The organism is Bacillus sp. SIMBA_074, from assembly GCF_046534555.1.
GTDB lineage: Bacteria > Bacillota > Bacilli > Bacillales > Bacillaceae_G > Bacillus_A > Bacillus_A mycoides.
The window spans coordinates 1-42,134 of sequence record NZ_JAWRYM010000041.1 but is presented as its reverse complement, the minus strand read 5'-3'; the positions used below and the strand labels follow the sequence as shown (position 1 = coordinate 42,134).

Here is a 42,134-nt window from a genome sequence, read left to right as displayed (position 1 = left end):
AATTTTCTCTCATTATACAAGAAATACCCTATAGAATAGACTTTTTTTCAGTGTCTATTCTATAGGGTACATTTTACATTTCCACCGCCTTTTTTATAATTTTTGTACTACATCTAGTATTTCTGTTACGTCAATTACAGGAACCAAAGGTATTACCTATTTTTCATTCCGACTAAAACTTTCGATATCGACATCCATAAATTTATAAACATTAAAATTCCGCAAATATCAGCGACAATTACATACAATCCTATAAATTGGTTTTCAAAGTGGAACAACGGAGTGTAATAAATGGCCATAATTAAGGATATAACCATTGAAAAAAGAAGCAGTTTTTTCCTAGTTATCATATAAATACAATACAAAAACGTATAATAAGCCCAAAATTGCGCAGCATACCATGCATGAGATAGTCGAATACCTGTTTTCGTGTGCAAAGTTGTTAATACCAGTATGCATATTACAAGTAATACAATTACTGGTGCAAATCTAACAAATTGCAAAAGATTTATTAAAAAGCGTTTTTTTGAATTTAGGTGATTTGCTTCGTATTTAAACATCTGTTTCGTTATATAATGAACAAAAAATATTAATCCTACACTAATAGCTAACATAAAAAATAGCATTACTACGCCTTCTTTTCTAATATATTTATCAACTGTATTTTAAAAATCAATAGGACTTAACCTAATAAAAATTACACCATCATTCTTCTACCTCGCTTTGAATAATAAAATATTAGATTTCTGAAATATCATATCAAATATAGTTGTGATTTATTTGTCGCAATTCGTCGAATAGATAAACAAAAGTCGTTTTATGTCAAAATTATTATTTATTTGGATAGCCAACTTTGGATTAGATAGATAAAATGATGCAAATACTGAATTGAAGACACATGAAATACTGGATTTTATTCTAAAAGAAGAAACATACTAGCAATATTAATCCAAACAATAAAACTGTTAGAGCATACAGCTCTAACAGTTTTATTGTTCATTATTATTAAATTTCGCTAATGCGTAAATGCCTTCTTCATCATCTAATTCAAGTTGCAATCTTGCTGCAAATGAATTGACGTTGTATTCTCGATCAAGCAACAAGCGTAGTGCTTCGATTAAGTTTGCTTGAATTAAAATTTGCTGGCGACCATTTACCTCTACTTCTGCAGAGAAACCGTAGTCATCATCATACATTAGTTCAACTGAAACTTCTTCTGGACCAACTTGTCTTTTTTCAGCTATATATACGCAAAGCGCATTTATAAGTTCTTGTTCAGAAATTTTTATTGTTTCCATGCTACTTCATCTGCCTTTTTCTTACGTTGATCTTTGAAGTATTTAAATGCACGAACTGCTAACATTACGATACCAGCCATTACTAGCATATTTACCATAAACGCTAATACAGAACCAAGAGCTCCCATATTTGCAAATAAGCTACCCATTAGTAAACCACCAAGACCACCTAGTAATAAGCCTTTCATAAAGCTTCCTTTATTACTTTTTGGTGCTGTGTTTGTTGCTTTTGTTTTTGAATCTGTTGTCGTTTTTTGTGAATTTACATTAGAATCTTTTTTGTTTAAATCAACTTTTGACTTTTGACCAGAACTTGGTGTATATGATTTTTTACCAGATTTGTAACTTTTCGCTGCCGCATGATCTACGAACATAAAGCTACTAGCCCCAAAGATAACCATGAATGCTGTCATTACTGCTACAAGTTTTTTCAACATATTATATCCATTCTCCTTTTATATAGATATATGTGAAATCTACCTTTCTAGTAAATTAAGAATGATAGATTTGTTTTAAAACCATTTTAAAGGTTCTTATGAACTTATTATATGAACTTTTGTCGAAATATGCAAGCATTATTTACTTACGACAATTTCATGACATAGGAAAAATTAAGCAAAACGGAATTGACTTTAAATGAAACAAAACATATTATAAGTTCATAAGAACTTTTTATAATTTTGGAGGTGAAAAGATGGAAACATTTCATCTCACACGAAACGAAATGGCAACGCTCCTTCTATCATTAAGAGGATGGAATACGAAAAAGCCTCTTGGTATTTTACAAGAAGCTTGGGCAAAATCACATAAAAAAGATATTGAAAGCGGACAAAGCGTTACTGCTTTTATTACAACCGCACTTTCACCTATTTTTGAAAAGCTGATTAAAATTGACGATACGGACGTCGGTTTTTCTTTAAATGAAATAGTTGCGCTTGGCAATCAGATTGAAAACACGAGTTTCTCTGTAACTGCCATGCAAAACTGGGTGAAACGAGATATAAAAGAAATGATTGGCTCCCCTCAAAAAGGGAAGAAATATTCAATCGAACAGGCAGCCTTACTATTCATTGTCGAAGATTTAAAAACAGCGCTTGATTTTGAATCTATTCGCAAACTATTACGACTCATCGTAAATGACCCGGCCGATCGAAGCGATGATTTAATTAACCCTGTTCATTTATATGTTGCTTATTCCTCTTTATTTGAAGAACTAAATCAAGGGAATTGCATACAACTAAATGCTACAGATACAGTTCATACGATCGAAAATATCGTAAAAGAAAAAGCTGATAAAATAGCAAGTAAGTTCGATCAAATTAATAACGAACAACGCGAAGCAATTCGTAACGCTATTATTATCGCCACACTTTCTGTACATACCGCTTATGTACAAATGCTAGCAAAACGTTACGTTTCAGCAACGTTATTTTTACAAAATTTAGATGTGAAACCGTAAAAAAAAGGAGCAGAATTGCTCCTTTTTTTTATTTCTAAACTATTTTATACTCTTTAACTCTTTGCATCTCATGCATTTTCACTTGATTCTGTTTTTTTTGAACCCAGCTTTCTCATAACATCGAATTGCCCTCTTATTATCTTCCCTAACTTGTAATACAACCGCATGTATATCGGGGTCTAAAAATGACCTCTTAATAAAATATTGAAGGTACTTGCAATTTTAGTACGGATCTCAGTTCAACTCATGTTACTTAATCGTCCCCATCGCACCAATTTTCACATGTACCTTGACATTCACATCGCCCTTTGCTAATGCATTATTCCATTTATTTTGGACTTTTTTCCATTCTGGATATGTATAAGTTCTTGCGTATCTCCCAAGCCCAATAGGATCAATATTGGTAGCTTGTATTTTCTTTATTAATTGCTTGAAATCAGCTTCTAACTCAGTTTCAATCGCCTTTTGTAATTTTTCTCCATCTTTTCTTGTATTAAACGAAAAAAGCTGTTCTGTAATGCCGACCTTCATCTTTATATCTGTATTAAATATAAATTTATTATCATATCTTACCTTTGTCTTTACTTTAATATTATAGGTAGTAAAACTTATCCAATCTTTATCCTGGCTATTCGACTTTAGTTTAATTGCAATTGTAAATGGAAAATCACCTGTAATTCTTTGTTGCAAAATGCGTAATAATTTATTTTCATCGGATTTTAGTGTTAATTTATACCTTCCTTTGTCATCTAACAAAGCTGTACCTGTCACAAATATTTTTTTCGTTTTTTTCATTTCAGTCATATTTGCTGTTAACCCTTTGTCTGCTATTTGTTCATGTAGTTCTTGAAGATTTGTTTTTACTGTGATATTTCTTAAAGAGGCTGTATCAACTAGTTTTGTTAAATATAGAGGAAGACGCGGCTTATCTTTTGGGTTATAAAAGATGACGTCTGAAACAGGTCCATCAACAGCAACAACCCTTGTGGTAACTGTGTTTTTGGGATCTCGATAAAATGGATCGAGATATTTCATCCAATTTTTTTGTTTCAGTAGCCGTTTTCCAACTAAAATAACCTGTGTTTTACTTCCCGAGGTAAGTGCCATAACAGTAGCATCAAATTTGTCTCTAGAATTTCGAACCGTAACAGATTTCACACCCGTAACTTCTTCTTTTACCTTTGCTTCTTTATTAAAAACAGGGCTTGATATATACACTAATAAATTATTATTACGATCTAAATCGATACCAAGTACAAGAGTAAGGGAAACATCTTCAATATTTGTTTGATCAAAGCATCCAGTCATCATGAACACCGATAACAAAATACAACATAGTACTTTTCTTTTCAATGTATCCTCCTCCAATAAGACTTCTCATATAGCCAGCCATACATCCATAAAATGAGAGGCAATATATAGGTTAACCCCATCCCAGCATTCGATAATACCTGTAGCCCCGTTTCGGCTTGATTCCAACTAGGGCTAATCCAGAATACGAAGCCGATAATGAGCACTAAGAGAACAACTACATGAGAGCTGTGATCTTGTTTCCCAAGTAATTGGCTTGAACAAAATACAGAACAGAATACGGCAGGAATCCAGCATGTAGAAACAACGGGCAAGTAAATGGCCAATAAAATCATGTCAAAACGTTCTAAAAAACGAAATTCAATTACTTTAAGTAGATTTAGTACCGGTTGGTTAAATTGCGTAATACTATCAGGGCTAAAATAGGCAAAGCAAACAATAGTAGCGAATAAATAAAATAACATCGTTAAAGTGTTTGCAATAACCATTCCATGGACTGCATACTGTTTTTTTTGTAAAAAGGGATATAAAAAGAACGCAATATCAAATCCTAAATAAGCAAAAATAGTGGTCGGTACAGCTGTTAATATAGGTTTCCACCCCTCTTTTAAGAGCGGAAAGAATGGCATCCAACTTCCGTTTTCTTTAAGAGGTATCAAAAAAAATAACGGAATCCAAAGCATCATATAGAAAATAAGTTCGGAATACCGCCCTATAATACGAGGGCCGTTACGTGCGACAAAAAAGGTAGGAATCGAAAACAAAAAGATAACGAGATAGTCTGGCGTTTTTGGAAGAAGCCATCCCTTAAGATAAAGCATAGCGTTCACAAGAACAGTAAAAGAATAAAAAGCGAAGTACATCATGTAAATAACAACAAGTGTTTTCCCTATTATTTTCCCAAAAAAGCGTGTAAGAATTTCGTAAAGTGTGTCCTCGGGATATTTTGCAGCTGTTTTCACAATAAAAACACCTGATATTGTGGAGAATATCCAGCCAATCAATATAGCTATCCAGCCATCTGTTCCAGCTTTTTCTGCAAGCACACGTGGAAGAGATAAAACGCCAGTGCCGACCTGCATTCCATTGATTAAAACAATATACTGCATAAGAGTGATGTCATTATAGGCATATTTTTTCATAATTTCACCTTTTGTTATGATTCTTCCCTTGTCGAATAGATTGAATAGCTCCTGTACCCTTAGGACGCCTTCTTATCGCCCATAAAGGAAAGCGTACAAAAGTATCTTTCATATCTGCAAAACGAAATGGTGCTAACGGTGTTCCATATGGGGTTCCTAGCGATTCAAGACTGCTAAGATGTCCAATTAATGTCATCCACCCTATAACCAGTCCTACAATTCCAAATAAGGCAGCTAAAATCATCATAGGGAATCGTAAAAATCTAACTGCCGCTCCCATATCATAGTTAGGGATAATAAAAGAAGAGATAGCTGTAACAGCAACAACAATAATCATAATGTTGCTTACAACTCCCGCTTGAACAGCCGCTTGTCCAATAACAATACCACCTACAATTCCAACTGTCTGACCGATCGGAGTAGGTATCCTTAAAGCCCCTTCTCTCATCGTTTCCAATGTTATTTCCATAAGTAATGCTTCCATAACTGGAGAAAAGGGTACGCGCGTTCTTGATTCTGCAATAGATAAATATAGCTCTACAGGAATAACTTCAAAATTAAAGGAAATAAACGCAACATAACTCGCAGGTAAAAATAAAGCAATCATAAAGGCGATAAAACGAAGCACCCGAATAGACGAAGCAACTAACCACCTTGTACCGTAATCATCCACCCCTTGAAAAAAGGAAATAAAATTTGTTGGAGCAATTAATACACTTGGCGAATGATCTACTACGGTCACAAATCTGCCCTGTAGAATGTGCGATACGGCTAAATCAGGTCTTTCTGTTAACATAAATTGTGGAAATGGTGAGTACGGATTATCTTCAATGAATTCAATAAGTTCACCAGTACTAGTAACGGCATCAACCGTTATGCTTTGAATCCGTGTTTCTAATTCCTTCAGCACATCTTCAGAAGCTACATCTTTTAAATATAAAATAGAAATCTTTGTTTTGCTTCTTATACCAATTGTTATCTCTTTTATCATTAATTCACGATGAGGGAAATATCTTCGAATCATTGCGATATTTTGAGTTCCAGTTTCTACAAATCCTTGATGCGCACCTTTTAAAGCTATTTCGTTATGAGCAGCTTCAATACTTCTTTGTGGCCAGCCTTTCGTATCCAATTGATGCGCAGTAGTTCGACCATGTATTAATAAAACACTATCTCCTTCTAAAATAGCATTTTCAATCTGACTCCACGTATTAATAATTTTAATTTGTCCTAATGTAATGGGAAGTTCTGTATTGGTATCAAAATTACTATTCATCAAAGGACTTAGAACATGATTTTGAATCAATTCTTTATCTGTTAACCCAGACAAATATATTAAAGCGGCTTCTACTCCATCTGCTGTCATTTGAAACCGTCGAATCACTAGATCGGGTGATTGACGAAATACTTTCTGAAGCTCAGCTATGTTTTTCGATAAGTTGACTTCTAAGAGAGGATCCTCCATGTTTTTCTTTCGAAATTGAGGATTACCTCGTATTGAAAATGATTTAGGACTGCCTCTAGATTTTAACCTTTTTAAAAATTTAGCCATGACATCCTCTCTTTCTATGCACCTTCTATAGTATGTTTAGTATGCATATATTGAGAAGGAATATCCTAATATTTAGAGAGGTAACGACAGATTTATTACTATAAGGGGAATCGTCTTGAAAATAGGCTTAGCGTTGTAAATCCGCATTTTCCTGACGGTACCCCAAGAGGAACTTCAAAATATTAACTTGATAGGCATGTGGCGAGACCCCACATCCATCAACTTAAGAAAATGAATAAAATAACGAAATTAGGGCACCCTTTCATGCAGTACTACATGAAAGGGTGTTTTAATTTATGTCTATAAACAATTATCCACCAGTTGGGGATTTACGCATGCCAGGTGACGAATTCCGAAATAAATTTTCTGTTCATCACCTACAGGAACTTGCGTATCAAACAGGTATGATTTAACGAAAACGAAAATTTCAGGCGCAGGACCTTGTATCACTCTGTGTGTTTTTGGGAAAAACAATCAGTTCCGAGTCCTTAGTTAGTCTCTGCACGTAATTTTCAGTCTTTTCCGGCACCCCTTCCCTTTAAATATGAGAAATTTTTAATACTCCTTTCATTATCTCTTCATGAAAACTCAATTCATATCCTTTACTATAAAAACTAAGAGAGCATATACGAGACATAAAAAGTATTAAAATGGCAATAGATTCATTAAATAAGGTATAATTTGCATATAGTGAACTTTTTATGTTGTTAAATAAAAAGAACTTTACTCGAAAAAACTTATGAACTAGAAGGTGCAACAATGTTAAGTAGTTTTATTCATTCAGTATTAACATTTTTTGAGGGATTAGGTTATTGGGGCATAATGCTTGGACTTATGATTGAAATTATTCCAAGTGAGATCGTCCTTGCCTACGCAGGATACTTAGTATCAAATGGAAGTATCTCATTTGTAGGCGCAGTTATATTCGGTACCATTGGCGGAATCATTGCCCAAGTCTTTATTTATTGGATTGGACGATACGGTGGTCGCCCTGTCCTAGAACGTTACGGGAAGTATATTTTCATTCATAAAAAACAAATTGATGCTGCTGAAGATTGGTTTAATCGTTACGGAACTGGCGTAATTTTCACTGCACGTTTTATTCCTGTTGTTCGCCATGCGATTTCAATTCCTGCCGGGATTACAAAAATGCCAATTTCACGTTTCATTACTTTAACAGGACTTGCGATTATTCCTTGGTCTATCATTTTCATTTATTTAGGTGAAAAACTTGGAGAAAACTGGGGTAATATAAATGACGTTGCTGGACCATATGTGAAATCGTTCGCTGTTGGCGGGGTTGTTCTTATTATTTTATATTTCATGATAAAAAAATGGTCAAAAAAACGTAAAAAACTCGCTTAAATTTCTAAATAAAAACCGCTATTAATTCAATCGAAATTATAGCGGTTTTTATTATTAATTTAATTATCTTTTATAAATTGTATAATTTCTTCTTTATGTTTTAAATCATGTTGAATGAGTGATGAAAAATAATTGTTTAATCTCACTCTTTTCGTGCCGAATTGGTAATCATCTTTAAAATTCTGGGCAGGAATTTGATTCATTTGATCAACTAATTGTTTACGGGTGGATATAAACTGATCTATTAGTTCTTCTTTTGAAATACCGGATCTCGCATATTTTATTGCACCCTCATTCATTTCCTCAACACCTGTTGGAACATTGGGTACTGATTGTCCACTTATAAAGTATGGAATTCTAAACTTCATTAAAAACTCATCCCAAACGACTAAATGTGAAATCACATCCGCAATTCCCCATGAACCTTCTCTAAAAGGTTCAAACCATACATCACTAGTTATACACTTCAATGTTTGACACCATTCTATTAAACTTAACTTTTCTTCTAGAATACATTCCTTCTCCATAATTTATTCCTTCCTCTTCCACACTAACTATTCATTCATATTAATAACTTCTAGCTATTATATTAAAACCCTCCAGTCTAAGATTTACATGGATAAGCAACAATTCCGCCATAAAATACGTATAGTAACTCAAAAAGGAGTAATCCCCCTATGCATTGGCAGCAAAAAGTACCATACTTAATCGGACGCCCTGTTGGTGTTTCTCTTATTAATGGGCAAGGAACTTCCGGCGTTTTATGTGGCGTACAAAATAATCAATTATTTGTTTATGAATACCTTTACCAAGCTCAGTTCGCCATGAAACATTATGATTTTAGACAAATTCAAGATATATACGCCTTTCCAAATTGCCCACACCAAAATCCTTTATACTAAAAAACAGGAACGGCTTAATTGCCATTCCTGTTTCTAAGTTGTTATTTCTCAGAGTAAAACTTCTGCACTGCTTCATCTAAATAAATCCAGCCTTTCCAGCCTAAATGAATCGTATCTTTTAAGAAATACTTATCATATTCATGGCTAGAAAAATCGACTACTGGGTATCCCGCTTTCTCGACTTGCTCGCGAACCTTATTATAATACACATCACGACGTTCTTTCGGGAAACCAGCGTAATCATACCACGGTCCGTTTACAGGCACAGAAATAAAGAGTGGTTTTATATTTTTTTCTTTGAAAAGATCTAAAACAATTTGTAAGTCATCATATTCTGGTGAATCATCATACGATTCATTTGCTCTAAAGTTTTTTAAACCTTTTAATTTTTTCTTTAAATTATGTTTATAGTAATACGGATTTTCAATTCCGAATGTATTTGTTGTGGATCCCACTTTACCTTCTTGCTCCGCATGTTTACGTGCATCTTCCCAAGAAAGCGAACGTAATCCCATATTCGTTTTCTCTTTCATCGGTTCGATCTTAAATAGAGAGTTAAATAAATCTCGATGATCTAAAATGTTCCGATACATATACGCTAGCGGTTTAGCTAATCCACCTTTTATGTTATGTTTTGTATCGTTATATACAATACTTTCTAGCGAACTACTTAATATCGCATCTTTACGAACAACTTTGTAATCTAATAAACGCTTCGCGATTTTTTTCTTCATTTCAGGATTTATTTCGTCATTAAAAATAAAGTGATAGGCTTGTTGTTTAGAGAAATTATTTGTAAAATCCCCTTGTGATACACCGGTTTTTGTAAACCATTGTGGTGAAAGAACAAAGACTACCTTTTTACCTTCTAATTCATCCATTGTAGACGTCATATTTAAAATATGAGCCAAGCTTTGCGTACCACCAGTCCCTATTAAAAATGGAGTAAAGCCTGCCGAATTTACTTTAAAATAATTAGACGGATGATATGCATCCATTCGTAAAAATTCTGATGAACCATACATCGGTAAATACTGCGAATTCTCTAACATTTTTTGCTGTAAAAAAACACTTTGTAATTTCTCTTTTTGCAAGGAAGTTGCCGCATCTTCAACTTTCTTATCGCTAATAAGTGATATTAAACTTTTAGATGGGATAAGCAGTACAATGAAAAAGAGTAGACACGCTAAAATAATAGGGCCAAAATCATGCTTCATCTTCATCTGCTATTCCTCTTTCTAGTACTATTAAATTGTAACCCTTGTTTTTGACACGTCATCATTTCTCTCCTTTTTCTCTATACATGTTCCATTCTATTTATCTATTATTTACATGTATGTATTCCCTTTCTTTGCACTATTAAGTTACATAAGAAACATGTTAATTATACAAGATTCTACATAAATTTCACACTGGAATTTTAGTAATAATTTTATTTTTAAGCAGTGAAAAAACACATAAAATGTCTATAATTCATCCGATGATGTATTAAGTTCAAAATATGATAATAAACGCCCACTGTGATCAACATCTTGAGTATATGTAAAGCCTAGCTTTCGTAAAAGTTTTTTCGAATTCTCATTAGCTACTTTAACCCTAGCAATTATTCTTTTTAAATTCATCGTCTCTGTTGCATATTGAATGGAAGCTTCTGCTGCTTCTGCTGCATATCCATTCCTCCAATACTCTGGATCAAGGAGATACATAATTTCTGTTTCCTCTGTTTCATTTACCTTTCTTAAACCACAATGTCCTAATAACTCGCCTGTTTCATTTTTGAATAACAGCCATACACCAAAATCATACTGTTCCCAATGCAATATAAGTTGACTCATATAATCTTTAGTTTCATTTATTGACATACCTCTTGATTTAGCAAGCCATTGACCAACCGCTTCTTTTTTCAATATGTTATACAATTGATCAACATCTTCTATATTCGGTTTTCTCATCACCAATCTTTTCGTATGTATTACTTTCCCCTTTACAAATACAGACATAGTGCCCCTCCTAATACTGTTTATAGATTAGTAAATTATACCATGAACTATCATCGGCTTTAACTAAGAAAAAACAGACTATCACATACGTGAAGTCTGTTTTTTCTCTTTCTTTACTTTTGTACGTCCGCCCACTTCAAACTTGTTGCTGGACCAAATTGGTGAACATATAAATCTTTTACGTACGGTTTTTGTAAGTAAGATAGACCGCGCTGGAATACTGGCGCGATTACTGCATCGTCAAGGAGTACTTTTTCAGCATCTTGCAGTGCTTTCCAACGAGCTTTTTCATCATTACCTAATTCTGTTTTAATCTTCTTAATTAATGCATCATATTCTGGATTTGCATACCCTGTATTATTAACGGTGCTTCCCGAAAGGAAAACTTCTAAGTATGTCATCGGGTCTGGATAATCAGGTAACCAACGTGATAACGACATTTCATATTCTTTTTTCTTCTCTAACGCTAGTTTTTGAGTATGTGGTTGTAATTTCACATTTACTTTTAAGCCTGGTAAGTTTTTCTCAAGCTGTTCTTTAATATACTCTCCTACTTTTTTAAAGTTTTCTAAGTCATAGTTTAATAGTTCTAACGTTACTTCATTTGTGCCTGTCTCTTGTTTTGCTTTTTCCCAATATTCCTTCGCCTGTTTTACGTCCGTCTTATTAAACTCTCCTGCTGCACTTCTAAAGTCTTTCTTGTCTGGTCCTTTTAAAAACCCTTTCGGAACGTAATAGTTCGCAGCTACGGAACCATCATTTAAAAATGAAGTTGCAAGCCCCTTCTTATCAAAAACTGTGCTAAGTGCAAGACGGGCGTTTTTATTTTTAAGAATCGGTACATTTTCATTGAAACGGAAGAAATACATAACTGGATCTGTATATTGTTTCAGTTCTTTATTATTTTTATATTTATCTACGAATTCTGTAGAAATAACCGCTCTGTCTACTTTATCTGTTTCATATAAATTTACCGCAGTTGAAATTTCTTTAACAATTTGATAGTTTACTTCATCTAACTTCACTTCTTTTTTATCCCAATATTTATCATTTTTCTTCATTGTAAAGCTCGCTTCGTGCTTCCACTCTGATAATGTAAACGGCCCATTATATATCGCTTTATTTGCCTCTAACCCGTATTTATCACCTTGCTCCTTCGCATATTTTTCATTAATTGGATAGAAAGATGGTAAAATGAGTAGTTTCGTAAAATACGGTACAGGATGTTCCAGCTCTACAACGAACGTTTTATCATCCTTTGCTTTCACACCTAATTCTTCTAAGCCTAATTGTTTCTTATTTATCTTCTCCGCATTTTTCACATCGTACGCGATATATGCATATTGAGAGGCTGTATCTGGATTTATAAGTTGCTTCCAAGCATATACGTAATCATGAGCTGTTACTGGATCTCCGTTAGACCATTTCGCATCACGTAAGTGGAATGTATATGTCTTACCATCTTTACTCACTTCATATTTTTGTGCTCCCGCTTGAATCACTTCATCATTTTTCGATAAACGGAATAACCCTTCCATTACGTTATTCAAAACGTTAAATGATACCGCATCTGTTACTTTCCCTGAATTTAATGATGGAATTTCACCCGTTTCTAGTAGTTGTAATACTTTCTTCTCATCTTTCGGCTTTGTAGCTGTTTTTTCTTTAGCACAGCCTACTAAAAATGAAGATACAAGTAGAGTACTAACTAATGAGTAGCGAACAACCTTTTTCATATAAAGCCCCCCTATCTTTTTTAAGGTAAGTAACGACGAGCACCAGCGTATTCTTCTATATATCCTGGTGTATTTAGCGGTATAATTTCTACCGATCTTTCAGCCTTTGGAGAGTGAATCATATTTCCATCACCAATATACATGGCAACGTGATGAACACTACCTTTTCCTTGATTATGTGCAAAGAATATTAAATCGCCCTTTTGTAGGTTTTCTTTATCAACCGCAATTCCTGCTTTTGATTGTGGCCCAGAATCCCTCGGTATTGTAATGCCATGTGATTTATAAATCGTATGTGTAAATCCAGAGCAATCAAAACCGAAGCCACTTGTACCAGCCCATATATACGGTAATCCTAAAAACATCTTACCGGTGTTTATTAAATCATCAGCTGTTGGCGTAGGAATATCATTTTGGGAACGGTGAACGGTTCCATCATTTTTCCGTAGCCACGCCTTCTGACCATTTGGCAACAATACGCGGTATGAGATCGTATCTTCACTTAATAGCGGTAAACGCGTATTATAACTGACTTCTAGCGATTTATGTTTTTCAGAAGGGTTAATATATACAATTGCTGTCGGTTTCGTTACTAATACAAAAGCTTCGTTTGTTTTATCTGCAAATTCCTGATTATACGTTAATTGTTTTTCAGGCATCCACCCTGGATACCCTTCTTCATTTCGCGGCGTTGGCTGTCCGTGCACTAGTACTTTTACCCAATCACCTTTTTTATCAATTACTGTTACTTCTTGACCGAGTAGCGCTTGCGTTTCTAATTTATTTGCACTCGTTAACCAAAGCTTCTCATCTAGCGTCATTGATTTCGTCCACTTCCATAAATCAACTGGATTTGTCGCACTCGGTGCATCAATTGGTCGTAATGAATCTGGTGCAGTCCATAACGTTGCAGCAGATACATCTATAAATGCTTTACTATCCTTCTTCTCTTCAGCATTCACCGAAGTAAACGATGAAAATATAAATAAAGTTGTTAAAAATGCAGTTCCTACTTTTTTCATATATATCCCCCTTATAAGATAGTTTACTAGGTACTACTTCTAAGATTGTATATTCACTATAGAATGCAGGTTTACCTTTGGACCAGTGTAAGTCATCCCTTCTGGCTCTTCTACTAACCATAACGGTGCATCAAGATCAAAGTAATGAATATTCGGATGTGCCGCAGCTAAATGGGTAACAGCGCTAACTGAAAGTGAAGGTTCCATCATACTTCCAACCATACATTTCACACCTGCTACTTCCGCAATATCTGCAATTTTCCATGCTTCTCGTATGCCGCCGCATTTCATTAATTTAATATTAAGTAGGTCTGCATATCCTCCTTGGACAATCTTTAATGCATCGCTTGCCGAAAACATACTTTCATCTGCCATAATAGGCGTTTGTACATTGTCCTTCACGTACTTTAATCCTTCCCAATCTTTTGCATGAACTGGTTGTTCTACAAATTCTATATTTAAATTTCTATTCTCCATTTCTCTAATAATAGAAACCGCTTCTTTCGGTTTCCATCCTTGATTTGCATCTAAACGTAACGTCGTATTCTTTGGTACTACATTTCGAATTGCCTCTATGCGTTCTAAATCTAAATGTGCCTCTTTACCCACCTTAATTTTTAATGTTTGGAATCCCTTTTCGATATGCTTTTTCGCTTCTTTTGCCATTAATAAAGGCTCATCCACACTTACTGTAATATCAGTATGAATCTCTTTCTTCCCACCCAGTAATGCGTATAACGGTATGTTGTGAAATCGACAATATACATCGTATAAAGCCATATCTACCGCCGCTTTCGCACTTGTATTTCCTATACAACTCATTTGAATGTGTAACAATAACATTTGAAATTGCAGTACATCTTTTTCAACTAATACAGAACTAATTGGTCCTAATATTGCTTCCTCAATCCCGTTGGCAAAATCACCTGTAATAACCGGCGTTGCTGCAGCAGCTCCTTTTCCTACAATTCCTTCATCCGTATGAATAAACACATCAATACTTTCAATTTCCGTTACGGTACGAAGCGCTGTTTTAAATGGTGTATGAAGCTTTACAAGTCGGCGGTTTACCTTCACATCGGTAATTTTCATTTTGTTCATCCTTTCGTTGTTTATAGCGTGGTACTTTAATCCACGGGAGGCTTTATTCTGCCCGTTAATGCGAAACAAAAAAATCCAGCCATAAGAAGATTCTTACGGCTGGATTTTGTCTATGAGTGGGTAGACAAAGCAGCAATCTGATTATATTTTTTTTGTGCATCTTTCAGCGCTACAAGCAGCGCCTTTTGGGACGAACCGAAATAACGATTTTTGATTTCTGTTACTAATGCTGGGTCATTAATATTTTTATGTAGAAACAAATATTTAACAAATTGAGATGTTAATGCAATTGTCGCTGAGCAATCTGCATCTACAATTTCCCCTGTATCCTTCTCAAGTACAAATGCTACAAAATAACTTTTGAACTTTTCGGTAATGGGATTATTTTGAGGTGCTTTCGCATCCCCTACGACGTAAATTGTATTTGAAGCGTACACAGCTATCTTCCTTTCTTATACGAGGATAACGGTTTTCTTAACAGACGTATGAGCTGTTAACTCAACGTTGATTAAAAAATGTATCCGCTTATCTTGTATTATATACAATTGACAGAATTTTAACAATATTTATCCTGACATATATTCCATAATTATGAAAATCTCTTAACACAATTAAAAATGGCTCAAACTTCTCATTTTTACAATATGTCATTGCTCCTTGTACCATGCATTCACACTACAAACAACTTTTCCCTCATACATCAAAAAACAGTTAGCTATCGCTAACTGTTCCACCACTTCACTTTGGCAATACGAATATTGTTTCGTTTGACTTAGAAAATTGATACTCTTTTCTCGCAAACTTTAAAATTTCTTCTTCATTATCCGTTAAATTCTCAATGTTAGTCTTTAAAGAACCTTGATCTTTCTTTAAAGAAACTAATTGTTTCTTTTGATTTGTTATTGTATTTTTTTTGCCATTAATTACTTCTTGTTGTTTCGTTAAAATATATTGAACGTACAAAGTAGTCGCAGCGATAAAAATGAACATGAAAATAAAACGCCTTAACTTCTTCTTATTTATAGTTCGCTTGTCGTTAGGCTGTGATAGTTGCTCTGGTATATTAGGAACATTGACTCTTTTGAGTTTCCTCATTTTCAAATCCCCCTAACCCATATTTTCTCACTACCATAGGCACGATCTCTTACTAACTTAAATTCTATTCTTATAAAATAACCTCCTTCACAAAAAAATCTCACAAATTAACCAATTAGAGATAGCGTTCGACGACATCTCTGTATTTAAAATGAGAATTTTTATTTATGCTGCTATAAAATAGTAGTTTATGTTATTCTTTTTCCCCAATTGTAGAAAACATTTTTACACACATAAATTCCAGTTTTGCATACCGATGTTATAACATGCTTACAAGGAGGAAAAATGATGCACTACCGTACATTAGGTAAAACTGGAATTACTGTTTCTGAAATTGGCTTTGGAGCGTGGGCGATTGGCGGCGATGAATGGGGTCCTGTTAACGACAAACAATCTATAACCGCTATGAAGAAAGCAATTGAATGTGGCGTAAACTTTATTGATACTGCTGATGTATACGGATTAGGCCATAGTGAAAGGTTAGTAACTCAAGCGATAAGAGAGCACCGTAATAATATCGTTTTATCAACGAAAGGCGGTTTAATTGGGCATCACTATGATCCAAGTGGAGAGCCTGTTTATAATACAGCCGAAAAAGTGATCGCAGTCTTTGAAACTAGCTTACTGCGCCTAGAAACAGATTATATTGATGTTTATTTCTGTCACATTTGGTGGGATAAACAAGAAGAAACAGAAGCATTTTTACGAGCATTTGAAATATTAAAACGGGACGGAAAAGTAAGAGCTGTTGGTGTTTCAACTCACGACCTACAATATATACAACACTTCAATAAAAAAGATGAAATTGATGTTGTGCAACTTGATTACAACATATTAAACCGAAAACCAGAAAACGACATACTGCCCTACCTACAAGAGAACAATTTAGGAGCTGTTATACGCGGACCTTTAAAAATGGGGATATTAACTGGAAAGTTTACAAATAAAACAACTTTTCCTGACGGAGATTTACGCAAAGAATGGCCAAAAGAAAAGTGGTTTCAAGGAGATTTACAAAAAGTAGAAAAATTAAGATTACTCTCAAATAAAAATCAGACATTAGGACAGCTTGCACTTCGCTACGTCCTCTCCCATCCAGCAGTATCGGTCGCAATTCCTGGCGCAAAAACAGAAAAACAAGCGAAAGAAAATGCAGACTCGTCTATCCGTCCGATTCTTACAGATGAGGAATTAGCGCATATTCAGTCAATATAAAACAAGACGAGCAGCTGGAAATATCCAACTGCTCGTCTTGTTTTACTTTTAATATTGTAAATCTATATCATATTCCATTCTCTTCGCTGTTTCTTCAGCAACCTCAGCACCCAACAAATTTTTCACAATATGAAATGACATATTAATTCCGGCTGAAATTCCACCAGACGTAATAATATGCCCCTCATCTACAAACTTTACATTCTCTAATACTTCCACATTCGGAAAATCATTTCTAAAACTTTCAATACTTGCCCAATGTGTTGTCGCTTGTTTTTCCTCAAGTAAACCTGCTTTCGCTAACAAAAGCACTCCAGTACAAACAGAAGCCATTAACTTAACTTCTTTCATTTGCTGGAAAATCCAATTTATTATAATTTCATTTTCCACTTCGTTTTCTCTAACACCTAACCCACCAGGAATAATTAAAATATCAACTGGAGGTAAGTTTTCAATGCTATAATCCGGTTGTACCTTTAATCCATTTCTCGCTGTAATCATTTCTCCATCTTGACTAACAGTATGAACTGTAAATGGTTGATCTTCACTTGTTGCTGTAACGGAAAAAACTTCAAATGGACCCGCAAAATCTAACACTTCCACTTCATTAAAAAGAAAAATCCCTACATTCCAGTGGCTAATCATAAGCTCACTTCCTCTTGCAAATGATGTAATAGGGATTCATGCCCTTTTTCTAAAGCAATATCATATGCCGTTTTCCCATCATTTTTCTTAATCATTTTATTAGCACCATTTTCAAGAAGTAATATAATGATTTCTTCATTTCCTAATAACGATGCTTCATGAAGTCCTGTCCAGCCACCACTTTGCACAGCATTCACATCTGATCCCTTTTCAATTAAGAAAGCTACAAGCTCACTTTGCTTATTCGCAATTGCTGCTTGAAGAGGTGTATTTTCATTTTCGTTTTTTGCTCTAATATGTATTTCTGCTCCCTGTTCTAAAAGGAAACTTGCAATTTCTTTCTGTCCAAAATAAGCAGCTAAGTGAAGCGGTGTCCATCCATCTTCACTAAATGAGTTAACAACACTTGGATCCGTATTAATGATTTCTACTACCTTTTCTTTTTCCCCGCTTATGACTGCTTGTGATATTGATATGATTTGTTCCATAATGAACCTCCATGTATACAAATATTAAGTACCCCTTAATAAATTCCATTAATAATCACATGTTCCTTTCTAAATAATTAAGTTTACATAATAATATTATTTTTATAATTCGCTATCCTAATAAAAAAACAACCGACTCTAATGAGTAGATTGTTTTTGAATTTCATTTTTATAATTGTTTAAAAAAAATATCATTTTCACTTACAACTAATAAACATTAATAAAAATGAAATGAAATTATATATTTAGCAGCCATGAACTCTTTACATATCAAAACCGGCTATTTACTTAAATTAATAGTTTTTTATCATTTGAAAATAAAAATGGAATTTATCCTTACATTTGAAAAATACATATATAGCGAGAATCTATAGCAGTACTCTTATCATACTAATCTATAACAATTCTGCCTTCTTCCCTTACCTGTATCCTTTAAAACATAAGACTTTAAAACGAGTGCTGTTAGTGAATCTGTTAATGTTTTATATGATAAATTTGAAAGAGCTAATAGATCGTTCGTATATAACATTCTATGCTTCTCTAATAATAATAGTACTAATCGTTCTGACGGCTTTAATGATTCATCACTTTCTAGTATAAAATCTATATTTTTCATATCCCTACTTCTTACTCCTTATATAAAAAAATGATTTTAGTAGTTATTTAATATAAAAATACTACATAACAAATTTGAAGATATATCGAAATAACATAACGTCCAAACACTTTTATACTATAACATAAAAAAGACATTTCCCCAAATTGAAAATGCCTTTTTATATCTACTTCTCTTTTTTATATAATTGATATGATTGTTCTAGCCCTTTATTATATTTCGTATTATTATCTGTCCATTCTCCCCCTAAGTTTCCTGGCCACCCTGATGTATTAGCAACATATTTAAGCAACTCCCAATCCTGCAGTCCTTTTTTCACACCACGTTCATACGATTTGACCATACTTGAAATTGCTATCGTTGTATTTATACGCGAATCCACTAAACTCTCTTCCGATAATTGCGCTGGTGCTAATCCACCACGATGTAATTGGAATAATCCGAAAGATGTTCCGTTATCCCCTATCGCTTTTCGATCAAATTTTGTTTCATGATCAACAATAGATAATGGTATCCACTCTGGAATACCATACCTCTTTGCAACTTCACTAATTACTTGTTTATTATTTTTAATCTCTTTCTGCTTTTCATAGTTAATATAAATTACATAACTTAAAGTAACTAACGTAAATAATATGAATATATATTGTAGTGCCTTTTTCATCATTTCATCTCCTGCTTTGTATATGTTTCACTTTCTATATACACTATAAGACTTTTATGTGACATTCATTTGACAAAATGATATTAATTATACATAAGCTGTTACAGTTTTAACTATCAATCTAAAAACTACAATAGACTCCTTCAACACATAAAAACAATCAGCCTTTCATGTACTATACATGAAAGGCTGATTGTTTTTCACTACACTTTTTTATGTATACAGTATATCCCTGCTATAATAAAACAAATTGAAATTACCGATAAAATTGTACCCTGGATTTCATAAAATGCAGTAAAGAATTTTCCGCTTGGTCTATCCCAAATTTCTAATGAACCCGCGTAAATTGCGGAAGTTATATATGTAAGATCAAATAGGAGAATTCCCGAAAGAACATAGGTTACTCCACTATTTTTCATTATTAGCTCACCTCCATTAATTTTATTTGTGAATAAAACAAAAAAGACCTTTATACGTTAAAGATCTTTTTCATCTTATTTTTGTTACAAAAACGCCAGAATCTAAAACAAAAACTTGCTTTACGATTAACATCTCCATATACAAATTAAATACTATAAGGTTACCAGCGTCTTCTCGATTATCATTTTTACATTAAATGTTTCTTGCAATATGCGGTTTACTATAATGGCTTGTTCCACCACCGCCTACTATTACTTTACCGCCTTTTTCGAAGATTAATAATTTACTTGAACCATCTGAAAGTAAAACTATTACTTCAGCATGATCACTTGTCGCTACATAGATTACATAACCACTTTTTGAAATACAAGTTTCCCAATGCTTATCAAATTCTGATCTTACGACTCGATTAGAATACACTTGATTTTCAATTCTTCCTGGCTGTTCATTTTCCGAATTTTTCTTACCTCCTTCCAAAGTTGTCATTTATATATAAATGACGGTTTCTCAATAAATTAGTGACCGTCCTTAATATAAATAGTATATGTAGTTAGTAGGAGAATGCTTGGACAATGAAAACGTAACAGCATTTAAGTATTTTACAATCGGAATTTTTCCTTAATCATTACAGCTACTTCTTTAGCACTCAAATGAGTATTATTAATTTTTATGTACTCTTCTTTTTCAATTTCACCATGAAGTGAGTTTAATATATGTTTTTTCATCGTTTCTTTTAAATTTTTTTCAGACCATTTAATATCTCTTTTTTTTCGGTTTATGCTCTAGTCTATGCGGACTTTTATTTCGCTCTAATCTTTCATCTAATTCTGCCTCGAGCTCTACAAAATATACTGCTGCACCTTTTGGTTCAAAAATACTTACTACATGATGTATATACTCCCAATCAGATTGAAGATCAAATGCCCATACATATGTAAAAATCATTCCGTATAAATCACTTTTAGACACTTCTTCAAACAGTTCATTACGAAACAAACTTACTAACCGTTGTGCTTCCGCTTTGTACTGTAATCAAAAAACGAGCTAACAAAATCAATCGTCATATGATTATGAAATAGCTTTAAATCAGTTATTTTTTCTAACTCATGCCCGACCGTCATTTTCCCGACTGCTTGCGGGCCAAATATTAAGATGAATTTCATTTGTTTTCCTCCGATTTTTCTCTATAAACAATTAAATAAAACATATCCTAAAATTGAAAATAAGGCAGTCGATGTTGTGTCGATTGCCTTATTTTCATGAATAGTTCCTATATTATTACTTTCGTACAGCTTCAAAAGTAATAATTTGTTCTGCATTTGACGGTTGCTTTTCATAAACATAGTCAGCAGAGCAAGTAATGTCAGTGAAACCTATACTTTCTAAAAGGAGTCTAAACTCTTCTATTCCATACCACCGCATTGCAAAACGTTGCAGTTCAGTTTGTACTAACTGTCCTTTACTCCATTTTTCATATTTTAAATATGATACAGTTACTTGGTTAAGCCAATCTATTTCAATTGATTTATTTTCTAATGTAATTTCGTCCCCGCTTGGCAAGGAAAAAGTCGATGTATGAATCTCACCCGTCTTCCAGTCATATGGAAGCGCAAGATCTACAATTAAACGCCCGCCTAGATTAAGATGTCGATAAAAACATTTCAGAGCATTTATAAAATCATCACGATTTTCAATTAAACAAAAGGATCCAGTAGGAATTATTATCGCTTCATATTTATGTGGCAGTGAAAATTGTTGTAAGCTTCCTTCATATAAATTAGGATGCAAGCCTCTCTCTTTACACCGCATACGGCAAGAATCTAGCATTTCAGGCGAATAATCTATCCCATCAACTTTAAAGCCAGCTTCAAGAAATGGAATAATGACACGTCCCGATCCTACTGCTGCTTCGAGAATTCTCCCTTTACAACTCTTTAAACGATCTTGATAATATTCAATATCACCATTCAAAGCGTAACCGACAGGTTTTGTGAAATCATATAATTCCGTACAAAGTGTACTATAATAACTAAACATTTATTTTCTCCTCCGTTTTATGTGTACGGAAGATTCTAATTTACTTAATCTTTCCGTACCTCAAATTTTAATGAGAATTCGAAAGAGCTGACTGTCATAATATATCACTCGCTTTCCATAGAATATAATCATATTGTATAATATTCCCTTCAAAATGAACATATAGAAACCAAAATTCAGACTTATACTGAAAGGAGGATATGATGAATTCATTAATTGGATTTCTTTTTCTTCTTATCGCTATTAATGTTCTAATTTTCTTTATAGCAAAGCAGTATAAACGAATATGGAAAATAGCCAGTGGTATTTTCATTCTTTCTTCCCCCATTGTTTTCTTTGCCACTATGCACGTAATTGGAGAAAAAGTAGGAGATGGATTAGCTGGAGGTTTTGCCGCTTTTACCTTTAGTGGCCTTTTAATCATTAATGCAATTTTTTTATTTGTTGTAAACATTATTATATCTACCAATAGAAATGCATAATACACTCCCTATGTTTGTAGGCATTTCTATTTCAAAATTTAAAGAGCTTACTATAGTAAGCTCTTTATCAAAAACTATTTATTTCACAATCGGCAATGTCACTTCACTCAATTTCACAGTTAGCTTCGTTCCTGCTTTCGGTCTAATTGTATAATCGTAATCACTTGCGATTAAAACGATTCCCATTTGATGCCCTGCTTTAAATACGTAATCATCTGGCTGCATGTCCCATGTAAATGTGTAATCTTTACCAGGTTGAATCGCTGTTGAATTTTCTATACTATTTAAGTTTTGCGGATCCATCCAACCTCTCGTTACAATTTCAGGCCTCGCTCCGCCATAATCAACGAGTAAAGCTGTTAAATTTGAAACAGATCGATCAATATTTCCTGTTATTGAAATTTTAGGCGTACCACTTATTCGCATATCTTTTTGCAGTACAGGCATTGTATATACTAATCGATTCGCTATTTCTAACTCAGGGTTTTCTACTAGTTGATTTGACTTTATTTTAGCATCATCTACTAATGAGAAAACATTGTTTACTGATCCCATACTTAATGGTAGATTGACTGCTTTATTACTTAAATACATACGGACTTTTGATGGTACAGCTGCTGGATCTGGCCAATTTTTTATTTTTTGCCACGATTTATTTTCACGTTGTACATCTACCATCGGTTCAGTCATAATTCCATTTTCAATTCCATATAACCAATAATCGAACCATTTATTTTGCGTTTGTTGCCAGTTATTACTTGATGTTCCGCCATGCCCACCTTGATGTAACCACATTTTACGAGGAACATTATTTTTGCCAAGAGCTTCCCACCACTGTGCGAACTGCTTCGTTTTTACATTCCAATCATTTAAACCGTGAACAACAAACACACTAGCCTTCACATTCTTAACATCTTTTACATAGTTACGTTTATCCCAAAAATCGTTATAATCGCCTGTTTTACGATCTTGTCCAGCTGTTAGTTCTTTAATAATTTGCCCGCAAACTTCAGGGTTCTTTCTTGTTAGTACTGCTTCTGCCATATTATCTGTATCTTCTCCCTGATATCCACCTGGCGCAATAACCGCCCCATTTGCACGATAATAATCATACCAGCTACTAATCGCTGCGATTGGAATAATTGTTTTTAACCCTTCCACTCCTGTCGTTGCGACAGCATTCGGTAACGTACCATTATAAGAAACTCCTGTCATTCCTACATTTCCCGAAGACCAATTTGCATTTACTTCCTTACCATCCTCTGTATATGCTTTCGCACGCCCATTTACCCAATCAATGACAGACTTCGTCCCTAGTATTTCTTGTTCATCTCCGGTTGTCGGACATCCATCTGATTTTCCAGTTCCGATGCTTTCGCCTAAAATAACTGCATATCCTCTTGGAACATAATAATTGCCGTATGAACCAAGATTAACCGCTGCATACGGTTTTCCTTCATACGCATACAATTCTTCATCAACATTATAAACAGGAACATCTTTTAATCCTGATCGATATGGACTCATTTCATAAATAACGGGGACTTTCACATCTGAGTTCGTCTTTGGACGCATAACCTTTACTGATACACGATCTTTTTTACCATCACGATCACTATCAACTTCTGTCTCTACAAATAGATTTTCTACGATGGCTTCATCAAGTGAATAGATTGGCTTCGTCATCCCATTTTCTAATTCAATTTTCGTATTTGACATTAAACCCTCTGAAATTTGACCATTTAACATAACATTTTTGTCTTTTACGGAGCTCCCTTCATTTTTTTCTGCATGTGCAGTCATACTAGAAACTCCTGAAGTAATTGTTAAAGATAATATAGTCGATAGTGTAATTGCTATTTTCTTTTTCTTCATGCCCTTCCCTCCCCATATATTCCTTCTTTTACTATACATTAAAAATGCAGAAAATTCAGTTTACATTTCGTAGAAAGTTGAGAAATTTGTAAAACATTCGAATCTTTCAAGATAATAGAAAAGGAACTAATAACAATTAGTTCCTTTCTATATACATATAAAATTGTATTTCTCCATCTTCTACCGAAACTCCGTATTCAAAACCATGTCTTTCTAATATACTTTTTACAATCGCTAATCCTAATCCAGTACCTGATTTTTCTTTACTGCGAGAAGACTCTAATACGTAAAAAGGCTCCCAAATTTTATCTTTCTCTTTAATTCCCTCAGCAGCAATACCATTTTTAATTTGAAAATATAGAAGATCCTTTTTCTCTTCTAATACGATTTTTATATTTCGATTCGTTGTATATTTTATCGCATTAGAAATTAAATTTTGAAAGACCATTCTCATTTTATTTAAATCAGCATAAACAATCGCATCGCCAACACTATAATCTATCTGCAAATCGATTTCTTTCGATTCCAATTCGATTTTATGCTTATCTATAATACTTTGAACTAATGGTTCAATAGGGAATTCTTCTTTTTGTAAAATATCTCTTTCTAGTTTAGAAAATCGCAATAACTCTTCAATTAAATTTGAAATTTGATCTGTTTGTTTAATGATTGTATCAACATATGTGCCATCATCTAAACCGTCTTTTATTCCCATAGAATATGCTTTTACTAATGCGATTGGTGTTTTTAATTCATGAGTTACATCGCCCATAAATCGTTTTAAGTGGTCATTTCGATCTGTTAAATCTTGATGTGCTTCATGTAATTTATCACTCATAATGTTTATACTATTTGCTAAATCACCTATTTCATCATTCGTTTTAACTTTCGTCCGTTTAAATTTCAGACGTGAAATATCTTCTGCGACATCACTCAATTCATTCAGTGGTGTAGTGATTGTTTTTGAAAAAATCCAGACGAGCACGATAATAAGAAATAGTGAGAATCCCAAAATGTATAAATAAAATGAGTTAAGCGTTTTAATTACTTCATTGGAATGTGCAATAGAAACTCCTACTAAAATCAACATATCATCTTTCGCAATGTATTTCGCAAAAAAACTAGATTTTATCTTTTCTTGATCATATATTTTATTCGATTGTCCGAGGTTCTTCACTTTCGTAATTTCTTCTTTTGTAATCCAAAGTTTATTTAGTGCAACCCTCTTTTTTGTAAGTTGCATGCGTAATTCTTCATTAATAGCATCTTCTGAACTATTTATTGATGTATAAGCAATCGTAACATTACCTTCATTTTCAATACGATTTATAGCATCATCAAGCTTTTCACGCGGTATCGACTGTATTTGCGCTGTAATGCCTTCTAAGCTTTCACGTGTTTTGTGCACATTATATTTTGGTAAAAAATAGTTAATTAATAATAAAGAGATGGCAAAAATAAGGATGACTGTTAAAGAGATGCTGAAAAATAACTTTTTACCGAGCTTATTCACACTCTTCCTCCAAACTGTATCCTAAACCACGATGTGTCTTTATAATATTTTCTCCTATTTTTTTACGCAACCTTCTTACATGCGTATCAACCGTGCGCTCTTCCCCAAAATAATCAAATCCCCAGACGATATCTAACAACTTTTTCCGCGTTAAAATCGTGCCTTTATGATTAAGAAAACATTTTATTAATTGCAATTCTGTCTTTGTAATGTCTAATTCTTTCTCATTTTTAAATACTTTATTTTTGGTGAAATCTATTTTTAAATCTTGAACTTGAATAACATCTTCATGCTGTACCAGCTTTTTCGCTCGAGTAATTAGCACTCCCGGGTGAAATGGTTTTTTTACATACTCATCTGCCCCGCTTTGAAGAGCTGCTAATTCATCTTCACTTTCACTTTTCGCAGTAAGCATTAATACTTTTACACTCGAATTCTTTTTTATTTCCTGACAGACAGTAATACCATTACGTTTCGGCATCATCCAGTCTAAAATAGCTAAGTCAATTTTCTCATCATAAAATATTTGAAGTGCTTCCTCTCCATCTTTCGCTAATAAAACTTCGAAGCCTTCTTTTTCAAAATACGCTTTTAAAATTTTCAGCATATCTTGTTCATCGTCTGCGATTAATACTTTCATTACATTTCCTCCATTACTTATAAACAAATATCAATTTTATCATACAACTTCTTTGTTACATGAATGTGACATAAAAATATTTACAACGTTTGAGGGTATAGTAAGTGTGAGGTGTTGTTTCATGTTCAAAAAAATAGGAGTCATTACTCTTCTCTTCTTTTTATTATCAACAAATGCGTTCGCAAATACAAATAAACAAATTGAAGTATTTGATTGTAAAAAAGAAATGGTCGTTCAAAAACAATCTTTAGATCCAGCTATTCAAAAAGAAGCTGTTCAATATGCTAAATCCATTACTGGCCCGTTCAAAAACTTAAACGTCGTTCCGAAAGATGGACATATGATAAAAATCCCATTATCGAAACCTGTTCCTATTACAAATCAATGGTTACATACAACAATTGATGAAGTACTCATCCTTCTCCCACTTAACGAAAAACCTTACATTATGCTTTACGATGATGAAAATAATCCGCATTTTTATTATGTAAAAGGTAATCCGAAAACTTTATTGAAACAAATGAATGTTAAATTATAATTAATTAAAGATCCCGCAAGTATCATTCGCGGGATCTTTCTTTATCAGTTAACAACTTGATTTTCATTTAAAAAATTAATAATCTGCCTTTTGTGATGGTTATCGTGATCTACGAATTCTTTAATAATATATATTAGAGAGTACGGCATTCCAGTATGAGGACAATATGATACTCCATTGGCAGTTAAATGTTCCTTTAGCTTTCCAATAGACAGTCGGTTAAGCTCTTGAACAAGTAAATCTCTTTTAGCTTGTGCTTCTTCAAGAAGTTTTATCTTAGATATACCTGATTTTGCATAATTAGAGGCTTGTTTATTATATGTATCAAAGTCAGGGAACTCCATTCCCTGTCCATCTCTCACTGATGATAATGTCTCACGTAAAAGATAGTCATCCCAATTCATAATATGAGATACAATCTCACCAATAGTCCATTTCCCCTCTGATATTGGCGCTGTCCACAATTCTTCTTTCATACCTTTCAATGTGGTTATCCACATTGAATAATCTTTAAAATCATTAATAATTTTATTTTCTCCCATCATCTAATCCCCATTCTAATAGTAGATTCAAATAAATTATACCATAAATCTACATAATGTAGAACAAACGTTCCCTTGGGGATCAAATAATAATTCACTACATCCTTTTATCTAAGTTTAGATAATGGCTTGTTCCTACATACATTTTCCCTTTCGCAAATCCACTCGAAGTATAAAATTGATCCCCCTGTTCTGTATCTGTATGTAAGACAACAATAGTAAAATAGATTTTTGCATCGCTTAAGATTCTCCCTAACAGTAACTTTCCTAATCCTTTCCGCCGGTAATCTTTTGCAATATAAAATCTTCTTAATCGACCAATCTTATTATTTTTCGTATACGGATCTTGATTTAATCCTCCAATTCCAATTAACGTATCCTCTCGAAAGATTCCATATAAACATTCACCTGTTTTACTAAACGTATTTCTTTTACTTTCATATTCATTTATTAGTTTTATTAAGAAGTTAAATCCTTCTTCTTTACTTTCCTGGACAAGGTGATTGACCTCATATTTTAGCAAATCTCCAATTCGTTTTATTTGTATATTTTCCAGCTTACTCCCCCACTTTCTCTATCCAAATGTATCTTTTTAAAAAATAAAAATGCCCAAGAATATATTATCCTGAGCATTCATTTGAATGTGAACTTATTCATTTTGTTATGTACGTATTCTTCAATTCTGGTAATATCCCCTTCAGTTCCATTAAATCATCAATTACTAAATCAGCATGAGCAAGCTCATCTTCTTGTGCAAAATCAAAATTACATCCAATCGCAATTAAACCATTATCTTTTGCCGCATTAATATCCGATAAACGATCCCCAACTACCGCTGCCTCTTGTATATCATACTTCTTCAAAATGCCTTTAACTAAATCACCTTTATTTAGCGATTGTATTTGTTCAATACTGAATGTTTCCGTAATCCATTGGTCTAAATCATAATAAGATACGATTGCCTGTAAATATTCCGTTAAACCATTACTAGCAATGTAAATGGAACAGTTATTTTCTTTTATAAAACTAAAAACTTCCTTTACATTCGGATATAAAGCACCATTTCCGCTCTTTATATTTTCAATTAGTCTTTCTAAAAAATATGCATCTGTTTGTTCCCTTACTTCATTAGAGTGATTAGGTAATAAAGCTTCCCAAACTTTAGGTAAAGGTACACCCATAATTTCACGATATTTATCAATTGGTGTTATCGTATCCCATAATTGTAGTGACCGTAAATGATCAAATGTATCATCTAGTGATAACTCTAAAATTTTATCTGTTTGAAATAAAGTTCCATCCATATCGAAAATTAGTGCTTGTAACATGATATTCTCTCCCATTCTTTACTTATGAACTACAATACAGCTTTACTCGAAATATTTTTAAGCATCTCCACAATAATTTCTGAACAATAATTCGCTGCGGTTTTCGCGAAATCATCATATGAAACTTGCGCTAAATCATCTGCACTGTCAGAAATACATCTCAAAACGAGAAACGGTATGTCATTTATATAAGCAACATGTCCAATTGCTGCTCCTTCCATTTCTGTACAATGAGGTGCATATTCAGTGACTAATTGCTCCTTTAATTTTGAATCCTCGACGAAGCATTCTCCGCTGACGATTCTTCCTTCATGAACAGTAATATTTAAACTACTACTATTAACAGCTTTTCGGGCTAAATCTCTTAATCCCTCGCTTGCATGAAACGCTTCTTGAAACGGAAATAGATTCTTCATTTGATTTTTATTAACATCATGATGCGTAACATTTGTAGAAATAACTAGATCGCCAATTTTCACATCCGGATGTAATCCACCCGCAACACCTGTATTAATGATAGAATTCACATCAAATTTATTAATTAAAATTTGTGTACATGCGGCGGCATTTACCTTTCCTACACCACATCGCGTAATAATAATTTCTGTATCCATGAAGTTTCCTTTATAAAAAGGTATTCCCGCAATAGTATGTTCCTCTTTTATATGTAGTTTTTCTAAAAGTAAGTCTATTTCAATTTGCATTGCTCCGATAATACCGATTCTGTTCATATATGTAGTCCCCTTAATTAATTTGCAAATATTCATCAATATCTTTATGAATTTGCATAAAAGCCTTATTCCAAAATTCATACTCTGTTAGATCAATATCAAAATGTTTTTTCATCAATTCTTCAACTGGGGTCTTTCCTGTTTCTCGTAAAAACTCTTTATACCTCAAATGAAATGCATTTTTATTTTCCTTTGCTATTTCAATTAAACTAAAACTCGCTAAATACCCAAATGTGTATGGATAATTGTAAAAAGGAACGTCTGCTATATAAAACTGAACGTATTTCATCCAAACAAACGGCTGATATTCTGTTAGTACATTCCCGTATGCCTTTTCTTGCGCGGCTATAGATAATTTCTCAATTTCATCAGCACTTAAAGGACCTTCCTTGCATTCTTCATAAAACTTCTTCTCAAACTGAAACGATGCACGAATTGCCATAACATAATTAAAACTATTTCTTATTTTCCAGCTAAGCAATGACTTTTTCATCTCTACACAATCTGTTGTTTGAATTAAATAATTCATGATTACCGTTTCAAAGAAAATAGACGCTGATTCAGCTATACTCATTGGAAGATAGTCGTCTAGAAAAGCCGTAGACTGTTCAAAACTCATAACATAAAAATGCCAAGCATGTCCTAGTTCATGAGCAAGTACTCTTACACTATCAATTGTTCCATCATAACGAAGTGAAATACGGGATTCTTTTTCACTGAAAAAAGGAGCACAAAATCCACCCGGTGGTTTATTATCTCTCGGTTCAGCATCGACCCAACCATTCACTATTGCATTCTGTGCGAACTGTGCCAATTCTTCATCTATATTTTTTAGTGCATCATATATGTTTTTTACTGCTACTGAAAAAGGAATAGCAGTCTCATTACTTTCTTTCCATGTCATTAGCTCGTGCCATGTAATTGAATTCTTTCCTTTTTTATAACCGTTTAACGCAATTACTAGCTTCGTAAGATTTTGTTCTGCTGCATTCCACATTTGGGATAATGCAGTTTCAGAGATGCCATTTGCTTGTAGTGATTGTTTTAAAATCTCTGTCCCTTCCACTTCATCACTTTTAGCATGACGTAATCTTCCTATTTGATTCAATACAGTAGCGAAGATTTCTTTTTCCTTATTCAAAGCATTTGTAAGAGAATCGAATACTTTTAACCTTTCATTATGCTCATCACTATTCATCGCAACGTAATTTGCTTGTCCAAATGATAAAGTCTCTTTATCGTGTATTACTTCTATTTTATTTCTTAATTGTGTATACATATCTTCCCAAGCTTTTAATTCATTTTCTATTAGTTTAATACTTGAATGATTTGTATTAACATTTTGTCCCTTACTAGATTCTATTAATAGTTGAACTTCTTTCTTTAATTGATTTACTTTTACACTTAGTAAAGTATTTTCAGGATGCTTCTCATCTTCAACAACACGGCAATATAAGTAATACTCTGCTTTTTCGATAGCCTGTATAAGTTGTGAAATGATTACTGAGTCTTTTGTTGCTTTATATTCAATTTTTAATCTTTCTATCGTTTCTATAGAAAACGTGAAGTTTTGTTCTTGAGGATATAGCCTGTCCAAATCCCATTGAGATTGAGATTGTATTATTTTATTCATTTTGCACCCTCCTTTTTTTTACAAATAGTTACAAAACCCTACTCTTTTCACTATTATATATGAACTATCAAAAATTTAATATCTTGAAATATTCAAACTTATATGAATGTAATTTGATATTTCATTTTCTATTTCTTCCTATTTATATAAGTTGTAAGTATTACTACTTCTGCTAGGGAATTTCTAGGTTCGTATAGAATACACTGTTTATTTACTCTTTCTTTTGTTTGAAGTTTATAACTTTTACTCCACTTGGATTAATGTTATAAGTAATTGTTACAACATGATTTGGTGGGTTATGGGCGTTTGTATAAGTTCGATACTTTGCAACGACAATGAAGTTAAAAGTGTATTTGGGGGATCGGTCAATTTTTATAACCTTCGCATCAGTTAAACTATACTGATGCGAAGGTCCAAGTTTGCTTTGAATCGTTCGACTTGCATACGGAGCCAATAAAGTGTTATAGGAATCATAAAAATCTTTATCAGATATGTTAGCTGCGTTTCCTTCTTTCGGAGATGCAAATATGACCATTATTAGAATCCCGTAAATTACTAGGGATAGTTTACTCTTTAGCATGAGATTCACTCCAGGCTTATTAGATGATAAACTTTAGGATGCTCTAAAAAATAATGACTATTCTCTTTATGTTATTTTTAGCTTATTAAGCATCAAATAAATCAGAGCTTTTACTTGCGAGTCAATATTTTTAATAAAATTTATGCTAGCTCGAATGACTGGAACTGATTTTTAAATATATTTCAAACAAATTGAAAAAATCCCACCCTAACGATATCTAAAGATGCTGGCTTTTACTGAGTATATATAGAATTTAAACATAGTAGAAAGTGAGAGAATAACTTATGACAACTCATATTGTACAATCAACCGACTACAATCAAGCATCTGATGCATTACGGCGCGAAATTGCTGTAATGCTACAGCAGGTTTGGCCAGATTTCGATTCCACGCCTAAGGAAACAATTTCAGAAACTCACCTTAAAGAATTTAATGTACGCTCATTTTATTCCTACATAGATGGAAAGTTAGTCAGCTATGCAGGTGTAGTTCGCAAAACTATCCATCATAATGGGCAAATATTTAATATAGCTGGACTTAGTTGTGTAGCGACTGATCCAGATTATCATGGGCAAGGTTTAGGTTTACAAACAGTTGCTGCAGCTACTGAATGGATTGAAAAACAAAGCGATATAGATTTCGGGATATTTACGTGTAAACCATCTTTAGCTCACTTTTATAATCGCGCTGGTTCCTGGCCTGTTTTACCGGATATAGTGCTTATTGGTAGAGAAGATGAAGATGCTTTATCTAGTGAATCCTTAGAAGTTGTTGTTTTAATGCGTTTGTTTTCAAAGAAAGCGAAATTCCATAAATCAATGTTGTGCCATACCACTATCAATCTTGATTTTCCAGTTGGCCAGTTTCTATAATACAGATAAACAGAAGCCAATTTCCATACGATTAGGACATTGGCTTTTTCTTTTTTTATTTTGCTTCGCATATGCAATTCACATTAGCTTTTCTTTCCATACAGAACCGCTAATGCGGGATAAAAAAAGTTTCTCCCTAAGAGCGTTAAAACACGTACTCTTTAGGATAACCTCTAATAATTTATAAACTAAGAAAACATATTACTGAAACCCTGTTTTAATCCATTTTATTTTCAGCTGATAGTTTAAAATACTTAGCAGATAATTTATATGAGCGATTCTCATAATAATAATCCCCAAATTTATAAGCTAATGCGGCAACTAAGCTATATTGCTGTTTTCATATTCTTCTCATATCCATTATAATCTGCCCATATTCTAGATTTTTCTGCTTTAAATCCATATAGTTGAACATGGGCATACGGTACATCACAAATCGATAAAATTTCAAATGCCTCATCTATAAGTTTAGTTACTGTTTGCCAATCTTTTAATTCTATATAAATTTCTATTAAATTCCGAATTGTATATATCTTGCCTTTTAAAGAGAAAGTTAAGAAGTAATTACATACTTTTCATTCGCATAAAACAATTATTTTAGAATTTAAAAAGGATTGAATCAAAAGTTAACTATCATTCTTAATTTAAATAATATGATTGGTTAAACTTGCCGATTACATTGAGGGCATCTATTGTAACCGAAACTAAATTAAATAGGCTTAATAGATGAATTCCAAATATCACATCCTATAATTTAGTTTATCGAATTATTTATTAAATATGATTGTAAAACCTAAAAACGATTCAACACGAAAAATAGTAAGATATTCTGGAGGATCCGCAACTCTTTTAATACTAGCCTTCACTTGTTTCCTTTATACCTTCTTACCTAAAAAACAAAGCACTCATAAATAATAAATTCTATATTTAATTTAAAGAAAAAAGGATTGATCAGAAGATCAATCCTTTACTCTACTTTATTTAAGAAGAACAACGTTAACGCACCTGGTCCTGTATGCGCTCCGATTGCAGCTCCAATTGTATTTACGATAAATACTTCACAGCCGAATCTTTCAGTAATTAATGCTTTTAATGCTTCGGCAGTTTCTAGATCATCACCGTGAGTCATACCGATTGTTTGACCTTTAAGGTCTTTCCCACGCTCTTCCATAATATCAACAATTCGGCTTAATACTTTCTTTTTCCCTCTTACCTTTTCAAGTGGTACAAGTTTTCCTTCATCCACATTTAAGATCGGCTTAATGTTTAATAAACCACCGATAAAACCAGCTACTTTACTTAAACGCCCACCTCTCACTAGGTACTGTAAGTCAGCTACAGTGAAGATATGTTCCATATGGTTCATTAGAAAAGCGACACGGTTTAATATTTCTTCTTTTGATGCGCCCTCTTTTGCCATTTTTGCAGCTTCTAATACGACAATACCTTGACCGAGTGAGGCACATTTTGTATCAATAATTTCTAAATCTAAATCAGTGAATGTTTCTTTCACTTCTTCTTTAATGAGAACTGACGATTGATATGTACCAGACAATTCAGATGAAAAGGCTAAATATATACAAGGATTACCTTCTTTTGCATAGGAAACAAATTTTTCTTGGAATGTTTCAAGTGAAGGCAATGATGTTTTATAAACTGCGCCTTCTCTCATATTTTGCAATAAAGTAACTGATTTTAATGTAACCCCATCTAAATACTCTGTTTCTGCTTCATCATATACACGGAGTGGAATTAAATCAATATCATATGCTTGCAGCAATTCTACCGGTAAATCCGCCGCACTATCCGTAATGATTTTAACACCCATTTTTAAACCTCTATTCTGTTATAAATATAAAAAATATAAAATAAAAATAGTACTTTTAAATTATATACGTAAAACTTAAATGAAGAAAGGAAAACACTTTATATTGTATGCACTATTCTTCAAAACTTGAACTGTTATTAAAAATGATACCGTTTTCTCCTATTTTCATAATTTATTGTGCCAATTATGAATTACAACTCGTATCGTTCTTTATATAATAGAAATATTAAAACATTTCAAATGGAGGCCTAAAAATGGAAATTCAACTAGCTATACCTAATGATATAGAATGGATTAATAACCAATACGAATCAATCGGATTTGTACCGAGTGATTTATCACGAGATAAGGTTGCGATCATTACATACAACAAAGAGTATGCGGGTGTTGGACGTTTAGTCCAAATAGATGAAGATACAATTGAAATGGGTGGAATTTTCATTCTTCCTAAATTCAGAGGTCTACAATTAGCTGGGGAACTTGTTTCATTTTTAGTACAAACTGCGAAAAAATTACAAATACAAAATGTGTATTGTCTTCCTTTTGAAGAACTAGAAAGCTTTTATAAAAAATACGGCTATACTGAAGTCGATACTACAGAAGAAGCTGTCCACCCAATTATTCTAAAAAAATATAATTGGTGTTTGGAAAATTACGATAAACATGTTTTACTATTTAAGTTGAGAGTTTTGTCATAAAGGAGTGAATACTTTTTATATTACAGCTCAGGTTAATACAGTTAATTATCTATTTTATTTAATTAACTTATTTATTCAAGCAACATATACGCCAATTTTATGTCCGTTTTAAATAAGTGTTAGCAAGTACGTTTACAAATTTGTTAGCACTTATTTAAAATATAAATCTAAAGAAATTCACACAATTAAGTAACTATCCCAGTTGGCAACAACCATCCTTCATAAATATAAAATTGAATGTAATGAGGATAAACCGTTTGGAGGATATTTCGTAGCACTGAATGATTTACAAAAGATTACGCGTTGATACGCTACGAATAAAAATAATCAGCTACTCAAGAGAATATAATCATTTTTATGTAATTCGCACTTGTACTTCCTGTTCTTGTATTACTTGAATGATTAATTCCAATACAATATTTTGCATTAACTGATACACATTATCATCAAATGTACTTTGTTCTGAAATGTATTCAATACATTGATAAATATAGCCTTCTACAAATAAGCTCCCTTTTTCAACTGTAAATTTATTTTGTCCATTCTTTTTTACTTTTGGTACTAAAAATTCGGTTTTTGTCAAAACAATCTCCTGTTCCACCTCTTTTATTCCTATGACTTTTTCTGTAAATACCACTTTTTCTCGTAAACTAATTTCACCTTTATATCTTCCTATTTCTATTGGTAGTCTGGCTGTTATATAATTATTTACTTCTCCTTCATTTCCACTCTCTAATATTATACTGTGGATAGGTATCCATGTAGATGTCTCTACCCGATTCTCTTCAATATTCCCTTTGACTTTTTGATTATATAATTCAACAAGCACTCTCTTTTCATGAAGATTTAAAGAAACTAATTTACAATAAGCCTCCGAATGATGCTGTTGCACTGTAGCTAATAACTTAGAATCTAATTCACGCCCCTCCGCATCTTTTTCATTTCGAAATACAAATGCATCTTGATTTTTCACATTTACTTTTGGAAACACTTTAAAGCTAGACACTTCTGAAATAATAGAAAATGGAGTTTTCACTACCATTGAATGCACTGAAGTCTCTATTTTTGATCCTAAACCTATACTTTCTCTCTTTGATTCAGTTTCTTCACTTTTTTTCTCTGATTCATTTGCTACTTCTACTTTCTCTAATCCAATCACTTTATTTTCTTTTGCTGATTCAGTTTTTTCACTTTCTTTCTCTAATTCAATTGCTTTATCTTCTTTTTTTGACTCTGTTTCTTTACTTTCTTCCTCTAATTCAATTGCTTTATCTTCTTTTTTTGATTCAGTTTCTTCACTTTCTTTCTCTAATCCAATTACTTTTTCTTCTTTTGCTGATCTAGTTTTTTCACTTTCTTTCTCTAATTCAATTGCTTTATCTTCTTTTGCTGATCTAGTTTTTTCACTTTCTTCCTCTAATTCAATTGCTTTATCTTCTTTTTTTGACTCTGTTTCTTTACTTTCCTTTTTTTCTCTTATTTCGCGCGAATCATCTTGAACATTCAGCATTTTCCATTTGTAAACTTTGTTCCATATTTCCTTACCAACCCATGGCTTATTCATCACCATCCCCCCATCTGATGAAATTCATAAAAATATGCTTTTTGTACGCGACCATTCCATCATTATATATGTTTTATAATAATAAAAAAGACATTGTCTTTTTATTAAAGACAATGCTTTTTTAGTCTTATACTTGTACTTGTTGTACTTGTAAAACTTTTAGAGTAAGATCTAGTACAATTTTTTCACGAAGAGTTCCAAATGGCTCGTTTAATTCTGTTGGACAAGGTGAAAAGTCTAATTCGAAAAATTGTGCGCTTACTAATTCACAATATGGTTGTTCATTATAAAAAACTGTATTTTCGAAGAAGTATTTGTCTAAACGTGGTAAATCACCATTTTTAGGATTAATAAAGTGAGATGTAGTATCTGATGAAGAAGCTACTAAAGCTAGTGAAAGAAAATCAGCTGCTGTCAAATCTGCAAAACCAGAAAATGGAACATTTGCAATACGATCATATAGCACTCCATTACACTCATCATTTGCATATTCAATATTTTTACGAATATATCCTTGTACAAATAATTTTGCTCTTGTAACTCGGCGATAAGGTGTAGCATCTACTGGAGTAAATGCTACAGGAACTAACTTACATTGTGTTAAAAATACATTTTTTAACACACGTTTAATCTCAGTTGCTGGAGGATCTAATGAAATATCAGATTCTACAACAATTTGAATTGTTCTTTCTGCTAATACAACTGGTATTTTTACAATCGGTGTTCCTGGAGTAAGAATTGGCGCTGCAGCTGCATCACTTAATGGTGTTTGGGTTTGTCCCGCTACCTGACATGGTACATTAATTGGGCATTGTTCACTCATATTTTATAATCTCCTTTATATGAAAAATTTAGAGCTTTTTAACTCTCTATACTGTATATGTTTGTCTTCTATTAATGCGTGGGTTTGTATCATAGTCACTTTTATTATTTACAAAAAAAAGAGTAATTTCCCTTTAATAGTCAAATATACACAACTTAATATACTGAGTTTTTATGGGTATTTACCGATAAAAAATAAAATTTATTAACTCTCATCGTGGGAGAATAAAATGATATGTTAATTAAGTTCAATAGTAAAAAAGATAAGCATATTTTCAAAGAAACTTTCAAAAAATCTATTCTTAAATTTATTGATTTCTTCATTTCATAATATCTATGCAACTGCAATTTAATATTGGTAGCACCTTATTATTAAAAAATAAAAACCGACTTAATAAAGTCGGATTTTATACCCAAATTGTTGTGGAATCACTTCATCTTTAATTCATATCGTTTTTTTACTCTCACCTTTTCCAATAGAATTTATCAATACTTCTATTGAAAACAATCTTGTCGTTGTTCTCTCCTCTAATACTATTAATTAACATCTCTCTTAATGCCTTTAGTTTAGGTAAAATTATCTTTGGATATTTTATATTTGTAATTATAAAAAAGGACTAATTGATGTTAATTTAATTGGATTTTCTAGCCTTTTTATTTTGTACAATTCAATTCGTACAAACTCGTTCAATTACCTATTATTCACAACATAAGTATCATACGTCTTATCAAAAACATATCCTAGCTTTTCTGCAAGTTTAGCAGATGTATTATTCACTGCATCCCAGTTTAGGTATTTCCCTTTTTCTAAACAATCCAATATAATAGCTGCACTAACTAAAGTCGTCAATCCCTTTCTTATATGATCCAGATTGGTAGCAACTTCAATTTCAATCCCATCATCATAAATACTATACGATGATGCACCGCATACGACGTCTCCTTTATAGAAAATACTATAGCCAATCCCTCGATTTATATAATCATCTGTCGATTGAAAAAGTATATCTTGCACAAGGGATAACATATTTACGTAAATCATTTGATGGACTAGCGGCTGTTGGGCGCATATCAGACGGAAATTTGATGAAGCCTTAAAGGCTTTATCTGATTCACAGAAGGGGAAAAAAGTGAAGTGAAGTAAACAAAAAATAACTCCAAAATCAACTTCTATTGTATATTTTGGAGTTATTTTGCGTTCGCTTTAAATTCGTAATTTTCAGTTTATATATATATTTCTATTTTTCTTTTCTTATTTATGTTTATCAGCTAAGTATCTAGCATAGTGAACTAAATTTCTAGCTACATCTAATTCAAGATTAAATATATTAGGTACACCTGGTCTCCAATTCACCTCAAACAACCACAATTTTTGATTTTCATCAATCCCAACATCAATTCCTAACTCATCAAATAATACATCCTTATATAAAGAATTAAAATGGTTAGAAAAACTTACCGCAAATCGTTCTAAATACCTTTGAACATTATACCAATCGTTATCAAACTCCGTTTTTAAAAAAACATCTAAATAAGTACTATAACCACCGCTAGCCATATTTGATACAACACTTCCTAATGGACCTATTCTCGGGAATATTGAAGTAATAACCCACTTTCCTTCTCCATTTCTTTGAACATGCAATCGAAAATCATAAACATGACCAGATTTCATTTGACATGAAATAAACTGTTGAACTATGTAACCTTTCTCTTGAATCTTATCAGATAAAAAACTTATTAATTGGTTTTTATTAATAAGTGAAATTTGTTCTGACTCATTCATACTGTAATTTCTCCCATGTTTTTCAATAAAAATAATCCCCTTACCTTGATGTCCAGAAATGGGTTTAATAATAAGTTTTTCATAACGATTAATCATGTCAAAAAACTTATTAACATCATTTAATTCATAAAAAGGAATAAGATATTGCTTAAATTTCCCTGCTTTTTTTATTCTGTTATATACACTTAATTTATCTCCAATTGAATGACTTGTGAACGGAACTTTATCATATAAATAATCAAAAATTTGCTGATTTTTATCACTAACATGAACACTTGCATTATAAATAACATCAGGAAAAGAAAATTCTTGTTCAATCCACTTACCATTTTCATAAGTTTTACCTAAAATTTTCTCAGTTTCTATATTTACTTTCCCTAAAGTAAAATAAAAAAAGTTTATACCTTCAGCTTTGGCTACAGCAGCATAAGTATATGCTTTCTTTACGTCATTCGGATCTTTCCGATGATGAAGCATACCAATTATAGTCATGTTAGTTCTTCTTCCCTTCTTTCTAAAGATTTTTTCAAAACAAATATCAAATTCATTATATACATATTCATGTTCTTTCTCATTCAACCATTTTTCGAAAAATCCAGAACAAGCTTAACCTCATTTTAATATTCTACCTATAGAAATAATAAACCTGAGATTTTATAAAATGATAAAGGTTAAGGTGACATAAAATGGATACTATCGTTTTCATTGAAACAAATAAATCTGGATCAAGTAGGGAAGCAATCAAAGCAGCTGAAAAACTTAATTTCTTTACTGTTTTATTAACTAAAAAAACAAAATTTATTAATGAACGCACTATATTCCCTGATGTACATCAGATGATTTTCACTGATATAAATGATTATGATAATATAATTACAAAAATTGAAAAATTAAATAAATCAGGAAAAAACATAAAAGGGATCTTTAGTTTTATTGACCCTTTTGTTTATGTGGCTGCACGTTTATCAGAAAGATTTTGCTCAAATATTGTATCTACTAAAGCTATCCATCATATGGAAAACAAAATATTAACTCGTAATGTACTTAAAGAATTACCAATCTCACTCAACTATTTAATTTACAAACCAACAGAATCATTATCATCTTTTCTTGAAAAAACTAAAGAGATGAATTTCCCTCTTATTGTAAAATCCCCTAAATCAACAGGATCCAAAGATGTATTATTAGTAAAAAATAAAGATCAATTAATCTTATCTATACAAAGTCTTTTAAAAAAACTACCTAATGAAGAAATTCTACTTGAAGAATATATAGATGGACCTCAGTACTTAGTTGAAATTTTAGTTCAAGATGGAAAAGTCCATATTATAGCAGTAATTGAACAAGACATTACACTTTTTGAACGTTTTATTGTTACTGGTTATTCTTTACTAGGACAGGTAGACAAAAGACTATATAATAGTCTTTTCAATGCAGTTAATTCTGTTATTCAGGCCTTTAATATGAAAAATGGAGCGTGTCATCTAGAACTCCGGAGAATAAAAGATGTTTGGAAATTAATTGAGATAAATCCCAGAATATCAGGTGGAGCAATGAATGATATAATTGAAATTGGACATGGAATCAACTTAGTGCAAGAGACTATTCAGTTAATGTTAGGAAATAAACCTTCACTAAATAAAAAACATTATAAATATGTGTACGCTCATTACCTAACAGTTAAATCTAAAGGAAAACTAATTCGAGTTACAGGGAAAAACCGTAGTTCTAACTATCCTGGTGTAGAGAAAGTTTATATAAAACCTAAAAAAGGAACTGTCTTAAAACCACCTACATCAATGGGACATCGATGTGGCTACGTTTTAGCAGCATCCTATTTTAAAACAGAAGCTAAAAAAATAGCTTTAAAAGCAGCTAAAGAAATTTCATTTGAAATCCAAAAAGAATAAATATAACATAAAAAACAAGATATATACACCAACTGATAAAAATATACTAAAATCAAGTTTCGTATAATTCTAATTATCATAATGCATAATAAAAAAGTTCACTCCTTATCTACATTTATAGAAGGAGTGAACTTTTTTATTATGCAATTTTAATTTATTTACCCAACAAGCGACTCCAAAATGACTTCTTCTGTTCTGAAGCTACTATTAAGCATTTACTTTTATATAGTTTTTCGAATACTTACAAATGAGCTTTTATCTAATTAAAAATGTTCTCCGTGAATAATAACAAAGTAATGTTTTTTATTATTTTATAAATTTTTTCGAAACATAAAATTTTAACTAAGAGGTGATTGGATCATTTCTTTCCATAAGGGAAATACCTTTTTGAAAAGTTCTACTAGTAAAGAGGAAAACTGAGATCCAGAACCTTCAATGATACGTTTATAAGCTTCTTTAGGAGATAGAGCCGAACGATATGCTCTCGAAGAAGTCATTGCATCGAACGCATCTGCTTTCGCAACAATTCTATAGAAACATTCTAGTCATCATTTTTCACTTTAATTCCTTTACGTTGTACAATTCGTACAACTCTCCGTTCATTTACCTATTATTCACAAAATAAGTATCATATGCCTTATCAAAAACTGAAGTGCACCCCAATTGTTAGACACGGTCTAACAATTGGAGGTGCATTTTTTATGGCTAAATTTTCTTCAAAAGA

The 42,134-nt window shown here is 32.6% G+C and carries 43 protein-coding genes and 6 pseudogenes; 9 read left to right on the top strand and 40 right to left on the bottom strand.

The window, feature by feature from the left end:
• Positions 1-152 precede the first annotated feature (152 nt).
• The 3 genes from SB773_RS27520 to SB773_RS27510 all read right to left on the bottom strand — a co-directional run bounded on the left by SB773_RS27520 (position 153) and on the right by SB773_RS27510 (position 1,735).
• A complete protein-coding gene (locus SB773_RS27520; RefSeq protein ID WP_131247509.1) occupies positions 153-626 on the bottom strand; it encodes a hypothetical protein in 474 nt (157 codons plus the stop codon).
• A 363-nt stretch (positions 627-989) separates the two neighbouring features.
• Positions 990-1,298 carry a YxcD family protein gene (locus tag SB773_RS27515; protein ID WP_000447767.1) on the bottom strand — a complete coding sequence of 103 codons (309 nt, stop codon included), beginning with the start codon at positions 1,296-1,298 and terminating at the stop codon, positions 990-992.
• A complete protein-coding gene (locus tag SB773_RS27510) occupies positions 1,286-1,735 on the bottom strand; it encodes a hypothetical protein (protein WP_002172319.1) in 450 nt (149 codons plus the stop codon). Before SB773_RS27510 ends, SB773_RS27515 begins: the two co-directional genes overlap by 13 nt.
• Positions 1,736-1,992: 257 nt before the next feature.
• On the opposite strand from SB773_RS27510, the gene SB773_RS27505 reads away from it, so the two are divergent.
• Positions 1,993-2,757, top strand: coding sequence for a DUF1836 domain-containing protein (locus SB773_RS27505; protein WP_410593360.1), 765 nt, complete (start codon positions 1,993-1,995; stop codon positions 2,755-2,757).
• 34 nt (positions 2,758-2,791) lie between these two features.
• Here SB773_RS27505 and SB773_RS27500 read toward each other — a convergent pair.
• From SB773_RS27500 to SB773_RS27485, 4 genes and pseudogenes are all read right to left on the bottom strand, one after another.
• Positions 2,792-2,964 (bottom strand): annotated as a pseudogene (locus tag SB773_RS27500) (GNAT family N-acetyltransferase); the annotation flags it as partial.
• A 42-nt stretch (positions 2,965-3,006) separates the two neighbouring features.
• Positions 3,007-4,110 carry a Ger(x)C family spore germination protein gene (locus SB773_RS27495; protein WP_410593358.1) on the bottom strand — a complete coding sequence of 368 codons (1,104 nt, stop codon included), beginning with the start codon at positions 4,108-4,110 and terminating at the stop codon, positions 3,007-3,009.
• Positions 4,107-5,210, bottom strand: a complete 1,104-nt coding sequence (locus tag SB773_RS27490; protein WP_410593356.1) for a GerAB/ArcD/ProY family transporter — start codon at positions 5,208-5,210, stop codon at positions 4,107-4,109. Before SB773_RS27490 ends, SB773_RS27495 begins: the two co-directional genes overlap by 4 nt.
• Positions 5,211-5,214: 4 nt before the next feature.
• A complete protein-coding gene (locus SB773_RS27485) occupies positions 5,215-6,762 on the bottom strand; it encodes a spore germination protein (protein ID WP_410593354.1) in 1,548 nt (515 codons plus the stop codon).
• A gap of 759 nt (positions 6,763-7,521) precedes the next feature.
• Between SB773_RS27485 and uptA the strand changes: the two genes are divergently transcribed.
• A complete protein-coding gene (gene uptA / locus SB773_RS27480; protein ID WP_088293039.1) occupies positions 7,522-8,127 on the top strand; it encodes an undecaprenyl phosphate transporter UptA in 606 nt (201 codons plus the stop codon).
• A 59-nt stretch (positions 8,128-8,186) separates the two neighbouring features.
• On the opposite strand, the gene SB773_RS27475 is transcribed toward uptA, so the two are convergent.
• On the bottom strand, positions 8,187-8,654 hold the full coding sequence (locus SB773_RS27475) for a DinB family protein (protein ID WP_410593352.1): 468 nt from the start codon (positions 8,652-8,654) through the stop codon (positions 8,187-8,189).
• Positions 8,655-8,804: 150 nt separating this feature from the next.
• Here SB773_RS27475 and SB773_RS27470 point away from each other — a divergent pair, with 150 nt between their 5' ends.
• The gene (locus SB773_RS27470) at positions 8,805-9,029 is read left to right on the top strand and encodes a hypothetical protein (RefSeq protein ID WP_410593350.1); all 225 of its coding nucleotides are present in this window, start codon (positions 8,805-8,807) and stop codon (positions 9,027-9,029) included.
• Positions 9,030-9,070: 41 nt separating this feature from the next.
• Here SB773_RS27470 and dltD read toward each other — a convergent pair whose 3' ends face one another.
• The 8 genes and pseudogenes from dltD to SB773_RS27430 all read right to left on the bottom strand — a co-directional run bounded on the left by dltD (position 9,071) and on the right by SB773_RS27430 (position 15,983).
• On the bottom strand, positions 9,071-10,252 hold the full coding sequence (gene dltD, locus SB773_RS27465; RefSeq protein ID WP_410593348.1) for a D-alanyl-lipoteichoic acid biosynthesis protein DltD: 1,182 nt from the start codon (positions 10,250-10,252) through the stop codon (positions 9,071-9,073).
• A 243-nt stretch (positions 10,253-10,495) separates the two neighbouring features.
• Entirely contained in the window at positions 10,496-11,029 is a 534-nt protein-coding gene (locus tag SB773_RS27460) for a GNAT family N-acetyltransferase (RefSeq protein ID WP_410593346.1), read from the bottom strand.
• 113 nt (positions 11,030-11,142) lie between these two features.
• Entirely contained in the window at positions 11,143-12,765 is a 1,623-nt protein-coding gene (locus SB773_RS27455; RefSeq protein ID WP_410593344.1) for a peptide ABC transporter substrate-binding protein, read from the bottom strand.
• 20 nt (positions 12,766-12,785) lie between these two features.
• On the bottom strand, positions 12,786-13,787 hold the full coding sequence (locus tag SB773_RS27450; RefSeq protein ID WP_088033527.1) for a C40 family peptidase: 1,002 nt from the start codon (positions 13,785-13,787) through the stop codon (positions 12,786-12,788).
• A gap of 39 nt (positions 13,788-13,826) precedes the next feature.
• Positions 13,827-14,888: a dipeptide epimerase gene (locus SB773_RS27445; RefSeq protein ID WP_410593342.1), complete on the bottom strand. Its 1,062-nt coding sequence runs from the start codon at positions 14,886-14,888 to the stop codon at positions 13,827-13,829.
• Positions 14,889-14,998: 110 nt separating this feature from the next.
• A complete protein-coding gene (locus tag SB773_RS27440) occupies positions 14,999-15,325 on the bottom strand; it encodes a DUF3870 domain-containing protein (protein ID WP_002012954.1) in 327 nt (108 codons plus the stop codon).
• A gap of 88 nt (positions 15,326-15,413) precedes the next feature.
• Positions 15,414-15,688, bottom strand: a pseudogene (locus tag SB773_RS27435) (hypothetical protein).
• Entirely contained in the window at positions 15,627-15,983 is a 357-nt protein-coding gene (locus SB773_RS27430) for an FtsB family cell division protein (RefSeq protein WP_002085024.1), read from the bottom strand. The pseudogene SB773_RS27435 and the gene SB773_RS27430 overlap by 62 nt, the downstream one beginning before the upstream one ends.
• Positions 15,984-16,271: 288 nt before the next feature.
• Between SB773_RS27430 and SB773_RS27425 the strand changes: the two genes are divergently transcribed.
• A complete protein-coding gene (locus SB773_RS27425; protein WP_410593339.1) occupies positions 16,272-17,198 on the top strand; it encodes an aldo/keto reductase in 927 nt (308 codons plus the stop codon).
• Positions 17,199-17,246: 48 nt separating this feature from the next.
• On the opposite strand, the gene SB773_RS27420 is transcribed toward SB773_RS27425, so the two are convergent.
• The 8 genes and pseudogenes from SB773_RS27420 to SB773_RS27385 form a co-directional block, all read right to left on the bottom strand.
• The gene (locus tag SB773_RS27420) at positions 17,247-17,843 is read right to left on the bottom strand and encodes a DJ-1/PfpI family protein (protein WP_410593337.1); all 597 of its coding nucleotides are present in this window, start codon (positions 17,841-17,843) and stop codon (positions 17,247-17,249) included.
• Positions 17,840-18,331: an ankyrin repeat domain-containing protein gene (locus SB773_RS27415; RefSeq protein WP_410593335.1), complete on the bottom strand. Its 492-nt coding sequence runs from the start codon at positions 18,329-18,331 to the stop codon at positions 17,840-17,842. The genes SB773_RS27420 and SB773_RS27415 overlap by 4 nt, the downstream gene beginning before the upstream one ends.
• A gap of 385 nt (positions 18,332-18,716) precedes the next feature.
• Positions 18,717-18,947, bottom strand: a complete 231-nt coding sequence (locus SB773_RS27410) for a hypothetical protein (protein ID WP_002136784.1) — start codon at positions 18,945-18,947, stop codon at positions 18,717-18,719.
• Between the two features lie 166 nt (positions 18,948-19,113).
• Positions 19,114-19,614, bottom strand: coding sequence for an invasion protein (locus SB773_RS27405; protein ID WP_410593332.1), 501 nt, complete (start codon positions 19,612-19,614; stop codon positions 19,114-19,116).
• A 200-nt stretch (positions 19,615-19,814) separates the two neighbouring features.
• Positions 19,815-20,030, bottom strand: coding sequence for a hypothetical protein (locus SB773_RS27400; RefSeq protein WP_088033515.1), 216 nt, complete (start codon positions 20,028-20,030; stop codon positions 19,815-19,817).
• 193 nt (positions 20,031-20,223) lie between these two features.
• Entirely contained in the window at positions 20,224-20,517 is a 294-nt protein-coding gene (locus SB773_RS27395; RefSeq protein ID WP_410593330.1) for a hypothetical protein, read from the bottom strand.
• Between the two features lie 113 nt (positions 20,518-20,630).
• Positions 20,631-21,194 (bottom strand): annotated as a pseudogene (locus SB773_RS27390) (AAA family ATPase).
• Positions 21,195-21,309: 115 nt separating this feature from the next.
• Entirely contained in the window at positions 21,310-22,068 is a 759-nt protein-coding gene (locus tag SB773_RS27385) for a class I SAM-dependent methyltransferase (protein WP_410593328.1), read from the bottom strand.
• Positions 22,069-22,271: 203 nt separating this feature from the next.
• Between SB773_RS27385 and SB773_RS27380 the strand changes: the two genes are divergently transcribed.
• Positions 22,272-22,550 (top strand): hypothetical protein, encoded by a 279-nt coding sequence (locus tag SB773_RS27380; RefSeq protein WP_016101241.1) that lies wholly within the window; start codon positions 22,272-22,274, stop codon positions 22,548-22,550.
• 78 nt (positions 22,551-22,628) lie between these two features.
• Here the strand turns inward: SB773_RS27380 and SB773_RS27375 are convergent, their stop codons facing one another.
• The 3 genes from SB773_RS27375 to SB773_RS27365 all read right to left on the bottom strand — a co-directional run bounded on the left by SB773_RS27375 (position 22,629) and on the right by SB773_RS27365 (position 26,578).
• Positions 22,629-24,425 carry a Xaa-Pro dipeptidyl-peptidase gene (locus SB773_RS27375; RefSeq protein ID WP_289404044.1) on the bottom strand — a complete coding sequence of 599 codons (1,797 nt, stop codon included), beginning with the start codon at positions 24,423-24,425 and terminating at the stop codon, positions 22,629-22,631.
• Between the two features lie 136 nt (positions 24,426-24,561).
• Positions 24,562-25,938, bottom strand: coding sequence for a sensor histidine kinase (locus SB773_RS27370; RefSeq protein WP_410593325.1), 1,377 nt, complete (start codon positions 25,936-25,938; stop codon positions 24,562-24,564).
• Positions 25,931-26,578, bottom strand: coding sequence for a response regulator transcription factor (locus SB773_RS27365; protein ID WP_410593323.1), 648 nt, complete (start codon positions 26,576-26,578; stop codon positions 25,931-25,933). The genes SB773_RS27370 and SB773_RS27365 overlap by 8 nt, the downstream gene beginning before the upstream one ends.
• 121 nt (positions 26,579-26,699) lie before the next feature.
• Between SB773_RS27365 and SB773_RS27360 the strand changes: the two genes are divergently transcribed.
• Positions 26,700-27,116: a hypothetical protein gene (locus SB773_RS27360; RefSeq protein ID WP_012261104.1), complete on the top strand. Its 417-nt coding sequence runs from the start codon at positions 26,700-26,702 to the stop codon at positions 27,114-27,116.
• Positions 27,117-27,160: 44 nt separating this feature from the next.
• Here the strand turns inward: SB773_RS27360 and SB773_RS27355 are convergent, their stop codons facing one another.
• The 6 genes from SB773_RS27355 to SB773_RS27330 all read right to left on the bottom strand — a co-directional run bounded on the left by SB773_RS27355 (position 27,161) and on the right by SB773_RS27330 (position 31,930).
• Positions 27,161-27,658 (bottom strand): DinB family protein, encoded by a 498-nt coding sequence (locus SB773_RS27355; RefSeq protein ID WP_016091565.1) that lies wholly within the window; start codon positions 27,656-27,658, stop codon positions 27,161-27,163.
• A 97-nt stretch (positions 27,659-27,755) separates the two neighbouring features.
• A complete protein-coding gene (locus SB773_RS27350; protein ID WP_159146762.1) occupies positions 27,756-28,181 on the bottom strand; it encodes a GNAT family N-acetyltransferase in 426 nt (141 codons plus the stop codon).
• Between the two features lie 130 nt (positions 28,182-28,311).
• Complete coding sequence (locus tag SB773_RS27345; RefSeq protein ID WP_410593319.1) at positions 28,312-28,986, bottom strand: HAD family hydrolase; 675 nt, start codon at positions 28,984-28,986, stop codon at positions 28,312-28,314.
• A gap of 29 nt (positions 28,987-29,015) precedes the next feature.
• A complete protein-coding gene (locus SB773_RS27340; protein WP_113734848.1) occupies positions 29,016-29,717 on the bottom strand; it encodes a 5'-methylthioadenosine/adenosylhomocysteine nucleosidase in 702 nt (233 codons plus the stop codon).
• A gap of 13 nt (positions 29,718-29,730) precedes the next feature.
• Entirely contained in the window at positions 29,731-31,350 is a 1,620-nt protein-coding gene (locus SB773_RS27335) for a M3 family metallopeptidase (RefSeq protein ID WP_410593317.1), read from the bottom strand.
• Between the two features lie 211 nt (positions 31,351-31,561).
• Positions 31,562-31,930, bottom strand: a complete 369-nt coding sequence (locus SB773_RS27330) for a DUF3888 domain-containing protein (RefSeq protein ID WP_341024945.1) — start codon at positions 31,928-31,930, stop codon at positions 31,562-31,564.
• Positions 31,931-32,214: 284 nt separating this feature from the next.
• On the opposite strand from SB773_RS27330, the gene SB773_RS27325 reads away from it, so the two are divergent.
• Positions 32,215-32,802: a GNAT family N-acetyltransferase gene (locus tag SB773_RS27325; RefSeq protein ID WP_193666141.1), complete on the top strand. Its 588-nt coding sequence runs from the start codon at positions 32,215-32,217 to the stop codon at positions 32,800-32,802.
• Between the two features lie 217 nt (positions 32,803-33,019).
• Here SB773_RS27325 and SB773_RS27320 read toward each other — a convergent pair.
• Positions 33,020-33,338 (bottom strand): annotated as a pseudogene (locus SB773_RS27320) (helix-turn-helix domain-containing protein); the annotation flags it as partial.
• A gap of 431 nt (positions 33,339-33,769) precedes the next feature.
• Complete coding sequence (locus tag SB773_RS27315) at positions 33,770-34,630, bottom strand: DegV family protein (protein WP_410593314.1); 861 nt, start codon at positions 34,628-34,630, stop codon at positions 33,770-33,772.
• Positions 34,631-34,884: 254 nt separating this feature from the next.
• On the opposite strand from SB773_RS27315, the gene SB773_RS27310 reads away from it, so the two are divergent.
• A complete protein-coding gene (locus SB773_RS27310) occupies positions 34,885-35,328 on the top strand; it encodes a GNAT family N-acetyltransferase (protein WP_410593312.1) in 444 nt (147 codons plus the stop codon).
• A gap of 355 nt (positions 35,329-35,683) precedes the next feature.
• Here SB773_RS27310 and SB773_RS27305 read toward each other — a convergent pair whose 3' ends face one another.
• The 4 genes and pseudogenes from SB773_RS27305 to SB773_RS27290 form a co-directional block, all read right to left on the bottom strand.
• Entirely contained in the window at positions 35,684-36,892 is a 1,209-nt protein-coding gene (locus SB773_RS27305) for a BC_2427 family protein (RefSeq protein ID WP_410593310.1), read from the bottom strand.
• Positions 36,893-37,019: 127 nt separating this feature from the next.
• Positions 37,020-37,715, bottom strand: coding sequence for a CsxC family protein (locus tag SB773_RS27300; RefSeq protein ID WP_193666148.1), 696 nt, complete (start codon positions 37,713-37,715; stop codon positions 37,020-37,022).
• A 690-nt stretch (positions 37,716-38,405) separates the two neighbouring features.
• Positions 38,406-38,714: pseudogene (locus SB773_RS27295) on the bottom strand (GNAT family N-acetyltransferase); the annotation flags it as partial.
• Between the two features lie 252 nt (positions 38,715-38,966).
• The gene (locus SB773_RS27290; protein ID WP_193665364.1) at positions 38,967-39,992 is read right to left on the bottom strand and encodes a YheC/YheD family endospore coat-associated protein; all 1,026 of its coding nucleotides are present in this window, start codon (positions 39,990-39,992) and stop codon (positions 38,967-38,969) included.
• A 194-nt stretch (positions 39,993-40,186) separates the two neighbouring features.
• Here SB773_RS27290 and SB773_RS27285 point away from each other — a divergent pair, with 194 nt between their 5' ends.
• Positions 40,187-41,410 (top strand): ATP-grasp domain-containing protein, encoded by a 1,224-nt coding sequence (locus SB773_RS27285; protein WP_410593308.1) that lies wholly within the window; start codon positions 40,187-40,189, stop codon positions 41,408-41,410.
• 338 nt (positions 41,411-41,748) lie between these two features.
• Here the strand turns inward: SB773_RS27285 and SB773_RS27280 are convergent.
• Positions 41,749-41,940 (bottom strand): annotated as a pseudogene (locus SB773_RS27280) (HD-GYP domain-containing protein); the annotation flags it as partial.
• Positions 41,941-42,134 lie beyond the last annotated feature (194 nt).

Bases quoted from the DNA above. Each gene is read 5' to 3' on its own strand.
- SB773_RS27520 (WP_131247509.1), bottom strand. From the start codon at position 626: ATGCTATTTTTTATGTTAGCTATTAGTGTAGGATTAATATTTTTTGTT.
- SB773_RS27515 (WP_000447767.1), bottom strand. From the start codon at position 1,298: ATGGAAACAATAAAAATTTCTGAACAAGAACTTATAAATGCGCTTTGC.
- SB773_RS27510 (WP_002172319.1), bottom strand. From the start codon at position 1,735: ATGTTGAAAAAACTTGTAGCAGTAATGACAGCATTCATGGTTATCTTT.
- SB773_RS27505 (WP_410593360.1), top strand. From the start codon at position 1,993: ATGGAAACATTTCATCTCACACGAAACGAAATGGCAACGCTCCTTCTA.
- SB773_RS27490 (WP_410593356.1), bottom strand. From the start codon at position 5,210: ATGAAAAAATATGCCTATAATGACATCACTCTTATGCAGTATATTGTT.
- SB773_RS27485 (WP_410593354.1), bottom strand. From the start codon at position 6,762: ATGGCTAAATTTTTAAAAAGGTTAAAATCTAGAGGCAGTCCTAAATCA.
- uptA (WP_088293039.1), top strand. From the start codon at position 7,522: ATGTTAAGTAGTTTTATTCATTCAGTATTAACATTTTTTGAGGGATTA.
- SB773_RS27475 (WP_410593352.1), bottom strand. From the start codon at position 8,654: ATGGAGAAGGAATGTATTCTAGAAGAAAAGTTAAGTTTAATAGAATGG.
- SB773_RS27470 (WP_410593350.1), top strand. From the start codon at position 8,805: ATGCATTGGCAGCAAAAAGTACCATACTTAATCGGACGCCCTGTTGGT.
- dltD (WP_410593348.1), bottom strand. From the start codon at position 10,252: ATGAAGATGAAGCATGATTTTGGCCCTATTATTTTAGCGTGTCTACTC.
- SB773_RS27460 (WP_410593346.1), bottom strand. From the start codon at position 11,029: ATGTCTGTATTTGTAAAGGGGAAAGTAATACATACGAAAAGATTGGTG.
- SB773_RS27455 (WP_410593344.1), bottom strand. From the start codon at position 12,765: ATGAAAAAGGTTGTTCGCTACTCATTAGTTAGTACTCTACTTGTATCT.
- SB773_RS27450 (WP_088033527.1), bottom strand. From the start codon at position 13,787: ATGAAAAAAGTAGGAACTGCATTTTTAACAACTTTATTTATATTTTCA.
- SB773_RS27445 (WP_410593342.1), bottom strand. From the start codon at position 14,888: ATGAACAAAATGAAAATTACCGATGTGAAGGTAAACCGCCGACTTGTA.
- SB773_RS27430 (WP_002085024.1), bottom strand. From the start codon at position 15,983: ATGAGGAAACTCAAAAGAGTCAATGTTCCTAATATACCAGAGCAACTA.
- SB773_RS27425 (WP_410593339.1), top strand. From the start codon at position 16,272: ATGCACTACCGTACATTAGGTAAAACTGGAATTACTGTTTCTGAAATT.
- SB773_RS27420 (WP_410593337.1), bottom strand. From the start codon at position 17,843: ATGATTAGCCACTGGAATGTAGGGATTTTTCTTTTTAATGAAGTGGAA.
- SB773_RS27415 (WP_410593335.1), bottom strand. From the start codon at position 18,331: ATGGAACAAATCATATCAATATCACAAGCAGTCATAAGCGGGGAAAAA.
- SB773_RS27410 (WP_002136784.1), bottom strand. From the start codon at position 18,947: ATGAAAAATATAGATTTTATACTAGAAAGTGATGAATCATTAAAGCCG.
- SB773_RS27405 (WP_410593332.1), bottom strand. From the start codon at position 19,614: ATGATGAAAAAGGCACTACAATATATATTCATATTATTTACGTTAGTT.
- SB773_RS27400 (WP_088033515.1), bottom strand. From the start codon at position 20,030: ATGAAAAATAGTGGAGTAACCTATGTTCTTTCGGGAATTCTCCTATTT.
- SB773_RS27395 (WP_410593330.1), bottom strand. From the start codon at position 20,517: ATGACAACTTTGGAAGGAGGTAAGAAAAATTCGGAAAATGAACAGCCA.
- SB773_RS27385 (WP_410593328.1), bottom strand. From the start codon at position 22,068: ATGTTTAGTTATTATAGTACACTTTGTACGGAATTATATGATTTCACA.
- SB773_RS27380 (WP_016101241.1), top strand. From the start codon at position 22,272: ATGAATTCATTAATTGGATTTCTTTTTCTTCTTATCGCTATTAATGTT.
- SB773_RS27375 (WP_289404044.1), bottom strand. From the start codon at position 24,425: ATGAAGAAAAAGAAAATAGCAATTACACTATCGACTATATTATCTTTA.
- SB773_RS27365 (WP_410593323.1), bottom strand. From the start codon at position 26,578: ATGAAAGTATTAATCGCAGACGATGAACAAGATATGCTGAAAATTTTA.
- SB773_RS27360 (WP_012261104.1), top strand. From the start codon at position 26,700: ATGTTCAAAAAAATAGGAGTCATTACTCTTCTCTTCTTTTTATTATCA.
- SB773_RS27355 (WP_016091565.1), bottom strand. From the start codon at position 27,658: ATGGGAGAAAATAAAATTATTAATGATTTTAAAGATTATTCAATGTGG.
- SB773_RS27345 (WP_410593319.1), bottom strand. From the start codon at position 28,986: ATGTTACAAGCACTAATTTTCGATATGGATGGAACTTTATTTCAAACA.
- SB773_RS27340 (WP_113734848.1), bottom strand. From the start codon at position 29,717: ATGAACAGAATCGGTATTATCGGAGCAATGCAAATTGAAATAGACTTA.
- SB773_RS27335 (WP_410593317.1), bottom strand. From the start codon at position 31,350: ATGAATAAAATAATACAATCTCAATCTCAATGGGATTTGGACAGGCTA.
- SB773_RS27330 (WP_341024945.1), bottom strand. From the start codon at position 31,930: ATGCTAAAGAGTAAACTATCCCTAGTAATTTACGGGATTCTAATAATG.
- SB773_RS27325 (WP_193666141.1), top strand. From the start codon at position 32,215: ATGACAACTCATATTGTACAATCAACCGACTACAATCAAGCATCTGAT.
- SB773_RS27315 (WP_410593314.1), bottom strand. From the start codon at position 34,630: ATGGGTGTTAAAATCATTACGGATAGTGCGGCGGATTTACCGGTAGAA.
- SB773_RS27310 (WP_410593312.1), top strand. From the start codon at position 34,885: ATGGAAATTCAACTAGCTATACCTAATGATATAGAATGGATTAATAAC.
- SB773_RS27305 (WP_410593310.1), bottom strand. From the start codon at position 36,892: ATGAATAAGCCATGGGTTGGTAAGGAAATATGGAACAAAGTTTACAAA.
- SB773_RS27300 (WP_193666148.1), bottom strand. From the start codon at position 37,715: ATGAGTGAACAATGCCCAATTAATGTACCATGTCAGGTAGCGGGACAA.
- SB773_RS27290 (WP_193665364.1), bottom strand. From the start codon at position 39,992: ATGACTATAATTGGTATGCTTCATCATCGGAAAGATCCGAATGACGTA.
- SB773_RS27285 (WP_410593308.1), top strand. From the start codon at position 40,187: ATGGATACTATCGTTTTCATTGAAACAAATAAATCTGGATCAAGTAGG.